Origin of the sequence: Candidatus Chlamydia corallus, assembly GCF_002817655.1 — a bacterium.
In the GTDB taxonomy this organism is placed as follows: Bacteria; Chlamydiota; Chlamydiia; order Chlamydiales; family Chlamydiaceae; genus Chlamydia; species Chlamydia corallus.
This window is the reverse complement of record NZ_NWQK01000004.1, coordinates 1-57671: the sequence shown is the minus strand read 5'-3', so window position 1 is coordinate 57671 and position 57671 is coordinate 1. Positions and strand designations below refer to the sequence as shown.

Below are 57671 nucleotides of genomic sequence, written 5' to 3'. Positions count from 1 at the left end.
GCCTTTTCAGAAAAAGCTATCTTTGTCATACAAAATCTCTTAAAATTTTACGCAACTATCACAAAATAAAACGGCTATTTTACAATCTCTATGAAAAACTTTTCCTGGCTTGCAACACAAAGCTCAAGATTATCTTCTTTTCTTAGATCACAACTGCCTAGCCATAGCAAGCAGGATATCCTTACCTCTATTCGCCAACATCGATGTCAGGTGAATGGACTCATAGAAAGATTTGAATCCCATAAGGTACAACCTGGGGATCGAATTACCCTTTCTCTTGTCAATTCAACAAAACAACAACCTAGTATCCTTTGGGAGGATGACTATAGCATTATCTATGAAAAACCTCCCCATCTTACTACTGAACAAATGTCACAAGCGACAGGCTTTCTTACCGTGCATCGGCTAGACAAAGGCACCTCGGGCTGTCTTCTCATGGGTAAATCTAAACAAGCAGCCACCGAGCTCATGAAATTATTCAAGCAAAGAAAAATCTATAAACAATACATAGCTTTGGTTTTTGGTCACCCTAAAAAAAAAATCGGGACAGTAAAATCTTATACTGCCCCTGTATACCGCAGGTGCGGAGCTGTGATTTTTGGAACAGCAACACCGTCCCAAGGAAAACTCACCATTACAGAATGGTCGGTACTCCGTAGCTACAACCAATACAGCCTGATGCTTTGCAAGCCTCTGACAGGGAGGACCCACCAAATCCGATTACAAATGGGTTTACTTGGCCATCCTATTGTCGGGGATGTCGACTACGGACCTAAAAAACAACCTCCCCGTATCTTCCGTCCTCTTCTCCATGCCCACTCCCTAGAATTTGTCTCCCCATTCTCAAATCTTCCCTTAAAAATTTGCGCGTCACCAACTGAAGATCCCAGAGAATGTGCTCAGCACTTACTTCACGAGTAGAACCTATAATTTCAAAAGATACAATAATAAGAATACAATTCGAGCAGCCTTTATACTTATTTAAAACATAACTTCATCATACTCGCAACTTCTGCTACTTTCGCTACCTTCGTTGCTTCCGCTACTTTCTGAATCCTGCTGAATTGTTTCTATTTTAGGTGGTGGTGGTCTACGGGAGGCAATCACCCCTAAAGGAAAGCTCATCTCATAAGAAGGCGGGTGTCTACGAGAAGGTGGAGGCGTGACACCAGGACCTGTTGATTGAGGTTGTGGCTGTGTTACTACACTAATTTCGGCTAAGGACTTATCTTTTTTTACAGCGCTGCTAGAATCTTCTAACAACGCTTTTTTTTCTTTGTCATAATTGTCAAAGCATTCGAAAGCTAATTCTTTATAAAAGTCTTTAGATAAGTCAGTTCGATGGCGAACTTTAGCTGTAACTTTTCCTCCAGGTGTTCGATATGCCTCTCGTCTCCTTCCAACTTCTACTTGCGAGCCATAGCACTCTTTTAAAAGAGCAGTTACTGCAGGATCGTTTAAAATATTCCCACGATCAGGATTCCCAGTTGCTGGAAGAAAATAATAACCACAAGAAGCTAAAACGACTATAATTAAAGCCATTAAATGTTGTTTAGTTATCCAAACGGGAGTCTTTCCTCCATGAGTAGCTGCTAAGAAAATAGTCGCTAATATATTCATACATTTTGCAGCCAACCCAACACCCATCGCCCCCCTATCCCCCGCCTTAGGAGAATGTACACGAAGTTTTGGGAAAGTCATACAAAGTCTCTTCATGTTAAAATAACTGCAAGACTCACCTCCTTGCTCTCCCAATGAAGGAATAACTAGTATTTTTTCTTCAAAGTTTGTTTCAATTTGTCGGCTCGAATCTTTAGAAATTCCTGCCACAATCGCCTGTTTCCAAAAAGAATCTTCTAATAAATCTTTAACAAAATCACTAGCATCTACCCATAGATCCATACTCTGAGCCTCTAAGAGCTCATAAAAGTCCCTAGAACACTGTTCACATGCATTCACGAGTTCCATCATGGAAGGAAACTGATCGAGACGCTGTCCTGATAGCAAGCTCATTGTGTCAATGCCAAGTTGAGCTAGCGCGGTCAATAAAATAGCCTTTCCATATCTCTTTTCTAATTCCTCTAGTTCTTCCAAAGGGATAATAATCTCCTCAGAAGCATCCCCTATCCCACAACAATTTTTCCATAAACCACAGCAAAAACGGCCAAAGCCACCACAACCACACTGTCCATCTGGACAGCCACAGGTAGGACAACAGCAGTTGCGTTGACAGGCCTCTCCACAATAATTATAACAAAATTCGCTAGCCTTCTTTGCTCCAGGACTGGTTAATGCTGCATAAATAATCTGTGCCAGTGATGCAGTCATCCCTAATGGAGACCCTGTTGTCGATAACAAATTAAGCATCGCCGCTGTATTCCCTAATGGATTTGTAGGACTTCCTCCTTGAGGATTCGTCGCCTGTGCCAGCAAATGAAAAAGCTGTTGGAATTGATTGGAAGTTTGCGATAATCCCCCAGATCCACCTGTCTGTTGTAATAATAATCTGAGGAACTGTTCGTGCATACCTCCCGGAGAAGATGTTCCAGAAGTTGATGTACCTCCAATACTTGACAAACCGCTAAGTAATCCTTGTATCTGTTGAAGCGGAGTTCCTCCTCCAAGCACTCCTGGTGTAGGCGTGCTAGTAGAAGTTGATGCACCTTCAACACCGGTCAAACCGTCAAGTAATGCTTGTAGCTGTTGAGCTGGAGTTCCTCCTCCAAGCACTCCTGGTGTAGGCGTGCTAGTAGAAGTTGATACACCTCCAACACCAGTCAAACCGTCAAGTAATCCTTGTAGCTGTTGAGCTGGAGTTCCTCCTCCAAGCACTCCTGGTGTAGGCGTGCTAGTAGAAGTTGATGGTGTTGTTCTCCCTGGTTGATTAATGACAACGCCAGCGACAGTTGAAACTCCTCTTGATGTTGATGTTGTGGAAGAAGGCATTGTAGACGTGGGTAATGTATATGGTGGTTTCGAATTATTTAAAGGATTCGTCAAGCGACCTCCCAAGTAAAAATTTGACCCAAACTACGACAAGTTAAAAAATTCTAAATCGTAAATGCCCAACTCCAGTAGACGAAAAGGAAAAGCTGAGGGATTCTAGAAAATATGTAAAGAAAAATTTTAATTTGAATAACTTATATTTATGTATCTTACATGAGACAACAGCAACACACAGTCGAGATACCGAAAGATTTTCTGAATAATCGAAAGATTTGTTACTCTCCTTCCAAGAAGCTTCAAAGAATATATAAGGCGGATTCATGCTAAAGATTGATTTAACAGGAAAGATAGCATTCATTGCAGGGATTGGTGATGACCAAGGATATGGCTGGGGTATTGCGAAACTTCTTGCAGAAGCAGGAGCTAAGATTATTGTAGGAACATGGGTACCCATTTACAAAATTTTCTCTCAATCTTGGGAAATGGGAAAGTTCAATGAATCAAGAAAATTATCTAATGGCAATCTCTTAGAAATTGCCAAGGTCTATCCCATGGACGCAAGTTTTGATAGCCCTGAGGATATTCCTGAGGATATTGCTGAAAATAAGCGTTACAAGGGAATTACGGGATTCACGATAGCAGAAGTTGTGGAGCAGGTGAAAAAAGATTTTGGTCATATTGACATTCTTGTCCACTCGCTAGCAAATAGTCCTGAAATTTCCAAATCTCTATTAGAGACTTCAAGAAAAGGCTACTTAGCGGCGCTAAGCACCTCTAGTTATTCCTTTGTTAGCCTTCTTTCTCATTTCGGCAGCATAATGAACCGTGGTGGATCCACAATATCGCTCACTTACTTAGCTTCTATGCGAGCTGTTCCTGGATACGGAGGCGGAATGAGTTCGGCAAAAGCAGCTTTAGAAAGTGATACCAAAACTCTTGCTTGGGAGGCGGGACGCCGTTGGGGTATCCGAGTCAATACAATCTCTGCAGGACCGTTAGCAAGCAGGGCTGGAAAAGCAATTGGCTTTATTGAACAAATGGTAGACTATTACCAAGAATGGGCGCCTATTCCTGAGGCTATGACCGCAGAGCAGGTGGGTGCCGTTGCCGCTTTCTTAGCATCGCCTTTAGCTTCAGCAATTACTGGAGAGACCCTATACGTAGATCACGGAGCCAATGTGATGGGAATTGGTCCTGAAATGTTCCCTAAAGACTCATAAGCTCTTCATAATAGCGGACACCAGCTTCCCAAGCTCGAAGAATTCCTTTCTTATTTGCTGGGGGAGCTAGAAAGTCCGCGTGAACGTGCATCTCTTGGGGTGCGGAACTCATTACAATTTTAAAATCTCCCCGCTCAATAAGATCGACATCGTTGGCATCATCTCCAGAAGCCATTACAAAAGGTTTCTTTCCATCGTAAAGTATATCGACAACACGATCTAGGGCTTGCCCTTTAGAAACACTTTTGTCTGTCAAAAACAAGATTGCGTAGCGAAAATCAAAGGGCCAGCGCATTAAAGTCATGGTCATAGCTGAAGTCAATTCTTCTTGGTTTTCGATTTCCTTTTGAATTCTAATAACCTCCTCTCGAAGTCCAAAGACTTTTGCTGCAGCAAAACTAGGAAACGCATAATCGTCTTTTAAAGAACGAGTTTCGAATAGGATTTCTCTCTCCTCAGCATTAGGAAAGTAGCTAGGATCTACATACTCGTGTAAATCCTGAGCGATAGGAGTTGGTGAAAAGCGATAGTAGCGATCCCCATAGGGGGCTCCAGCTTCCACGGAAAAAAGAGCCGTAGCCCCCTCCATACAATTTTGTAAAATGCATAGCAAATTTGAGGGTAAACTTTTAGAATAAAGAAGGTTGGATGATGTTGAGGACCATACTGAAGCGCCATTTTGGCATCCTAATAAATAAGGAGCCTCAAAATCGGAAAACAAACGCGCAGCATATTTATAATATCTTCCTGTAAGGAAAAATAACTTCCAACCAGATTCATAAAGAGCGTAAAGCTTCGCATACACCTCTTTATCTAAATGATGAGATTGATCAGTAATTGTGCCGTCAATATCCGTTACTAGTAACTTTTCCATAGCATCACCATAGTTCCGTTAAGCGCTGCCAGGAATGTCTTAGGCAACTCAAAAAAAATCTTTGAATCCACTGACAGACTGTCATCGTTTCGTCCAAGAAAGACAAGAGTTTACGCCCAATCAAACGAGCCTACCTATAAGCGCATAAAAAGCCTGCGAACTAGCCACACTATCTACAGCACTTGCATGAATATACACGATTACGGTTTAATTTGTACTTGGAAATCATTTTACTATAATTTATATAGCATCGACTAAAACTATATCTCATATTATTACTTGTATGTAGTTGGATACAAATCAGGCTACCACTATAATTTTATAGAGATAATCGCGGGTCTTACATATGTTTTTCAGTCTTTTTTCTCTAGTTTTCAAGGTTTCTGACGAACTAGCTCTTGCAGAGAATATTCAAGAGCCAATTTCTATACATGAAATGTTCCCAGGAAGTATGAAATTAGAAATGTATAAAATGCTGGGATCTTTGATTCTGCTTTTGACGATTTTTGGAATCGGAGTGTGGGCATTTAAAAAATTTGTGCGATCAAGAAATCATGGCTTTGGGGGGGCTTCTCAAATCAAAATTTTAGAACGACGTTCTTTAACACCGAAAACCTCTGTTTACCTCATTCGGGTTGTGAATAAAACTCTTGTGATTGCAGAAACAGCAGAGAAAATTACCTTGCTGACAGAATTTCCTCCTGATACCGATATCAACCATCTTCTTCAAGAAAACAATAAACAGTCTTCTTCCTGTGCAACTTCTGATTTTCTCAGCAAAGCAATACAAAAAATACAACAAAAACAACAGACAAATCAAGATCAGATCTAGTATTATCAGCCAGCAATACTGCAGGCTCTAGGAACAACTTGGAGTACTTCCTAAATGACAACGTGGACATTAAATCAAAATAATCTCACAAAATTTCTTAAAAATTCGGATGAAGAGCCTTTCTTAGAACGAGACAGCGGTCTTACCTACATTAACATTCAAGCTAATGGCAATGACCTTCCCTTATTTTTTGTAATCCGCAGTGAGGGAGAAATACTGCAGTTGATTTGTTACCTTCCCTACCAACTTTATGAGGCTCATAAAGCATCAACAGCTCGCTTGCTGCATCTCTTGAACAGGGACATTGACATTCCTGGCTTTGGCATGGATGAGGAACAGGGATTGACATTCTATCGACTCGTCTTGCCCTGCCTAAACGGAGAAATTCATGACACATTATTGCGTATATATATCGATACAATAAAGCTAGTCTGTGATAGTTTTTCTCATGCTATTGGGTTGATTTCCTCTGGCAATATGAATTTGGATGAATTAAGACGTCAGGCTCTTCAAGAGCAACAAGAAAAGCGTAATGAGTAGTTCGGGTATGGACGTTCTTATTTTCTACGATACAGAGACCACAGGAACACAAATAGAAAAAGATCGCGTTATAGAAATTGCTGCGTATAATAGTGTAACCGAAGAGTCTTTTCTTACTTATGTGAATCCTGAAATTCCGATTCCTGACGAGGCATCAAAAATTCACGGAATCACTACAGATATGGTACTCTCTGCCCCCAAATTTCCTGAGGTTTACGAAGGATTTAAGAAATTTTGCGGAGAGAATAGCATCTTAGTTGCTCATAATAACGACAGTTTTGATTTCCCACTACTGGCTAAGGAATGTCGCAGGCACTCCTTAGAACCTTTAACCAACCGCACGATAGACTCACTGAAGTGGGCGCAAAAATATCGCCCCGATCTACCAAAACATAATTTACAATACTTAAGACAGGTTTATGGTTTTGCCGAAAATCAGGCGCACCGAGCTCTGGATGACGTAGTTATATTACATAAAGTATTTACTGCTTTAATTGGTGATTTACAACCAAATCAAGTCCTCAACCTGCTACAACAAAGCTGCCACCCTAAAATCTTCAAAATGCCTTTTGGCAAATACAAGGGGCAGCCTCTTGTGGATATTCCCAGGTCTTACTTTGAATGGTTGGAAAATCAAGGAGCTTTGGATAAACCCGAAAATAAAGACATTAAAGCTGCTATCGCCTTATTACATCAACCGATATGATACTGACCGCTGCTTTTTCCCCTTGCCCAAATGATATTTTTCTTTTTCGTTCTTTCCTAGAAGTTTCTCGATTACGACCCCTTCTTAACCAAATAACTGTTGCTGATATACAGACGTTGAATACCTTGGCTTTACAGCGACGGATCTCTTTGATGAAAATGTCAGCAACACTATTCCCTCTAGTTGCTGATTATTATAATCTTATGGATGTAGGAAATACGCTAGGGTACAACTGTGGCCCCATAGTTCTCTCCTTAGATCCTAAAGGCCCTTTAAATACCTTAGCAACTCCTGGAGAAATGACGACGGCTCATGCTCTCTGTAAACTTTACTATCCTAAAGCACAACTCATTCCCATGTCTTATGACAAAATTCTAGGAGCTATACTCCGAGGCAACGTTTCTGGAGGAGCGCTGATTCATGAAGAGCGATTCAGCTATGATCGCCAGTTGACAATACGGGCAGACTTCGGAGAGTTATGGCGTCGTAAAACGGTTTTCCCCCTTCCTTTAGGATGTTTAGCAATTGCTAAATATGTCCCTCCTGCTACTGTTGATGCTCTGACAACAGCATTGAGACAATCTTTGATTTCTTCGTTAAAAGACCCTCTATCTGCGGCCGCAAAAGCTTTAGAATACTCCAAAAATAAAAACATTACTGTGATTCACAAATTCATAGGAACCTATATTAATAAAGAAACCTTTCAATTATCTAAAACTGGGAAAAGGGCCCTGAACATCCTCTGGAAAACCAATGAATCCTGTCAATACACCTAAAAAAGTCTTTTGCATCGTTGCAGACTACAGAGAAATTTCTTTTTTATTTGACCAACTTGATTTTAAACAAATTCACCATCATCTCTATAATTATAGTTGTAGTAATTACCATCTGGATTTTTATATTGTCCGTGTTTGGGGGAGTGCAGCCGTCTTAAAAGCTCTTCAAAATTATCCCGAATCATGTACGAATTACGATCTATGGATCAATTTAGGTTTCGCAGGAGCATGTTCTCCTGAGATTCCTTTAGGTCAGTGTTATACTATCGATCAAATTGGAAAGCTCACTACGGATACACCCCCAGTTCTTTCTGAAAATCCGTACTTTATCTTTAACACTCTACCTACTTCACTACCTAAAAGTCCTCTGGTCACATCCCCAACATTGTACCACTATGGGTTCCATAAGACTTTCAAGCTTGTTGATATGGAAGGCTATGCGATAGCTTCAAAAGCAGCAGAACATCAAATACCCTGTTCTTTTCTCAAGATTGCTTCAGATTATACAGTTCCTGGGGACTTCCCCTTCAAAAAAATGGAACAGCTGTCGCAAAATCTGGCTCTGACCTTTCTAGAGTCGGTACCTGAGTTCATTGCAACAGCGACACCGCCTCGGTTGTTATTGCCCTGTCTGTAGGGTTAGCAATTAGTTTGTGCTCAGGAATAAAGACGCTTTCAGATTCTTTAACACCTGAGAGTTCCCACATTTTTAAAAATGCGGGACAAGTCTCTAGGAGTTCTTCTTTGGTTCCTTCAGCAATTTTTTGACCATTCTCCATGTAGAGCACTCGATCTACATGTTCGAGAGTGGTCAGCTTATGGGCAATAATAATTTGTGTGCACTCCCCTTTAAGCTCACCAATGATATTCTTAATATAATTTTCACTAATAGCGTCTAGTGCTGATGTTGCCTCATCTAAAATTAAGATAGAGGCGTTCTTCAATAGAGCCCGTGCTATTGCCAAACGTTGTTGCTGTCCTCCTGAGAGGTTCTTTCCAGATTCTTCGAGCAGGCTATGGACTCCTTTAGGAAGCTTCCAAACAAACTCATCGGCATAGGCACGTTTTAGAGCTTCTAAAACATCCTTTTCCTCCATATCTTTGCCACAGGTAAGATTATTCCATACAGTATCATAGAATAAGAAAGGATTCTGTAAGACACAGGCAATGTGGTTCCTTAAGGATGCTTTGTTATATTCCGTAATGGAAAGAGAGTCGATAAGAATCTTCCCCTGAGAGACCTCATAAAGCCGAGGAAGGAGTTTCACAAGTGTAGTTTTCCCCGATCCTGTGGGACCTACAATTCCTAGAGCTTCGCCTTTATGCAAAGTAAAGCTTAAATCTTTGAGAACGTGCTTATCTTCCTGATAGCCAAAGGAAACATTCTCGAATGTTATTGTCTTGGAAAGTCCACGAAACTCGATTTCCTTCTCGTTTTGACCTTGAAGATCAGGATGATTTAAGACTTCATAAAATCTCTCTGCAGCAGCACACCCCCTCATGATGGAGGTATTCTCATCTCCGAACTTCTTAACAGGGTCGTAGATTAGGTAGAGCAAGCCACAAAATACGATAAGTTCTTCGGGAGGAATAGTAAATTTATAAATTCCGATGACAACGACAAAAGCAAAAAATAAAGAAGCTATGGTGTGAAGCAGGGGTCGTGGAAGTAAACCGTAAGCAGCGCTTTTTTCCTCCAAAGCCGAAATTTTGTTGTTATGCTCGCAGTACTTCGTAAAGGCAAATTTTTCTGTACGAAAGACCTTGACTGTCATTACCCCAGCGAGAAAATCATAGAGAACTGAGGAGAACGAATCCTGGCTCTTTTGAATACGTTTTGCGAGATTTTTGATCTTTTTAGCAATCACAACAATGGGAAGGATAAAGATAGGGAAGGCAACGCACACAAGAATTGAAAACTTCCATGAAATAGACAAACAGACTCCCAACGTCAATATCAGGGTAATGGGAGCTTGAATATAATTAATCATCAAAGAGTTTACTGCTAAGGCAATACTTGCAGAATCTGTCATTACGCGATTACTTAAATTGCCGATATCATGATTATGAAAAAAGGTCATCGGAAGCTGTTGTAATGCCTTAAAGTAGTCCTGACGTAAATCCCGGCTTACCCGTATGGCAACCACTTGCCCAAGGAAACGTTGAAAAAATAAAGTGACTGCCTTAAAAATAGCGACGCAGATTAAGAAGATTGCCAGCCCTCGAAAGCGAGTGACGTCTATATAGTTGCGCACAAAATTAGAGAGCTTACTCGTAAGAGACGTTGTATTTTTCCCATATTGGGCAATGTATGCTGTTGCTTGAGAGACCGTAAGTGTCTCTGAATCCTTACTGATTGCTTGCCAATTATCTAAAATATCTTTCTGACTAAGTTCTGAAACCTTTACAAGTTTTCCAGATTTCTTAGGACCAAAAAGTAAAAAAGCGTCGGGGCCTGTTTTAGCAATCATCCCTAAAGAAAAAATTTCCATCTGGGATGAGAATGTAAGTCCTAAAATTGCCAGAAGGGAACAGCCTAATATAATGAGATGATTTTTATGCCTCAGGACCGCTTTCAGAAGTAGTTTCATAAAGACCTATAGAGCGAAATTTTTCATACCGTTTCTCCAATAGCTCTTCTATAGCTAGATCTTTTAATCTTAACCACTCTTGGATTATAAACTCTCGAACATTGTTATATACCAACGCAGGATCGTGATGAGCTCCCCCAATTGGCTCTTTAATTACAGTATCGATAATACCAAATTCTTGTAAGTTTTCTCCGTGCATTTTCAACATGGAGGCTGCTTCACTATTTTTCTTAGGATCTTTCCAAAGAATGGAAGCACATCCTTCTGGGGAAATTACAGAATAATAGGAGTGCTCTAACATCGCTACAGAATCACCTACCGCCATGCCCAAAGCACCGCCAGAACATCCCTCACCAATAACGACAATAATGATCGGAGTAGCGAGTCTTGAGAGTTCAAAAAGATTTTTTGCAATCGCCCATCCCTGTCCTCTCTCTTCAGCAGTCAGCCCAGGATAGGCTCCTGGAGTATCCACTAGAAAGACGACGGGCAAGCCAAACTTCTCAGCAAGCTTTCCTAATCGTAGAGCTTTTCTAAAACCTTCTGGACACAACATACCAAAGTTCCTATGGAGGCGCGATGCTGTGTCGCATCCCTTTTCTTGGCCAATAAGGACAAAACGCTGGCCTTGGATTTTTGTAAAACCCCCGACAACTGCGGGATCATCTCGGAATGTCCGATCTCCACAAAGTTCGACAAACTCCTCGCACATTCCTTCAATATAATTGACAGTGCGGGGACGTGAGGGGTGGCGACAGATTTGTACACGCTCCCAAGGAGTTAAATCCGAATAGATCTTTTCTTTTAATTTATCTAGACGCTTTTCCAATTTCTGAATCTCTGAAGAAGATAAGAGAGAGTTTTTCTTATTTTTTTCTTTAAATTCGGCTATAGCCTTTTCATATTCAACTACTTGTTTTTCGTGTGGAAGAAGTTCCATTAGAATGTGCTCTCCTCGTACAAAAAGAATCATTTTAATACAAACAACTCTTAAACACAATTACAGACCCAATATTAATTCATCTTCGTAAAGAATATTCCTTACTCAGGGGCTGTTTTTTTCAAAAATTAACATGATTCCCTCTTCTTTGTAAGGAATATTAATTAAAAAATCTGCGTTCCAAAATTTTTCTTTACCTTGTAAAGCAAAAATTTCCATATAAGAACTTGTAGAAAAAATATACATAGCATCTTTCTCTCCAAGAATCACAATGTCGTTTGCAGGGCCTTTATAAGAATCGAGAGAACAAGACCGCAAACGCGGGCCATCAACAACCTGGCAATTCTTCCCCTTACAGAAAATAGAAAAGGTCATCATAGCAGTGTTTCCCTCAAACATACCGTGCACTCGACATTGCTTTTCGGAAATGGTGATCTTACAGCGTATAGGCACATGTACATAGGAATCCCGAAGATAGGAAAATCCTGTATTTCTTGGATGAGGTGTTCCTGTGGAAGAAAGAAAAGAAATCTCGGTAGTTTGATGAGATTTTTGACAGAGGAACTCTTTAGCAATTCCAGAACATCCAAAGTAATAACAATCACTAATTTCTCCAGAGCACGGGCCATAAGCAATAATACCGACGTCCCCCGAGTAATAGGCGCCCAAGCCACTTTGGCATCCAGAAGCTGTTACAAAAGCAGACGAAGAACGAGTCCTCTGCATCCAGAACCCAAGTGAAGGGTCTTCAAAAGTATATTCTGGGTTGATTTGCATTCCTAATTGAAAGAGAAGCGATTGGCTAAGACCTGTCTTTTCTTTTAGGGGTCGAGAATTCTCCTGACTCCAAAGAGCAGGAAACACGATCCCCTCGTGATCAAACATGGCCTGTTGAAAACTACTCATTTTAGAAACGCATGCGCGACTCTCTTCATAAAATTCTGCAATCTGCAAAAGCAGCAAACCAAATTCGGCATGTTCTGCAGGATAGGGCAATCCTTTCCACGGAAATCCCGCACAAGAGAACAATTCTACAGCACCTGATGGATTCTGCTGGATATTTAAAAAGCTCAAGCCCAAATCCTCTCCTTCTTCTAAGGCCATTAAAAGATAGACTGCCCGAGCAATATCATGAATTTTTAGTAAAGGATGGTAACGGAAAGTTTTAAGGACGGACTGCCTGAGAGTTTTATCTTGGCAAGCATAAATAAACTGTTTTACTTGTGAATCAAAATTTGACTTCTGGGGCACTTCTATACAATGTTGTAAACTAGATTGCAGCCCCATTATCACGCACAATTTGATCAGAAAAGCATTGTGGCAAACGATAATAATAACAAAATTTAGAGTCAAGCCTGTAAGATGCCCTACAACCTGACTCTAACAACCGATGACAGAGAAGACTACAAGAATTAAGAGTGCTTATTTGGCGTTTCTATTAAGCGTTTCATTCTTTTCCCTGGGGTAAACTTTACAGCACGTCTAGCAGGAATATGAATTGGGACTGCTGCATTCTTAGGATTACGTCCTACTTTTGGTTTTCTTTCTACTACCTGTAATACACCAAAATCTCTAAACTCAAGCCTGTCGCCTTTAACCAAGGCGTCGGTCATTTTGTCTAGAAAATTTTGAATCACGGTACGCACGTGATTAGGATGAATTTTGTGATCTTGTGAGATCGTGCTGATTAGTTTCTTCTTCGTCATGGTAGCCATATTAGACAATGCCTCCTATTAAAGTGCCCTAAAGTAGCTCGTTGAGTAACCCTAAATAATAAACTTTTGAAGTATAAGCTCATCATATCTATTCATCCTTTGGATTCAAGACATTTTTTAAAAAATGCGCAATCACTATAAACCATATCGATTAATGCGAATAATTATATTTCTAGAAATAGCGAGAAAAATTCTCCTTAAATTCCTAGTATACATCAAACACGTGACTTCTTTAATCTAACTTGGTAAAGTTCTAGTCGCTGCGTCCTCGTAGCTCAGCAGGATAGAGCGGTTGCCTCCTAAGCAGCAGGCCATGCGTTCGAATCGCATCGAGGACGACTTTTTGCCTCTAACTCCTAAACTATTAATTTGCTTGTATCTGTGGTTTACGTATTTTAGCGGTATTCTGTTTTGGTTTCTGAAAACTAGGTCCAGAAAGAAAATTATGAATCCCCTCCGCAATGCCCTTCGCTATATGCATTCGATAGCGAGCATCTTGTAGAGCGGCCCGTTCACGAGCATTGGATAAAAACCCAGTTTCCACTAAAACTGCTGGCATAGAAGTATCTCTAATCACAACAAAGTTCGCGGTTTTCAAACCTCGAGACTTCAAAATACCGTTTTTTTCCATAGCAGCTAAAATATTTTTCCCGAGTACTTCTGACATGCCATTCCTAGACGGAGATCCAATCTTACCGTTATAAAAATAAACTTCGGTGCCAAACGCTCCAGCGTTTGAAGAATAATTACAGTGAATACTGACAAAGACGTCCCCCTGCCCACGGTTAGACAAAGCGACTCGTTTCCCTAAATCGACGTATACATCAGAAGATCGCGTAAGCTGAGGTTTATAACCCATCCGCTTCAAGTAACTTTGAACTGCCAAAGCAAGAGATAAGGTAAGGGTTTTCTCTTCATAATGAAGTTCCTTACTTGCTGTGCCTTGGTCTTTTCCCCCGTGTCCAGGATCTATAAATATGACCTCACTGCGTCGTACACGCTGAGGAGGATTCGATGTTTGAGCAAAAATAGGGTTGCTTCCTAACACACATAAAGCAAAAAAAGACAGTTGCCTAGACATAGGAAGCGAGTACCTCACAAACAGTCTGCTTATCATCAAAAGCAACTGTTTGGTGTTTAAATATTTGGTAAGCTTCATGCCCTTTTCCTGCTATTAACACTATATCTTTATCTGAGGCAATAGACAGAGCATATGTAATTGCTTGTTTTCTGTCGATTTCGATGAAATAGTTTTTTGAATAAAATCCCTGACAGATTTCATTCACAATATCTTCGGGAGACTCGCTCCTAGGGTTATCTGAAGTTACAACAGCAAAACCATAACGCTCTACCACCTGAGCCATTAATTTCCGCTTACTTCGATCTCTATCTCCGCCGCAGCCAAAGACAACAATCAATCTCCCGCCCTCAGGAAGTAACTCCTTCAATCCTGTTAAGACATTATCCAAAGCGTCGGGAGTGTGTGCGTAATCAATATATATAGGACATTGACCTGTGAGTACAGGATCTAAACGACCTGGAGGAGGTTGGCAATATCCTATCTTTTCTATCAGATCAAGAAGATCGCAACGTAAACTTGCATGCACTGTCGAGATAGCGGCAAGCATATTATAGACGTTATGCCTTCCAATAAATGAGGAAGAGCAGGGTATTTTCTGGTCACCGTACACTAAGGTATACTTCGTTCCTGAGCGAGAAAGTTGAATATTGGTTGCTTGGTAGTCAGCAGGACTCTCCACACCATAGGTTATGATGCGTGCCTTTGCATTCTCAATACACTGAAAAGCATAGGGAGAATCTGTGTTAATTACAACAAGTCCTGAGGGTGGCACAAGAGTAAAAAGTTTTGCTTTCGCTGCAACATAGGCTTCAAATGTGCCATGGAAGTCGAGATGGTCTAAAGTAATATTGGTCAAAATAGCTGTATCAAAATTGGTATAGGCTACTCTTCCAGAAGCAAGTCCGATAGAAGAGACTTCCATAACAACAGCTTCTCTATTTTGACGCACCATGGTGGCTAAGTATTTTTGTAGAAGGGCTGGTTTCGGTGTGGTAAACCCGTCTTTGATGACCCCTTCTCCTAATACATGCTCTATAGTTCCTACAAGCCCTGAGGGCCTCTGATATCTATCCAATAAAGTTTTAATTAGAGATGTTACTGTAGTTTTCCCATTCGTTCCAGTGACGCCTATGGTATGGAGCTTACTTGAAGGGTATCCGTAATATTTTGCAGAAAGCTCGGCTTCCAATTCTTCTAAGCGGGGAGTGATTATCTGAACAACGGAAAGGAACGGGTTGTACAATGAAGAAACAACTGCAATAGCTCCATTACCCACAGCATCGGCGGCAAAGTCATTGCCGTCGTACTGTTTGCCCTTATAGGCAATAAAAACATCGCCAACACCCACACAACGGGAATCGTGTGTCAAGTTACGCACTTCAACGGGGCGAACTTTTCCGTAGATTTTAGCTTGAACCCCATGGAGTAGCTCTTTTAAATCCATTTACACTCCAGGAACTATTGAAAAACAATTTTTTTCATAAAAAGCCCTCTACAGGCATGCTACTACTGTGATTTCTAAAAAACGCATTTTCAAGGATTTCTATACAGAATTTCTTTACTCGTAGGCCGACAAAAATTCAAGCAAAGTAGTATACAAGTAATCACAAAAAACTGTCCATAAAGTTCTTACTATTCTCTGAAATATAAAATTCCTCCTGCCCAGTTCATTGACATGAATCTTCTTTATATTGGGCATTCCTGGGTTCTGAAACTCATAAACACACCGACCAATCTCTTCCTGATAAGCTTAAATAGGCCATCCAGAAATAAAAAATACTGAAATACTCTCTTGATCTCCTTCCACACCTCAGCACAGCTACCCTCTACCATCGCCTCTAAGAGTCGGGGGACTTCTTCATTAAGGTCTTAGCCAGGGATCTTGGGAAACTCGCTCTTTCTACGAGCATTCTTATGAACCAATAGACAAAACAAAAAAGCTATATATATATATATAGGTTAAACAGAGAATCTCTGAAAAAATAAACATCCGTACTCATAGCTTCTCTATCTCAATAGTAACAGGCATTGTTAAAATTCTTTAATTACTCATCTTGATTGGGAACCCGAGGAGCAACGGTGGACTCGACATTTGCTTTTGTCGAACCGTTATTGGATGATTTAGAAAAGATTCTTTATGAAAAGTTAAAAATAAAATAACTATTTGTTTAAAAAAAACAAAAAATGCTTATGTCTGGGAATCAAGCGCCTAATCATTACGGAACAAGAAAGTTTTAGCTTTCGGTGGACGATCACCGATAAACCATGAAATTCTCTAAAAAGGTTGATTTAGAGATCCAGAGAGAATCACCTTGAGGAACGATTCCATTCTTCATAAAGACGCTTTAATGCGGCAGCCTCCTCATCGCAGTTTCTTAGCTTCTTATCTGGAACAATCCCTAGATAGAGGAGCGTACGATCAGCAACTCTAGAAAAAATGGGGGCTGCACAACGCCCTCCCATATAATTTTTCGTGCCATCAGCTCGCAATCCGTATTCAGGATCATCTATGGAAACCAGCATCACCAAAGGAGGAAAATTTCCCTCTGCGCTCTGCACAGGAGTAAAACCAATAAAAGAAGCAATATGACGATGTTTATCATATTTTCCATGAAATATCTTTTCTGTAGTTCCTGTTTTCCCTCCACTAGAGTGGTGGTTAGGCGAGGCTCGAAATCCCGAACCTCCTGATAAAGTTGTGAAACGCATCGCACGAACAACTTCTTTAGCAATTTCTTGTGAAAAGAGTCGTTTCCTCTTCTTAGTAGGAAGATGCTGTTCCTCTCCTGAAGCAGAGACGATCTTTTTAACTAAGGTTGGCCGTACGGCATAACCTCCGTTTACAAGGACAGCGTAGGCTTGTACCATTTGTATCCCTGTTGCTAAGATATTATAGCCCATAGCCAACGAATATGGAGTAGATAAGGACCATTCTGGAGCACCGTTAATATGAAAACGATCGGGAGAAGGAACCAAACCAGAGGCTTCGCTGGGAAGCTCTATACCCGTTTTTCTTCCAAATCCAAGGGCAAGCAACTTCTGTTGATACCAGGCGACTCCTAAGGATTGCACGATGCGGTCAGCGAGCTGAGCTACATAGACATTAGAAGATTTCTGGATCGCCATGTACATGTTCAACTGAGAGTTTCTAGAAATATCTTTGAGAGGCGAGCCCTTACGTCCAGGAAATATCGTCCGGGTAACATCAATAGGTTCTTCAGGATCAAAAATCTTTTTCTGCAATTTTATGCTTGCTTCTTCATTCGCTTGTAAAGCAATCGCTACAGTCAAAGGTTTCATGATCGATCCAGGTTCAAAAACATCGCTCACAAAAGATACTTTAGTATGTTCTATTCGTTCTTTGTTATTGAAGTACTCCTTATAGTGTGTTGGATCGAAAAAGGGATATTGGGCAAGTGCGAGAATGTCTCCTGTTTGTGAGTTCATTAAGATTAGCCTACCACCCCGAGCTTTAGCTTCTAGAACTCCCCGCTCTAGTTCTTCCTCTGCAATGGTCTGAATAACAGGGTTTATCGTGAGATAGATATCCGAGCCATCTTTAGGTAGTTTTATCACACGATTCGTATCCAAACGGTTCAAAGGAGAGCGCAACAGTTTTCTCTCTCCAACTTCCCCTTCAAGAATGTGATTAAAGTAAGCCTCCATCCCTCCTGTAGGAAACGCTTTGCCTGTTTTTTCATCTTTAACTTCTCTTAAGGTATGGAGAACTTGTCCAAGGAGCTTACCAAAAGGATACGAGCGTTGGTAATCCGTAATGAAAAATAAGGCATTTGTTGGTAAGCGATGCTTTGTTGCATATTCTTTCCACCAAGTAGATATACGGGCATGAACAGAAACATCTAACAAGGGATACAGTTTGCAGTACCGAGATTTCTTATCTAACTTGATAGAGAGGTCCTCGTATGTCTGCCCCTCAATAAACTGGAGAATCCCCTGGATAATTTGATTGCGATGACATTCGGGTATGGCTAAAGGGTCTGCACAAAGGTGAAATTTTGTAATATCAACAGCAAAAGGTTGTTGGAGGTCGTGGTCTCCCTTACGTAATGTTGTGTTAGCAAAAAAGGTGCCTCTTCGAAAAGGATCACGAACATAAAATTCGTGTTGCGCTAAAGCTTCGGCGGCCCAACGGTCTCCTTCACAAATTTGAATTTTATAATAACGGAATACTAGAAGAGCATAAAGAGCAAACACTCCTAGAATAATCAGAGTCGAACGTTTACGGTAGCTCATAGGATAAAAAACTGATACTTTCTTCTGAGGGATATGTCAAATACTGATATTCGGGAAGAGCTGCTATTTCCATCAAATGATCTGGCCTTTCTATTTTATCAATTAGGAAACGTAAGGAAATATTTTGCTGTTCGAGCTGACGCAAGCGTACAGATAGGCAAGGAATTTCAAGGCGTAATTTTGTAAGCGAGTTCTGCTTATTAATATAAAAATAAAAGAGGCTTCCACAAAAGCATAGGCAACAGCATAAACGTAAAAAACGACTTTTGTTCATTGGGAAGCTTTCTCAAAACACCGTAGCTTTGCCGATCTCGATCTAGGATTTCTTCGTACTTCTTGGTAGCTGGGCATGATCACTTTCTTTGTGATGATCTTCCCTAAACCAGAAGCTTCGGCCTCTCTAAAAAACCATTTCACAGGACGATCCTCAGAGCTACAAAAAGAAATAATAACAAGCCGTCCTTGAGGAGCCAACCAAGATATAGCAGATGCTAGTAAACTTTTCAATTGCACGTCCTCTCGATTCACATAAACACGTAGCGCTTGAAAAATCAAGGTCAGTGGATGTATTTTTCTACGCAAGCGATAGGGAGGGAAAACCCGAACAAGAGCTTCTTTTAAATCTTGGATTGAAAGAATTTTTTTATACTTGCGAAAATGGACAATTGCTTTGGCTGCAGATTTCCATTGCGGCTCTTCGCCGTATTCACGAAATATCCTTCCCAGTTCTTCTTCTTTTAGAGAATTCAGAACATCGCTAGCGGAAGGTCCTTGCATTTGATCCATTCGCATATCCAAATCTTCTTTTTCCCCTTGAAAGCTAAACCCCCGGGACAGAGTATCAAGCTGCATCGAAGAGACTCCTAAATCGGCAAGAACTCCATCATAAAGATGTTTGACGGGACGCTGGGCAAGATCATCGAAAGAGGCATGGGAAAAGTGGACTCTACCTTGAAACATCTCCAAGCGTTGTTGCGCAATTGCTAGAGCCTGAAGATCGCGATCCGAGGCATCATAAGAAGTCAGAGAGGGATACGCTTCAAGGAAAGCGTAAGCATGTCCTCCAGCTCCCAAAGTAACATCTCGGAAAGTATGTGGAGGACGTCCCGCAAATAAAGCTAAACACTCTTCAACTAATACAGGAATATGCACAGGTGGGGACATAATAATTTCCTAAGTTATTGGCATCAAGCAAGGACAAACATACATGATTGGAGAGAAAGAAGAAAGCCTTGCCTTACCTTAAAATATCTAGGACAATCCCTTGGAGAAAGTGACGTTTTTTGATAGAGATGTTATTTACATAATTTCTTAACTACCTTGGATAAGGCGGGAAAGACCCTGGCTTTCGATCAAGACTATTGACTTTTTCCTACACCCCACTATCATCTAGAGATACAGACGGTTTTTTAGGGCCTTGCCATGGTAGAAATTTTCAATTACAGCACGTCTATATACGAGCAGCATGCTTCAAATAGCAGGATTGTCAACGATTTCCGCAAAGAAATCCAGATGGAAGGCATATCGATTCGTGATGTTGCCAAGCATGCTCAAATTTTGGATATGAATCCCAAGCCCTCAGCTTTGATGGCTCTTTTGCAGACAAATCAAAAGTCACACTGGGCATGTTTTTCTCCCCCAAATAATTTTTACAAACAGCGATTCTCCACACCGTACCTCGCACCTTCTTTAGGATCTCCAGACCAACAAGATGAAGATATAGAAAAAATTTCCTCATTTTTAAAAGTTCTCACTCGTGGAAAGTTTTCCTATCGCAGTCAAACGACTCCCTTTTTATCTTACAAGGATAAAGAAGAAGAAGAGGAAGAAGAGGATCTTGATGGAGAGGAAAATCCTAAAGTACAACAAGGCAAAGTAATCTTAAAAGCTCTAGATCTTGGAGTCAAATCTACAAATGTTATGATAGACTATGTAATCTCTCGTATTTTTCAATTTGTTCAAGGCTAATTTATGTTGGATAATGAGTGGAAAGCAATCTTAGGTTGGGGAGATGATGAGTTAGAAGAACTCAGAATTTCAGGATATTCTTTTCTACGCCAGGGGCATTACTCGAAAGCCATTCTTTTTTTTGAAGCTCTGGTTATCTTAGATCCTTTAAGTATCTACGATCATCAAACTCTCGGAGGCCTCTACCTCCAAATTGGAGACAACAGTCAAGCACTTGCTATTTTAGATCAAGCACTACGCATGCAGGGAGACCACCTTCCTACGCTCTTAAATAAAACAAAAGCTCTCTTCTGTTTAGGACGGATTGAAGAAGCTACAGCCATTGCCTCCTACCTTGCTTCTTGCTCGATACCAGCAATTGCTAATGATGCCGAAGCGTTACTGATGAGCTATAGTAAAGCAAGCAAAAAAGATCCTGTGTTAGCCCGTTAATTTTCTTAACTTTTCTCCTACACACGGAATGTATTTTGTTATCAGAAAGCTATGCATTTAGCGAGTCTTTTTTGATTTTTATCACAGAATTTCATCATAGTTTTTCCTTTCATTTTTGCTTCATTATTACCTAACAAAACCAACGATCCGATTTGCCTTAAAACCCAGTAATCGGTAGAGTTATTTTAGCGGCAGAGCATACCGTGTTTACCTGCGGAAGGACGATATAAACTATCCGTTTCAAACAGGAACTCACCGAGGTCAGACTCCAGTCTAAACGTAAGAAGTCTTTGTACCTAGGTGCAATGAAGATGTCAATTAATAGCCAAGATACAACGGGATTTTCTCACGATCAATAATGATCGGTCGATTGTATTTGGGAAAGCTTTATAAATAAAGAGAGCGGCATGTTAACCTGTAACGAGTGCACTACTTGGGAACAGTTTGTAAATTATGTTAAGACACGCTGCTCAAAAACGGCTTTTGAAAACTGGATTTCTCCTATTCAAGTCCTTGAAGAAACTCAAGAGAAAATTCGCTTAGAAGTTCCCAATATTTTTGTCCAAAATTACCTTCTCGACAACTATAAGAGGGATCTCTGTTCTTTTGTCCCTTTAGATGTTCATGGAGAACCTGCTTTAGAATTTGTAGTTGCAGAACAGAAAAAATCTTCTCTTGCTATTGCTTCTCAAAAAGAACTGGGTGAAGGAATTCCTGAAGTCTTTGAAGAGACCAAAGATTTTGAATTAAAACTGAATCTCTCGTATCGCTTTGATAATTTCATTGAAGGTCCCTCAAATCAATTTGTTAAGTCTGCAGCTGTGGGTATTGCTGGGAAACCTGGTCGTTCCTACAATCCCCTATTCATTCATGGTGGTGTGGGATTAGGAAAAACACATTTACTCCATGCTGTAGGTCACTATGTAAGAGAGCACCATAAAAACCTAAGGATACATTGCATCACCACAGAAGCTTTTATCAATGACCTCGTCTATCATCTCAAGTCCAAGTCTGTTGATAAAATGAAAAATTTTTATCGTTCATTAGATTTACTCCTTGTTGACGATATTCAATTTTTACAAAATCGCCAAAACTTTGAAGAGGAGTTTTGTAATACTTTTGAGACTCTAATCAATCTGAGTAAGCAAATTGTAATTACTAGTGATAAACCTCCAAGTCAGCTCAAGCTTTCCGAGCGTATTATTGCTAGAATGGAATGGGGACTAGTTGCCCACGTCGGTATTCCTGATTTAGAAACCCGGGTTGCTATTTTACAGCACAAAGCTGAACAAAAAGGATTGCACATTCCCAATGAAATCGCATTTTATATTGCCGACCATATCTATGGCAATGTCCGTCAATTGGAAGGGGCTATCAATAAACTTACTGCCTATTGTCGTCTTTTTGGAAAAGCTCTTACAGAATCGACAGTCCGAGAAACTCTAAAAGAACTCTTCCGGTCTCCAACGAAACAAAAAATTTCTATAGAAACCATCTTGAAAAGTGTAGCTACAGTATTTCAAGTGAAGCTGAATGACCTTAAGGGAAATTCCCGCTCTAAAGAGCTTGTGTTAGCTCGTCAAATTGCTATGTATCTAGCAAAAACTCTTATTACAGACTCTTTAGTTGCCATAGGAACTGCTTTTGGCAAGACTCATTCGACCGTACTTTATGCCTGTAAAACTATAGAACATAAATTACAAAATGACGAAACGCTCAAGCGTCAAGTAAATCTCTGTAAAAATCATATTGTCGGTTAATTTAGGAGGCATCTCATGTTCCGTAGAACAGGTAAAGGTCCTTTTGAAGATGTGCAAACACTCTATGAAGAAGAAACTTCTTCGCCTTCCAGTTACTCTCCATATTCAAGATCTGAGCGTCCAGAAACGCTCCCGAGTCTTTTTGACAACCCTAAAGCTTCTGAAGCTCGACCTTTGAATCATAATTTAGCTGAAGAGTCTTCTCTTCCCTCATGGTCTTCCACTTCAGGAACAGAAGCATTACTGCCTCTTGAAGAACCTGAAACTACCTTAGGAGAAGGTGTAACCTTTAAAGGAGAACTTGCTTTTGAACGTCTCTTACGCATTGATGGAACTTTCGAAGGCATCTTAGTCTCCAAAGGGAAAATTATTATCGGTCCCAAAGGAGTTGTAAAAGCAGATATTCAATTACAAGAAGCAATTATCGAAGGGGTCGTAGAAGGAAACATCACAGTATCAGGAAAAGTAGAACTCCGTGGAGGCGCAATTATTAAAGGCGATATCCAAGCTACAACCCTTTGTGTCGATGAAGGAGTACGTATTCTTGGTTACCTTGCTATTGCAGGAATCACAGATTCTCCTGAGAAAGAAAGAGACTGATAGAGACTACAGGAGATGAAATCCCCCTAACAATAGCTTGAATCCATTGTTGGGATAAAGGATAAAGAGACAAAAAGCAGATACTTTTTCCTTTAGGAAGTTTTTCTATTTGTTTTTTCTTAGGAAGCCATGGCCATAAGGAGACTTTCGAAAGCTTTTCCTTTTTAGCAACTTCTGTTACGATTTCCCTAGAAATTGTTGATACTATATAGGCAATACACTTAGGTATAGAATCTAGTGATGCTAGCTCAAAGCCTATATTTTTAGAGAAAAATTTTAGAGCAGGCCGCTTGCCCTCACAAGCATGAGAATATATCGAGAGTGCCGTTTGTGAAGGGAGGTACAAGCTGAAAGCTTGAAGTTGTGAAGAGACTGAACAACGGCTACATCGAGTGATTTCGGAAACACCAAGACAACGAAAACAGTGTATACAACGCCCTTCTCTATTTTCTACGAGGAATTTTTCTAAGCATTCCGAACACAAGCAGACTCCTGGGTCTTGACAACCGTAACATAACTTTGGGAAAAATAAAGATGAAAGTACCATCTATTTTTTAATCATGAAAATTTTTATTCCTAAAATTTTAAGCAATTTGCTACGTTTTTGAACGTGTAGAAGCCTTAACTTTTCTCTCAATCATAATGCTCAAAAAATTCATAAATTCTCTTTGGAAAATCTGTCAACAAGATAAGTATCAGCGCTTTACTCCGATCGCAGATGCCATCGATACATTTTGTTACGAACCTATTGAAACCCCTTCGCAACCTCCTTTCATCCGCGATTCTGTAGATGTTAAACGTTGGATGATGCTCGTTGTAATCGCCCTACTGCCTGCTACGTTTGTTGCCATCTGGAATTCAGGAATTCAAGCTATCGTTTACAGCTCAGGCAATCCTGTGTTGATGGAGCAATTTTTACATATTTCTGGATTTCGTAGTTATCTATCCTTTGTTTTCAAAGAGATCCATGTCTTTCCTATCCTTGCGGAGGGACTCAAGATCTTCATTCCTCTACTGACTATTAGCTACGTTGTTGGGGGAACCTGTGAGGTCATTTTTGCCGTTGTGCGTCGACATAAAATTGCAGAGGGACTTCTTGTAACAGGAATCCTCTATCCTCTCACACTTCCTCCGACCATTCCTTACTGGATGGCAGCTCTAGGGATCGCATTTGGTATTGTGGTTAGTAAAGAGCTCTTCGGAGGAACAGGGATGAACATCCTCAACCCCGCCTTATCAGGAAGGGCATTCTTGTTTTTTACTTTCCCAGCAAAGATGAGTGGGGACGTCTGGGTAGGAAGCAACCCCACAGTAATTAAAGACAGCTTAATCAAGATGAATTCTACGACAGGGAAAGTACTTCTTGATGGATTTTCACAGTCTACATGCTTACAAACTCTAAACTCGACACCTCCATCTGTGAAGCGTCTACATGTAGATACTATTGCTGCAAACATACTTCATATTCCTCACGTCCCTACTCAAGATGTCATTAACTCACAATTTTCTCTTTGGGCAGAGACACATCCTGGTTGGGTCCTAGATAAACTCACGCTGACACAACTCCAAACGTTCGTTACAGCCCCTGTTGCTGAAGGGGGATTAGGACTTCTTCCCACACAGTTTGATTCTGCCTATGCGATTACTGATGTGATCTATGGTATTGGGAAGTTCTCAGCAGGAAATCTCTTTTGGGGGAACATTATAGGTTCTTTAGGAGAGACATCAACATGTGCCTGCCTATTAGGTGCTATATTCCTTATCATTACTGGCATTGCCTCCTGGAGGACCATGGTAGCCTTCGGGATAGGAGCATTTCTTACAGGATGGTTGTTTAAATGTATCAGCGTGCTAATTATCGGACAAAATGGAGCTTGGGCACCTGCTCGATTTTTCATTCCCGCCTATCGACAGCTTTTTCTCGGGGGACTTGCTTTTGGTTTAGTCTTTATGGCTACAGACCCTGTTTCCTCTCCCACTATGAAATTAGGGAAATGGGTTTATGGCTTCTTTATAGGATTTATGACTATCGTGATTCGTCTTATCAACCCTGCATATCCTGAAGGAGTGATGTTAGCAATTCTTCTGGGTAATGTATTTGCTCCTCTTATCGACTATTTTGCTGTTAGAAAGTATAGAAAAAGGAGAGTCTAGAATATGTCCAAAGGCTCTTCAAAATGTAGCTCCCGTATAAACCAAACGTGGTACATCATCTCCTTTATCTTGGGCCTAAGCTTATTTGCAGGAGTATTGTTATCTACAGTATACTACGTGCTTTCCCCAATACAGGAACAAGCAGCCACTTTCGATCGCGATAAGCAAATGCTTTTAGCTGCTCGCGTTTTGGATTTTAAAGGAAGATTTCAAATTCAGGAAAAAAAGGATTGGCTACCTGCGGTTTTTAATAAAAAAACTCAACTCCTTCAAGTTGCTACAGAAAAAGTCTCAGCCGTTTCCCATTCTGATTTAGAACTTTATGCTGAACGCTTTGTCCGTCCTCTACTTACAAATACCCAAGGCAAGGTAGTTTCTTTTGAAGAAAAAAATCTTAATGCCACTGAGTTTTTTGAAAAATATCAAGAACACCCTGCATGTGAACAATCTCTCTTGCCATTTTATGTCATTTTAGAAAACACACCTCGGACACAAAACATGTCAGGATCCGACATTGTGAAAGATCTTTCTGTAGTCGAAGCTTTGATATTCCCTATATCAGGATTTGGCCTTTGGGGCCCTATTCATGGTTATCTGGGAATTAAAAACGATGGTGATACCGTATTGGGAACTGCATGGTATCAACAAGCAGAAACGCCAGGCCTAGGGGCAAATATTACGAATCCCGAATGGCAAGAGCAGTTCTATGGGAAAAAGGTCTTCTTACAAGATTCTTCTGGAACTACAGATTTTGCAACAACAAACCTAGGACTTGAGGTAATTAAAGGTTCCGTGAGTACCACGTTTGCAGATTCTCGAAAAGCTCTTTCTGCTATTGATGGGATTTCTGGAGCAACCTTGACGTGCAACGGTGTCACTGAAGCTTACGTGCAATCTTTAGCTTGCTATCGTCAACTCCTTATACATTTTTCCAATTTAAACCATTCAAAAAAACAGCCTAATGACAAGTAAAAAGTCCTATAAGAGTTACTTCTTTGATCCACTATGGAGCAACAATCAAATACTCATTGCTATTTTAGGAATTTGCTCTGCCCTGGCAGTGACAACGACAGTACAAACTGCCATTACTATGGGACTTGCTGTCAGCATTGTTACAGGATGCTCGTCATTTTTTGTTTCCTTATTGCGTAGGTTTACTCCTGATAGTGTAAGGATGATCACTCAGCTAATTATCATCAGTTTGTTTGTGATTGTCATAGACCAATTTTTAAAAGCCTTTTTCTTTGATATTTCCAAAACACTTTCTGTTTTTGTTGGCCTTATCATCACCAACTGTATTGTAATGGGAAGATCGGAAAGTCTAGCTAGGCATGTTCCCCCGATTCCTGCGTTCTTAGACGGCTTCGCCTCAGGATTAGGATACGGTTGGGTTTTACTTCTCATCGGAGTGATCAGAGAGCTCTTCGGCTTTGGAACTCTTATGGGATTTCGCATTATCCCTCAATTTATCTATGCTTCGGAAACCCATCCCGATGGATACGAAAATTTAAGTCTCATGGTGCTAGCGCCATCAGCTTTTTTCCTACTCGGTATTATGATTTGGCTTGTCAACATTCGCGACTCTAAAAAGACAAAAAGGTAGTTTATGTGGTTAGGTTCGTATACTTGGCTTAATGTCTTCGGCATTCTCCTACAAGCAGTTTTTATTCAGAATATCCTTCTTGCGAACTTTTTGGGGATGTGCAGCTACCTTGCCTGCTCTGGTAGGGTGTCCACAGCCAATGGTTTGGGAATGTCTGTAGCTCTTGTCCTCACCGTAACAGGAAGTATCAACTGGTTTGTCCATGCGTTCATCACAGGCCCCAAAGCTCTCACTTGGATTTCTCCCTCTTTAGCTTCTGTAAATTTAGGTTTTCTAGAGCTCATCATTTTCATTGTGGTGATTGCGGCATTCACGCAAATTTTAGAGCTTATCCTAGAAAAGGTCTCCAGGAACCTCTATCTTTCCTTAGGAATTTTCCTTCCACTGATTGCCGTGAACTGTGCGATCCTAGGAGGGGTGCTCTTTGGAATTACGCGTAGTTATCCTTTTATTCCTATGATGATTTTCTCTTTAGGAGCGGGATGTGGGTGGTGGCTTGCTATTGTTATTCTAGCCACTATCAAAGAAAAACTCGCCTATTCTAACATTCCCCAAAACCTCCAAGGAATGGGAATCTCCTTCATCACAACAGGTCTCATTGCTATGGCCTTTATGAGCTTAACGGGCATTGATATTTCTAAACCCTCAGCAACTAGTACAAGAGTTCCTATCAAAGTCGAAGTTGTTCAAAACACTACGAATCCAGAAGAAATATCTTCTCCTAAACATTGGCAAAGTATTTCTAAATCACGAAGACAACGTTGTTCTTGCTCTGGAAAAGCTTTCTGTAAACTTTTTTGTAGAGCAAAACACTTTTAACCGATTTCAATTCGAGATGCGGGGTGAGGTGGTGGCTTTCTCAAACTGAAGAGAATTTTATTTACGATACAATAAATACCTATCGTCAATAAAATACAAGCAGCAAGAGTAATACCGATATAGAAAGCGCAGATTTTCAGTTGCGAATCTTGAGGAGAAAATAGAATCGTTATCAGGGCTGCAGCTAACGAAACAAGGAGAATAGCAAGGACCTTGGAGAACACTCGATAACATAAAGAGTTCTCCGAACCATGGGACACACTGGAATACTGCTTGAGTAAGGCAAGTGTATTTGGATTTGTTTCAGAGCAATGAACGTACTTAGGTAGTGGTATCATGGTTGTAAAATCAATAAAATGTAGACTAAGCTTTAATTAATAAACTTAGTTTTTCTTCGGCGTTGTGGCACTGAGAATTTTATAGCGCCAACACGCACAAACCAAAATCGATAGAGTAATACAGCTCGCAGTAATCCAAATAGAGAGTTGTAGGGGTGCTGACGTTGCTAAAAACAGACCAGCAGCTACCAAAGAAATCACAACCAACGAGAGCACTATTATTGCTATAGTAAGCCTCTTTACACGAGGATTCTCAACACGTTGTTGTACGTGATCTTGTGCGGAATTAGGCGCTATCGAGCTAGCTGAAGCCATAAAATAAATTTTGGTAAAATTTTTTAAACTGATGACATAAATTTTAAATGTTTTAAGCTTAAAAAAATACCTCTTATCTTCTTAAAAATTAAGTATATGCAATAAAAATTTTATTCTTCATTCGTCAAAGAGAATTTCGAGGAGCTCCAGTCATCGTCTAACCGTACTACAGCCAACCAGCCTTCTCCTTCTGGAGCTTCGTTAAGCTTCCGAGGATCGTCGACTAGATCAAGGTTTACATCGATAATTTCTCCTGATACAGGACTTAAAACCTCAATAGCAGATTTAGAAGACTCTAAAACGACTAAAACCTCACCTTCTTTACATACGCTCCCCACTGAAGGTACATCTACATGAAGAATCGTTCCCAAGTTTTTCTGCATTTTTCCTGTTAATCCCAGGCGCACGACTCTCTCATGGATTGGCAAAACCCAGACATGATAATCAGAATACCACATTACCTTACGACTCCCTGTTCTACAAAGCGTTCCATATAGGATCCTAAAAGTTCTTCGTCCAACTGACTTTTAGCTAAAAATAGTTTATCCACGCTCGCAGGACGATCATAAAGTAAATGAGACAAGCACTGATAATAACAGGGACCTTCGTTAGGACTCATCAATACAGAGGAGTATTCTCCTATCTTCATAGAGAAAAGTCTGTCAAAGTCTTCGGGCAACTCGCTGTCCCCTCGGGAAAAAGTTTTTAATGAGCGTTCTAAACTCCATGCCAAAGTCCCCCCTAGATGCCTTCCCAACCTATGGTCTTCGATCACTTTCCAAAGACGCCGTTGCCATAGGCCAGCGCCCTCTTCTTTTGGATAACGCGTGCGTAAAGCAGATTCTATACGCTCCATGTCTACAAGATGACCATGAGAAGCAACTAACTTTGAAGCCAGATCTCTTTTTAAAACCTCACGATAAGGAAGCACTTCTTCTTTTTCAAAAGAATTATTAACAACAAAGTTATAATATCTTTCTGAGTCTTGGCTATATAAATCTACGACCTCATTTTCAAGCAACACTTTGGCTAGTTGCTGACCGTCGGATATTCCTGGTAAAGCACTATCTTTACCCGCAGATAAAAGAAGCTCGCGACTCTCCATGGGAATCCGTTGTAAAGCTTCAGAAATTCTCTCAGAGCGGGCCCTTAAGATTTCCTTGCGTGTGAAGAGAGAAATTTTATCTCGCAAGATAGGCTTAAGGTGCTGGAAGTCTTTATATGACTGACAGGTCTCCACTTCAGGAAACTCCTGGAGAATCTCCTGAAAATGTTCAGAATTTTGTTGCCATTGTAGTACTTCAACCATGGGCACACTAGCTGCTAAGTCTTGCAAAGCTATACTCTTGTAGTCTATAGAGAACCTTCTACCCACCAATCGAGGTTCTTTAATTTTTATATTAGCTATAGGCAACATCTCGTGGGGAACATCCAAGCAATCCGATTTAGGCGAGCTAATTAACCTTAAATAGGTTTCAAAAGCTTTTAATTCTTGCTTTGTTTTAAAGCTATACTCTTTAGGGAGTTTAAAGAACTCTACTTGTATAGAATCTTTTCCTTGAACAAAAAATTTAGTTAGAGGTTGGAAATCAAAAGAAACACTGCCCTGTAGCATGAGAAATGCTCTTTTACAAAGCAATATGTCTCGATACATGTTGAAAAATTCGGATTCGGAGGTCTCTAAAAACTGAAAATACGAGTTCACAAATTCTTGAAATCCCAAGGAAAACTCTTTGTTTTTACTTATCTTGGCGTATGCATGCTTGGCTTTATCATAGAAGTCGTCATGAGCTTCTTGTCGTGAGGGCCTAGGAAGCACCTTTTTTTGCTCGTCAATAAAGCGAATTAACACCTCAACAGCAGCCGAGAGGTACGCATCCCCAAACCAATCTTGAATCGTATGGTAGCCAAATAAACGTAAGTCTTTCCCTCGTGATAAAGCTTCATCTGGGGGAAGTGAGAACATTTGCCTGCGATACTCTAACATTTGTCGAAGCACGTAATGAGGGAACCTTCTCTCTTCAAGAAAAAGTTTGACCCTAGCAAGAAATCCTTCCTTGGATACAGGATTTTCTATTTGTTGAAAGATCCTAAAGATCTCTAAAAGCTGAGGAGCCGAAGATTTCCAAACTTCTTCAGAGGAAATAAAAGGAGCGTCAAAACGACGATAGGGCTGGTATGTTTTTTCCTTGCTAAAGATTTTTTCTCTTGAAGTATAAACCTTTAAAAAGAGCTTTTCTCCTACCCTTGTCGTTAGAAAATAATCAGTAAGTAGCCCCTCATTAATAAAATTCCAAGCCCTTGGATTCCCAGTAAAGGGATATGCTTCGTGAGCGAGGAACTTTTTCATAGCGACAAAATCTTTTTCTAAATACTTCTTCCCTGATGCAGTGGTAAAGACAATCCGACGTGAAGTGGATTCTCTAGAACCTTCTCCTCTAGAAAATCGTCCCCAGCCCACTCCAATACCAGAAACACAAACTACAGCAATTACAATGCCAATAAATTTTTTTTGATGCTTATAGAAGAACGATAACAAAGTCCACCCTCTATCCAAACAATAAAAGCGTAGTGTAAACGATAGTAAAGAAAAAAACCAAGTAGGATCCCTGTTGAGCCTACAGAAGGGATCCTATTGCCAGAGCAGACCCGTAAGGATTATGCAGGCATATAAGTCAGTTGCAGATGTCCCAATGTGTGATGTACGGGATGGAAATACCAATAGAAAATGTCCTCTTGACTTACAGAAATAGATAACCCGATATCTTTATTAAAGACTTTTAGAGCTTTTGCAGCGACTTCTGGGGATTCGATAACAACAATACTTTCGTAATCAAAAGCATCACTTTTTTTTCCAAAATTGTAACTCCCGATCACAAAAATTGCATCATCAACAATCATACACTTCTTGTGCAGCTGAGTTTCCCAAACAGCAAACTCATAAATAGAAATCCGCTCACAGGGTTGCAACTTTTGGCAAAACCACTTTTTCCAAAGAAGATAGCGACTTCCATAGCTTAAGGCAAAATAGTTAATGCGATTTCCCCAAGCATAGGGTCCAGTAATTGAGGGGCTCAAATCATGACAGCCGTTCGTAATTAAACTGAGATGAACGTTATGATTATGAGAAACATCAACAAGAGCGTATAAAATCTCATCCTTAGGAATAAAATACATCTGGGCAAGCTTCAGAGAAGATTTTGCTCCTTGGATTAATTTCAAGTATTCTTGAGTCACAGGATTTGGTTGCTTATCATGGGGACCACCGAAAACTACCCTAACTTTTGAAGAATCTACAAGAACAAGATCTTCATGACTGTCAATCTCAGGAAATGTAGTCTCCTCTGCTTGATCCAAAGTGAGTGGTGGACATGAACCTGCAAACTGCTCGGGATTATCAATAAACCACGCATGGTGTGCGTAGTAATCCCACATAGCAAATTGCTTATGATATTCTTCCCTAAGTTGCAAACCAAGGGCCGTAGAACGCAGCATGACATCCTGGTCACGAAATGCTAAGGGGCGACGTACTCCGCTCACAAATAAACGGGGAACATCTACTTTCTCAGGAATCTCATTCCCTCGATTACACATAAAGTCTTCGAAATTGGTGCCGCCTAGGATACAATATTTACCGTCAATAATAGAAAGTTTGATATGCATTTCAATGACATTAGGAGAGAGAATACTTATTGAGGGAGGGCAACCTGTAAAGACGTAGAAAAATCGATTAGGATGACGATCTTTTAGAGCCTTTAGTAATCTTTGGTCTTCGGCATCGGTAAAGGTAGGTTGAACAATGATATAACCGCAGAGCTCTGGGACCTCATCCATACGATTCCCTAGGCGATCTAGTAAATCTTTAAGCAAGCGACCTCCTGTCATGCAGGGGCAAAGTTCTACATAAGAATGTGCATGATCTATGCAACGCAATATCTGTTCGAAGGCCTCTAAACTATTGTCGTAAACGAAGACGCCGATTGGCTCACTATTTGCAGCTACGATTGTCTTTGCCGAAGCAAAACTAGGAACTAACAAAATAAAGAATATTCCAAGAGCTGTTAGGCAAGAACGTAATTGATTCATAATCCCTCACAACAAAACAATTTAATAAATGCCTCTTTGATTTGCTGACGTACCTCGCAAAGCAAGTCGGTGTCAGACTCAAAACCTAAAGGGAAAAAAGCATGCGCCTTTATCTGTTCAAGAATTTCTTGAAGGACCTCAGGTCGTAAGAATCGCTGGTAAAAATCGGAAGAACTTCCTGATAGGAATAGCGATCCCTGATGTAAAAATCCCTGTTGTACTTTACGCTGGGCAGCACCACCAATCTTTTTTCCCCCAAAAAGAACATCGTACTTAGAGGTTTTTGCCATACAAAAATTCCCTGAAGCCTCGAGAGAAGAGCTTTCGTCTTCTGGAGCTAAAATCCCTTGGATCCGAAATACTTTCTCCAGAACCTTCGCTACAAAAGAGTTCACAGTATGGTAGTTCGCTAATACAGATGAAGAATAGGAGGGATGAGTTGCTGACATAAGAAGAGAAAAAGCATAATCTCCTTGGTGGAAGACAAATCCCCCTCCAGTAGGTCGAATCGCGGCGTCCAATCCTAGATTTTTATAGTTGGAAACTAAAAATTTTTCTGGACGCATAAAGTGACCATAGGTCAGGGAACAGGGGTTTTCCCACTCGTAGAGATGTAAAATTAGCTCACCCTCTTTAAGATCCTGCAACATATCTCGGTCTTTAGCCATATGGGAGGCTGCTGAAGATTTTCCTGAATCTACGATACGAACTTTCATATAACGAACATAAAAACTAACTAAGACTATTTCAAAAGAGGCTAATTATTGTATCATATGTAAAAGTTTGTGCATAACTTTCCCTTAAATTCAGAGTAATTCTACGAATTTTTTTGGTTTAGAGCGAAGAGTTGCATCATTATTTTAAATTTCGTATATGCTTAAGGAAAGTTCTACCCCTGTCTTTTAGGTTTTTATGTTTGAGAAGTTTACTAATAGAGCAAAGCAAGTCATTAAATTGGCCAAAAAGGAGGCTCAGCGTTTAAATCATAACTATCTGGGCACCGAACACATCCTACTTGGCCTGCTCAAACTCGGCCAAGGGGTAGCTGTTAATGTGTTACGCAACCTCGGGATAGATTTTGATACAGCAAGACAAGAAGTCGAACGTCTGATTGGTTATGGTCCAGAAATCCAAGTCTACGGAGATCCCGCCCTTACAGGGAGAGTAAAAAAATCTTTTGAATCAGCAAATGAAGAAGCCAGCCTCCTAGAGCACAATTATGTAGGGACCGAGCATTTGCTCTTAGGGATCTTGCACCAAACAGATAGCGTGGCTCTCCAAGTATTAGAAAATTTACACATTGATCCAAGAGAGATTCGTAAGGAAATTCTTAAAGAATTAGAGACCTTCAATCTACAGCTTCCTCCTTCTTCTTCCTCATCATCCTCTCGAAGCAACCCCTCTTCTTCGAAATCCTCGTTAGGCCATAGCCTAGGTTCCGACAAAAGCGAGAAGCTTTCTGCTTTAAAAGCATACGGTTATGATTTAACGGAGATGTTCAGAGAATCCAAGCTCGATCCTGTCATCGGTCGTTCCTCGGAAGTTGAGCGGTTAATTTTGATTCTTTGTCGAAGAAGAAAAAACAATCCTGTGCTTATTGGAGAAGCGGGAGTTGGTAAGACTGCGATTGTTGAGGGTCTTGCTCAAAAGATTATTCTCAATGAAGTTCCTGATGCGTTGCGCAAAAAGCGATTGATTACCTTGGATCTTGCTTTGATGATTGCGGGAACAAAATACCGGGGGCAATTTGAGGAGCGGATTAAAGCTGTCATGGATGAGGTTCGCAAGCATGGAAACATCTTGCTCTTCATTGATGAGCTCCACACGATTGTAGGAGCAGGAGCCGCCGAAGGAGCCATAGATGCTTCTAACATTTTAAAACCTGCGCTAGCCCGGGGTGAAATTCAATGTATTGGCGCGACTACCATAGATGAGTATCGCAAGCACATAGAAAAAGACGCTGCTCTAGAACGTCGTTTCCAAAAAATTGTCGTTCATCCTCCTAGTGTGGATGAGACTATTGAGATTTTACGTGGTCTGAAGAAAAAATATGAAGAACACCACAATGTCTTTATTACAGAAGAGGCTTTAAAAGCGGCTGCTACTCTTTCAGATCAATATGTTCATGGACGTTTCCTTCCAGATAAGGCGATTGATCTTTTAGATGAAGCGGGCGCTCGTGTCCGTGTGAACACTATGGGTCAGCCCACAGATTTAATGAAGCTAGAGAGATGTAAAATTAGCTCACCCTCTTTAAGATCCTGCAACATATCTCGGTCTTTAGCCATATGGGAGGCTGCTGAAGATTTTCCTGAATCTACGATACGAACTTTCATATAACGAACATAAAAACTAACTAAGACTATTTCAAAAGAGGCTAATTATTGTATCATATGTAAAAGTTTGTGCATAACTTTCCCTTAAATTCAGAGTAATTCTACGAATTTTTTTGGTTTAGAGCGAAGAGTTGCATCATTATTTTAAATTTCGTATATGCTTAAGGAAAGTTCTACCCCTGTCTTTTAGGTTTTTATGTTTGAGAAGTTTACTAATAGAGCAAAGCAAGTCATTAAATTGGCCAAAAAGGAGGCTCAGCGTTTAAATCATAACTATCTGGGCACCGAACACATCCTACTTGGCCTGCTCAAACTCGGCCAAGGGGTAGCTGTTAATGTGTTACGCAACCTCGGGATAGATTTTGATACAGCAAGACAAGAAGTCGAACGTCTGATTGGTTATGGTCCAGAAATCCAAGTCTACGGAGATCCCGCCCTTACAGGGAGAGTAAAAAAATCTTTTGAATCAGCAAATGAAGAAGCCAGCCTCCTAGAGCACAATTATGTAGGGACCGAGCATTTGCTCTTAGGGATCTTGCACCAAACAGATAGCGTGGCTCTCCAAGTATTAGAAAATTTACACATTGATCCAAGAGAGATTCGTAAGGAAATTCTTAAAGAATTAGAGACCTTCAATCTACAGCTTCCTCCTTCTTCTTCCTCATCATCCTCTCGAAGCAACCCCTCTTCTTCGAAATCCTCGTTAGGCCATAGCCTAGGTTCCGACAAAAGCGAGAAGCTTTCTGCTTTAAAAGCATACGGTTATGATTTAACGGAGATGTTCAGAGAATCCAAGCTCGATCCTGTCATCGGTCGTTCCTCGGAAGTTGAGCGGTTAATTTTGATTCTTTGTCGAAGAAGAAAAAACAATCCTGTGCTTATTGGAGAAGCGGGAGTTGGTAAGACTGCGATTGTTGAGGGTCTTGCTCAAAAGATTATTCTCAATGAAGTTCCTGATGCGTTGCGCAAAAAGCGATTGATTACCTTGGATCTTGCTTTGATGATTGCGGGAACAAAATACCGGGGGCAATTTGAGGAGCGGATTAAAGCTGTCATGGATGAGGTTCGCAAGCATGGAAACATCTTGCTCTTCATTGATGAGCTCCACACGATTGTAGGAGCAGGAGCCGCCGAAGGAGCCATAGATGCTTCTAACATTTTAAAACCTGCGCTAGCCCGGGGTGAAATTCAATGTATTGGCGCGACTACCATAGATGAGTATCGCAAGCACATAGAAAAAGACGCTGCTCTAGAACGTCGTTTCCAAAAAATTGTCGTTCATCCTCCTAGTGTGGATGAGACTATTGAGATTTTACGTGGTCTGAAGAAAAAATATGAAGAACACCACAATGTCTTTATTACAGAAGAGGCTTTAAAAGCGGCTGCTACTCTTTCAGATCAATATGTTCATGGACGTTTCCTTCCAGATAAGGCGATTGATCTTTTAGATGAAGCGGGCGCTCGTGTCCGTGTGAACACTATGGGTCAGCCCACAGATTTAATGAAGCTAGAAGCAGAAATCGAAAATACAAAATTGGCCAAAGAACAGGCAATTGGCACCCAAGAATACGAAAAAGCCGCAGGCTTACGTGATGAAGAGAAGAAACTTCGTGAACGTCTGCAAAGTATGAAGCAGGAATGGGAAAATCATAAGGAAGAGCACCAGGTTCCTGTAGATGAGGAAGCAGTAGCTCAAGTAGTTTCGCTGCAAACAGGAATCCCATCAGCAAGGCTTACAGAAGCCGAAAGTGAAAAGCTCCTGAAATTAGAAGACACGTTAAGGAGAAAAGTGATTGGTCAGAACGATGCGGTTACCAGCATCTGCCGCGCCATCCGACGCTCTCGAACAGGAATCAAAGATCCTAACAGACCTACGGGTTCCTTCCTATTTCTTGGGCCTACAGGCGTAGGTAAAAGCCTGCTCGCTCAGCAAATTGCTATAGAGATGTTTGGTGGTGAGGATGCTCTCATTCAGGTGGACATGTCGGAATACATGGAAAAATTTGCTGCCACTAAGATGATGGGATCGCCTCCAGGATATGTAGGTCATGAAGAAGGGGGTCATCTTACTGAGCAAGTCCGTCGTCGTCCTTACTGTGTGGTCCTCTTTGATGAGATAGAAAAGGCTCACCCCGACATTATGGACCTGATGTTGCAAATTTTAGAACAAGGACGTCTTACAGATTCTTTTGGTCGTAAGGTGGATTTCCGTCATGCGATCATTATCATGACCTCCAATTTGGGAGCAGATCTCATTCGCAAAAGTGGAGAAATCGGTTTTGGCCTAAAGTCTCATATGGATTATAAGGTTATCCAAGAAAAAATCGAAAATGCTATGAAAAAGCACTTAAAGCCTGAGTTTATTAACCGTTTGGATGAAAGTGTGATTTTCCGTCCCTTAGAAAAAGAATCCCTATCAGAGATTATCCATTTGGAAATCAATAAGCTTGACTCAAGACTTAAAAATTACCAAATGGCTCTTAATATCCCTGACTCTGTGATTTCCTTCCTGGTCACGAAGGGACATTCTCCAGAAATGGGAGCGCGTCCTTTACGTCGTGTCATTGAGCAATACCTTGAAGATCCTCTAGCAGAGCTACTGCTTAAAGAGTCCTGCCGTCAAGAAGCTCGCAAGCTACGCGCGACCTTAGTCGAAAACCGTGTTACATTCGAAAGGGAAGAAGAGGAGCAAGAGCCCAAAGAAGCTGCGATCCCTAGTCCTGGGATGGAATCCTAGGGACGTCGATCACTCCACTGCCAAGGCAGAGCTCTCGCTGATAAAACGCTATTGTTTGTCCTGGAGTCACTGCCTTGACGGGTTGTAAAAAGCGCACCCTGACTTCGTCATCTGAAATATATTCTATAACGCATTCTTCGTCAGGAGAACGATAGCGAACTTTAGCACTGCAGCGACATCCCAACTTAGGGAGAATAAACCAATTGAGCTCTCTGGCTGTTAATTCCTGAAGGTAAAGTTGGGGATGATCTTCCCCTCTCACAATATAAACAATATTTTCCTCTATACTTTTTCCTATAACATAGCAGGGTTTTGCAGATCCTCCAAGATCAAGCCCTCGCCGCTGCCCTATGGTATAATAGTGAGCTCCCTCGTGTTTTCCTATAACTTCCTTGGTATCCCAATCGACAATGTTACCAATTTTATTGGGAATGAACTTCTCTAGAAAATCTTTAAAAGGACGCTTCCCAATGAAGCAAATTCCCGTACTGTCTTTTTTTTCTGCTGTTGGAAGAGCCGCGTTAGCCGCAATCGCACGAACTTCACTCTTGTTCATTTCTCCCAGAGGAAAAAGCACATTGAAAAGAGCCTCTTTGGGAGTCCCTGATAAGAAATAACTCTGATCTTTTTGAGAATCAAGACCTCTCAATAGTTGAGGTCCGCGAAAATCTGTATTTAATCGGCAGTAGTGCCCTGTAGCCAGGTAATCTCCGCCAAACTCGCGGACTTTCCTTTGTAAAAGGTCAAATTTGATTTCTCGGTTACAAAGAATATCTGGGTTAGGGGTATAACCTAGGGCATATTCTCTGAGAAAACGATGAAAAACTCTTTCTCTATATTCTTTAGCAAAAGATACAGTGTAATACGGTATGTCGAGCTGAAGACACACTCTCTCTACATCTTTGTAATCTTCGGTAGAGGAGCAAAGGCCCTCTTCGGTCTTCTCTTCCCAGTTTTTCATGAATAAGCCGATAACTTTGTAACAAGTAAATTTTTTAAATAAATAGGCAACAACAGAAGAATCCACGCCTCCTGACATTGCTACGATCACGGTTCGTTGCATAGTCTTTCTTAATTGACTCCTGGTAACAAGGGTAGGGTTTTAAAAATTTGAATAACTACAAGGTCGCACTAGTTTTACTAATTGAATAAAAATACCATTTTCTTTAAATTATTGCCTCAAATAATAGAGTTCTCTTTGTGTCTAGTTTAAATAAGGTATTTCCCTCAGCCCTTCCAGAAGAACCTGCTGATTTATTCACAACGAATAAAGAAATCTTAACTCTGGAAGATAAAGGTAACGTTTTTCTTAAGCGATCCATTCCTATTCATATTGCTGTGATTACTATTTTGGTGATCTCTGCTCTCGCGGGAATTACTGTGATCTGTTTGGGCTGCTATGCCCAAAGCATTCTTCAAATTGCGATCGGCATAGTTCTTACTATTTTGGCACTTTTTTCCTTACAAGCCTTTGTAGACTTTATTAGATTAGTTAGGCAGCTCCCTCAGCAACTACATGAGACAGTACAATTTATAAGAGAGAAAATTCGACCCGAATCATCTCTAAGGCTTGTAAGCAACGCACAAAAACAAGCTACCGAGGAAACGTTAAGGCTACACCAAGAACTCTCTAAACTCTCACAGGAAGAGACAGCGCTACAAGCGGCTCTGTATAAGGCACGATCCCAGCTTACCCGAAAGACAGGTCGAAATTAGTTAGCGACGATTAGGAGAAAAAATGATAGATTCCGTAACCCAACCATCATTACCCGAGAGCCAACCTCTTCCCTCTTCTCCAGAGGCTACCACTTGCCTTGATGGTTATATTACACAACCTGATTCTATTCCAGCCACTCCTTGGGAGACCTTTCGCTCAAAATTGTCTACAAAGCAAAGGCTTTGCTTTGTCCTAACACTCCTTGTAACATTAGCAGGAACACTCTTAGCAAGTTGCGCGGCATTTCAAGGAAACTGGATCATCTTTGGAATCGGGTTAGCGGTAATCTTAATCACCCTGATTCTTGCTCTTCTTCTAGCAATCCCCATAAAAAATAAGCAGACAAGCACCAAACTAATCGATGAGATGTCTCAAGACATATCTTCTATAGGGTCAGGATTTGCCAAGAGATATGGATCGATGTTCTCTATAATTAAAGAGACTCATATTCCTGAGCTCGTAACACAGAAGAATTCAGAAAAAGAAAAAATCTTAAATCAAATTGAAGAGAAAAAGGAAGCTAACAGCAAGCTTAAAATTGACATTGCTCTCTGCCAGAACAAATTAGAAAAGAAGAAAGAGAAATCTTTGATAAAAGGTCTTAAAAATCTATCGAAGAAACGTTAAAGCTGTAGTTTCGTTAGGCCTCTAAATAGTACCCTCCATTCAGATAAATCCCCTTGAAAATCCTCCTAAGCAGGAAAATCATTAGATAGTAATTTTAAAATTACGTATATTTCATTTCAATCTCTGGTAAAGTTGGAAAATTCTACGGAACATGTTCAAACTGCTCTTTCACCTCGCTGCATTTGCGGGACACGTACTCTCGACTCCTATTTTTATTGTTCAAGATGCTTGTGGGATTGATGAAGAGGACTGTAAAAATCCTCCTCCACGTCCCTTCTCTACTCAGGTACAATACCTAAAAGTTAACGATGCCAAATTTAAAAAGCTTTCGTATCAAACTCTAGGCTATCGTCAATACGATGGAACTTTTCTCTGCACGCTTCCGATTACAAAACATTCAGGTTTTCTTTTTTCTACTGGTTATATAGGCGCAGATATCCAATGGAAGAGCTCGACCCCTCTTTCAGAGACGGATCCTAAGGGACTAGGCTGGGCGACTTTTCAAGATAGATCTTTTTATAGCTATGCTCTTCTCTCTTTGGGAGCTTACACACTCTCCTTAAAAAATTGGCAGTGGTCTATCATTCTTTCTGGACTTTTTGATCCTCAAAACATTGAGATGGGTTATGGGCTCTATCAAGGAGTTCTCTCTGGCAAATACCAGGCTACGGATAAGCTTTCTGCCATTTTTGGCGTCATTAATGAAACAGGCCTCCATCAAGAGAAAGCCTGGCCTTTGGTAGGAGTGAGCTACAAAGCTACCGACCAGCTAACCTTGAATTGTATCTATCCTGTGAATTTTTCTATCGATTACCGCTCGACCTCTGTCTGCAATTTAGGTTTCTCTTATCGCCTTACAAGATTCCGAAAAAAACTTCATAGGAATCACTTAGTTTCTTCTCGCGGGATCTTTGAGTATCAAGGACGCGAAATTGAGGCCAGCGCGAAGCTAACCCCCTGGCCAGGAAGTTTTATTAAGGGATTTTACGGTTGGTCTATTGGTAATGACATTTCGATAGCAGATGATCACAACAATAACAAAACGTCTCACGCTTTTAAAACATCACCATTTTTCGGAGGTTCTGCCGTAATCAACTTCTAGTATCCGACTTACATCAAGATCTTTGTATACTCTCATGCAGAGGTTTAGAGAAAGTATTCTTTCCTATTTTCCTTCCTACCTGAGAATTTCGATTGTCTAAAAACCCCTATCCTCTTAAACTTTTATGTGATTTTCATAAAATATTCTATTTCAAACGGATATGGGCTTCAAAAATATCTGTAAACAGGGTTCACAGCTATATCTGGACGATATTTTTCCAGAACGTGTATTGGCTCGAAAATTGAAAAACTGCGCTGAGCGCTACCCCAAAACTGCATTAGCCATAGAAGTACTCGTCTCCACAATCCTAGGAGCTCTTAAGGTTATCCTGATTCCCTGCAGTGCAGCTTACGGTTGCGCTACCCTACCAATACGAGCCCTCTTTAACTCCATAAAAACAAGAAGCTGCCAGCATCTTTCCTCCTATTGTATGGCTTGGCTCTTTCAGCTTCTTACTATTGCTATTACTGCGGCTCTCGTCTTTAGCCTGATCTTTATACCCCCTGCAGTAGTATTTATCTCATTGGGCATTCTCATGTCTGTAACTACTAGCGCTTCCCTCTTTCAAATCCATAAAAACCTTTTCCCCCAACACCGACCTGTTCCTACACCCTCGGAACCTCCGACTCCGACTTTATCTTCTACACCCCCTCCGTGTGCTGATGAATATGTGCCTCTGATAAGCGAGTCTTATTTTGATGAAGAGTTTAAGTAAATGTAACTTAATATTTTTATTAAAAATCAGTTAAGATTTTAACCAAAAATTCATTTTAATAAAAAAAATCGAAACCGAAAAGAAAAGACAACTAACTAAATCCCATTAAATCTTATAATAATATGAAATATATTCTGTGGATGAAAGTTCATAGTCTTAATGATAATTACAATAAGTTGATAGTATGAGCAATTCGCCTATAAATCCCCTGGGCCAGCCGCAAGTTCCTGCCGAACCGTCCCCATCACGGGCTCCAGGTATAATAAAAAATCTAAAAACGTCATCAACAGGATTATTCCGCCGATTTATCACTGTTCCTGATCGCTATCCTAAAATGCGCTATGTCTACGATATAGGCATTATTGCCCTTGCAGCAATTGCTATTCTTTCGATTCTCCTGACTGCGTCAGGAAGTAGCATCATGCTCTATGCTCTTGCCCCAGCACTTGTTATGGGAGCTTTAGGAGTTTCTCTACTTATTTCTGATATTATGAATAGTCCAAAAGCAAAGAAGATTGCAGAGAGAATCACAGCTATCGTTGTTCCTATAATTGTGTTAGCAATTGCTGTCGGTCTTATTGCAGGAGCCTTCGCTGTCTCTGGTGGGACTATGTTAGTCTTTGCCAATCCTATGTTTATCATGGGGTTAATTACGGTGGGCCTATATTTCATGTCATTGAATAAGCTCACTCTGAACTATTTTCGTACGGAACACCTCTTGAAAACCCAAAAGAAAACTCAAGAGACAATAGATGTTCTTCTAGATTCCCCATCACCCGAAGATGCAAAAAAAATCGCCCTTGAAAGCAAGAGTAATTTAGCTGCAGATGCCCGCCGCAAAAAGGAAGAAGCCGCAAAAAGACAAGATGCCCGTCATCGTCACATCCATCGTAGAGCCCAAGGATCTATGAGCTATTCACCAGATCATACGGGCAAGCACTCACCCTGGCATGATGGTTTCCCAACAAAAAAATCCCTTGATGAGTCCCAACGACCAGGATCAATCAGTCCTCCATTTGAGGGGGGCTCTCATCCATCTCGTTTCGAAGAATTTAATCAAGGTCCCTTCACTGGAAGTAAAACCGAAAGCTCATTTATCCCCATAACACCTGGGAGCCCCACCCCTCCTAGCTTTCCTGCAAGTAGTGTGATTGTACATCCTGAACCCATCTATCCTAAAGACAGAAACTCCTCAATTCCTCGAATATCTTCATCTTCCCGCCGTTCCTCTCGCGATGGTCAAAACAAACAACAGCAACAGAAAGATGAGGATTCGAACCAGGACAGTAAAAAATCTAAGAAGAAAAGTAAGAAAACTAGCACTTCGCGTACAACTCCGCCTCCAGGCAAAAGTTCTCCTAACAAATTTGACCCCAAGAATCCCTTTTCCGATGGTTATGACGAGAGAGAAAATCAGAAAAAAAACAACCAGAAATAATGATCCGCGGTTTAGATAACCATTCCCTCTCCTCACTATTTTTGGTGAGAAACCACACAGTTCAAGAAGATCTGAAACGATTTTGGTTTTAGATCTTCCTTGACACTGCTAAATACTCCACTAATATTTTAAGAAACCGCTAAACTCTTTAAAAGTTTCTTAGCTTCTGTTCCCCCCAGCTTGGTAATTCTACTAGAAATCCTCATAAGAGCATTTCCTTGATTTATTTATCTATATTCTCTATTGCTGCACTAGGCTCCTAAGACATCGGACTGCGGGAGTATTTTTATAGAACCTTGTTATTACTACCCCTAAGAAACAAATGAAAAATTCTTTGCATTGGTTATTTACCTCTTCAGCTCTTGTCCTCTCTCTACCCTCATTAACTGCTGCAGAAACGAATCTCTCGTCATCCGATAACCATGATAATAGCTCTGCTTTCAACGTCAAGCAAACTTCAGAAGCTTCGGGAACTACCTACAATCTCACGAGTGATGTTTCGATCAAGAATGTATCTACAACTAATCCTGCAGATAAAAGCTGTTTTGAAAATACTTCAGGAGCACTGAGCTTTGTTGGAGCTGGGTACTCACTGACTCTACAGGCACTAGGGCTTACGCATGATGGCGCTGCGATTAATAACACCAGTTCTGCTCTTTCTTTCTCAGGATTCTCATCCCTCTTAATAGACTCAGCTCCAGCAACAAGCACCTCAGGAGGGAACGGCGCCGTCTTTGTTACAAATACTAGTGGAGGGAGTGTTACTTTTACTGACAATGCCAGTGTAACCCTCCAGAGTAACTCTTCAGCAAAAGATGGGGCTGCAATTTCTGCTTACAGCATCAATCTCACTAAAACTACAACAGCCGCTCTCTTACATCAAAACACTACCACGAAAAATGGAGGGGCCTTCTGTACCGCAGCAAATACTACAGTTCAAGAAAACGCAGGAACAGTAACCTTTTCCTCAAACACTGCCACAGAAAAAGGCGGGGCAATTTATTCAAAAACCAGTGACAGCAAGATTGCCTCCAATACAGGAGTCGTTACTTTCAAATCGAATACTGCGAAGACGGGAGGTGCTTGGTGTTCTGATGACAACCTGGCTCTTATTGATAATACTCAGGTAGTTTTCCAGGGAAATCAAACGAATGCTTCAGGATCTCTGACAAACCAGGATGGGTGTGGCGGAGCAATCTGTTGTTATCTTGCTGCGGTAGCAGGAAAAACTGGTTTGAAGATTTCTGGAAACCAAGAACTAAGCTTCACTACCAATACTGCAACAGGAAATGGCGGCGCTATTTATGCTACCAAGTGTTCCTTGGATGCCAACTCAACTCTTACCTTCGATCAAAATACTGCAACAGCAGGATGTGGGGGAGCGATCTACACAGAAACTGAAGATTTTGCTCTTACTGAAAGTACAGGGACTGTTACCTTTAGTACTAACACAGCGAAGACGGGAGGGGCCTTATATTCTAAAGGAAATAACTCTCTGACTGGAAATGTAAAACTGATTTTTTCAGGGAATAAAGCCACGGACTCTGGTTCTCCAGCAAATCAAGATGGATGTGGGGGGGCGATCCTAGCCTTTATTGATTCAGCATCTCTAGCAGGAAAAACAGGACTTTCCATTGGAAATAACCAAGAACTAAGCTTCACTACCAATACCGCAACAGTAAGTGGTGGGGCTATCTATGCTACCAAATGTTCCCTATCAGGAAACGGCACCCTTACCTTTGATCAAAATAGTGCAGGAACTGCAGGAGGGGCCATCTATACAGAAACTGAAGATTTTACTCTTACGGGAAGTACAGGAACAGTTACTTTCAGCACAAATACTGCAAAAACAGCAGGCGCTCTACATACTAAAGGAAACACCTCTCTTACTAAAAATAAAGCTCTTATATTTTCTGGAAACTCAGCAACAGCAACAACTACTACAAATCAAGACGGTTGCGGAGGGGCGATCCTCTGCAACATTGCCAACTCCGATATAGCTACAAAGAGTCTAACTCTTACTGAAAATGAAAGTTTAAGCTTCACTACCAATACTGCAACAGTAAGTGGTGGGGCTATCTATGCTACCAAATGTTCCCTATCAGGAAACGGCACCCTTACCTTTGATCAAAATAGTGCAGGAACTGCAGGAGGGGCCATCTATACAGAAACTGAAGATTTTACTCTTACGGGAAGTACAGGAACAGTTACTTTCAGCACAAATACTGCAAAAACAGCAGGCGCTCTACATACTAAAGGAAACACCTCTCTTACTAAAAATAAAGCTCTTATATTTTCTGGAAACTCAGCAACAGCAACAACTACTACAAATCAAGACGGTTGCGGAGGGGCGATCCTCTGCAACATTGCCAACTCCGATATAGCTACAAAGAGTCTAACTCTTACTGAAAATGAAAGCTTGAGTTTTAGTGGCAATACTGCAAAGGCAAGTGGCGGGGCAATCTATGCTCCCAAGTGTATAATATCGGGAAGTCAAGCGATAGACTTCGATGGCAATTCTGCCGAAACTTCGGGAGGAGCGATTTATTCAAAAATACTCTCGATCACAGCAAATGGTTCTGTCTCATTTACCAATAATTCTGCAGGAAAAGGAGGAGCCATTCATATTGCCGACAATGGAGAACTTTCTTTAGAGGCTATCGATGGTGACATTACTTTTTCAGGGAATCGATCTACGGAAGGAAAGTCGACGCCCAACTCGATTCATCTGGGTGCAGGAGCCAAGATCACTAAGCTTGCAGCAGCTCCTGGTCACACTATTTACTTCTACGATCCCATCACGATGGAAACTCCTACATCTGGAACCATAGAAGAACTTGTAATTAATCCCGTTGTTGTCAAAGCCGTTGTTGCCCCTCAGGTGCAACCAAAAAATGTTCCTACAGCTTCTGTTCCCGTACCACCTGTACCACCTACAACAAATACTGGAACTATAGTATTTTCCGCTGGAAAACTCTCGAGTCCAGATGCGGCCATTGCTGCAAATACTACTACTGTACTGAACCAAAAGATCAACTTAGCGGGAGGAAATGTCGTTTTAAAAGAAGGAGCAACCCTACAAGTATATTCCTTCACACAACAACCTGACTCTACAATATTTATGGATGCAGGAACAACCTTAGAGACGACTACAGCTAGCAATGCGGATGGCAACATCACACTAACCAATCTTTCTGTAAATTTGGATGCCTTAGACGGAAAGCATATGGTCAAGATTGCCGTGAACAGCACAAGTGGAAACCTAAAAATCTCAGGTAATTTGAAGTTCCATAACAACGAAGGAAATTTCTATGATAATCCTGGGTTAAAAACAAATTTAGATCTTCCTTTCTTAGATCTTTCTTCTACTGCAGGAACTGTAAATTTAGATAACTTCAATCCTATTCCTTCTGGCATGACTAGCCCAACTTATGGTTATCAAGGAAGTTGGACTCTTGTTCCTAAAGTTGGAACTGGAGGAAAAGTTACTTTAGTTGCAGAATGGCAACCGTCAGGATACTCTCCCAAACCAGAACTTCGCGCTACTCTAGTTCCTAATAGCCTCTGGAATGCCTATATTAATATCCATTCTATACAGGAAAACATAGCAATTGCGATGTTAGAAGCTCCTTCACATCAAGGCCTTTGGATTGGAGGTATTTCTAATGCCTTCCACCAAGATAAACGTAAAGAAAACTCAGGATTCCGTCTGATTTCAGGAGGCTATATTGTTGGAGGCAGCATTACCACCCCTGAAGAAAAGACCTTTGCTGTTGCATTCACCCAGCTTTTTGGCAAGTCTAAGGATTACGTACTCTCAGATATCAAATCTCAAGTATATGCAGGCTCCGTCTATGCCCAAAGCTCCTATGTCGTTCCTCTCCATACCTCTTTGCGTCGCCATGCCCTTTCTAAAATCCTTCCAGAGTTACCTGGAGAAACTCCGCTTGTTCTTCATGGTCAGGTTTCCTATGCAAGAAACCACCATAATATGACGATAAAACTAACAAACAGTACCAAAGGAAAATCCCATTGGGATAGTCATAGCTTTGCTGCTGAAGTTGGCGGTTCACTTCCTATAGATCTAAACTATAACTATCTCACTAGCTACTCTCCATATGCGAAACTCCAAGTTGTTAGCGTAAATCAAAAAGGATGCAAAGAGGTTGCTGCTGATCCGCGAACTTTTGAAGCTTGCCACCTGATCAACTTCTCTATTCCTATGGGAATCACTTTCAAACACGAATCAGCAAAGCTAGGAAGTGCTTTGCATCTTACTTTAGGTTACATTATAGACGCCTATAGAGATCATCCTCTTTGCCTGACTTCCTTGGCAAATGGAACATCATGGTCTACGTTTGCCACCAATTTATCACGTCAAGCTTTCTTTGCCGAGGCTGCTGGACAGTATAAGCTATTCCATGATTTTGAATGTTTTGCTTCTGGAGGCTGTGAATTCCGCAGTTCCTCAAAAAGCTATAATGCAAATTGTGGAACTCGTTATTCTTTCTAAGATCTTAGAGAAACATCCTTTTTATAAAGATGAAGACACTATTGAGATAGCACATGTAAAGTGATCGAGGGGACGCCATCTCTCTTCATAAAAGAGATTCTTAAAGCCCGCATGACGAAAAATACAGGATCGCCCTTCCTTAGGATTCTGGTTCCCTCCATACATCAATGCCTGGAGTTTCCCTTGATTTCTTTTTTTCTTTACAGTATTTGCTAACTCAATTTCCTTGTTTCAAAAAGTGCTTACAAATGAAGTCCTCCGTTTCTTGGTTGTTCTTTTCTTCAATCCTAATCTCTTCGTCGCTCCCTATAGTCGCAGCAGAGGTGAAATTAGATAGCAGCAATAATTATGATGGATCAAATGGAACGAACTTTGCCCCCTATACGACTAACGATGCTTCAGGAACTACCTATTCCTTACTTTCTGACGTATCATTTCAAAATGCAGGAACTTCAGGATTAGCACTGGCGTCAGGATGCTTCCAAGAAACTGGCGGGGATCTTAGTTTCCAAGGGAACAATCATTCTCTGACCTTTGCATTTATCAACGCAGGTTCCAGCTCTGGAACTGTAGCCAGCACCTCAGTAGCAGACAAAAACCTTCTCTTTAACGATTTTTCTAAGCTCATAATTTTTTCTTGTCCCTCTCTTACCATTGCTCCTACTGGGCAATGTGCTCTTAAATCTGCGAACAATGTATCTCTAACTGGAAATTCCCAAATCATATTTAATCAGAACTTCTCATCGGATAACGGTGGTGTTATCAATACTAAAAACTTCTTGTTAACAGGGACCTCTCATTCGGCTAGTTTTTCAAAAAACCAAGCCTTTACTGGCAAACAGGGGGGTGCAGTTTACGCTACAGGAACTCTAACTATTGAAAACAACCCAGGAACCATTTCCTTCTTTAAAAACATAGCGAAGGGAGCAGGAGGAGCTCTTTATAGTTCTGGAAACTGTTCTATTACGAATAACTTTCAAGTTACCTTTGACAGCAATAGTGCTTGGGAAACAGTTCAAGCGCAGGGAGGGGCAATCTGTTGCACGACGGCAGCCACCACTGTTTCTCTTACTGGGAACCAAAACCTCTCTTTCATAAATAACACAGCATTAAAAAATGGTGGGGCAATCTCTGGAATTAAGGTAAGCATTTCTTCTGGAGGCCCTACGTTATTTGAAAGTAACATCTCAGGAAGCAGTGGAGGTAAGGGAATAGGAGGAGCAATCAATATAGGAGCTGCTGGTGAGCTTATTCTTTCTGCTGACGCTGGAGATATTACCTTCAATAATAACCAGATCACCAATGGAATAACAAGTACAAGAAACGCGATAAATATCAGTGATACAGGTAAAGTCATAACAATACGAGCTGCCAAGGGACAGTCTATCTATCTCTATGATCCCATTACAAATCCAGGCACAACAGCTGTTGCCGATATAGTGAATTTAAACTTAGCAGATGCAAGGAGCAAGGTAGAGTACAGAGGAGCTATTATTTTTTCTGGAGAGAAACTTTCTACTGCAGAGAAAGCAATAGCTGAAAACGTTACCTCTACGATCAGACAGTCTGCGGTATTAGCGCGAGGGAATCTTACACTTCGCGACGGAGTCACTGTCGCTTTCAAGAATTTAACTCAAACTCCAGGATCTCAAATTTTAATGGATGGAGGAACTACGCTCAGTGCCAAAGACGACAATCTTTCTCTTACTGGCTTAGCAGTAAACATCTCCTCCTTAGATGGGACCAACAAGGCAATTTTAAAAACAGAAACCGCGGATAAAAATATTTCCCTATCGGGGACCGTGCGACTGGTCGACACTCAAGATTCATTCTATGAAAATCACAATTTAAAAACTACTAGCACCTATCCCCTTCTTCAGATCACTACGGCAGGATCGAACGGGACAATAACCCTCGGAGCTCTTTCTGCACTGACTCTTCAAGAACCTGAGACTCACTATGGTTATCAAGGAAACTGGGAGTTATCTTGGGCAGGTGGAACTTCTTCCAAAATAGGAAGCATCAACTGGACCCCAAAAGGATATATTCCCAATCCCGAGAGAAGAAGTAATCTTCCTCCAAATAGCCTATGGGGCAACTTTATAGATATACGCTCGCTAAATCAGCTGATAGAAACAAAATCTAACGGTGAGCCATTTGAGCGTGACTTATGGATTTCGGGAATCGCTAATTTCTTTTACAGAGACTCTATGCGAAACCGCCATGGTTTCCGTCATATCAGCGGAGGGTATATTCTAGGGCTAACAGCAACAACTCCCGCTTCAGATCAGCTTACCTTTGCATTCTGTCAGCTTTTCGCTAAAGATCGTAACTATGTTACAGATAAGAATCATGGAGATATTTACGGAGCCTCTTTATATTTCAAGCATACAGAGGGGCTATTTGAAATTGCCAATTTCCTTTGGGGTAAGGCAAGTCGAGCTCCTTCGATTCTATCTGGGATCTCGAAGACTATTCCTTTATCTTTTGATGCTAAATTCAGTTATCTTCATACGGACAACCACATGAAGACATACTACACCAAGTACCCTACAGTCAATGGTTCTTGGAGAAATGATGCCTTCTGTGCAGATCTCGGAGCTAGCCTACCTTTTACAATTTCAGTCCCCTATCTTCTCGAAGAGATTGAACCTTTTGTCAAAGTGCAGTATATTTATGCCCATCAAAAAGACTTCTACGAGCGTAACCCTGAAGGACGAGCCTTCAATAAAAGTGAGCTTATCAACATAGAAATCCCTATAGGTGTTACATTCGAGAGAGACTCTAAATCAGAAAAGGGAACTTATGATCTTACTCTTATGTACGTAGTCGATCCATACCGACGCAATCCCAAATGCAGGACATACCTGAAAGCTAGCGATGCTGATTGGATGGCCTATGGCACCAACTTGGCACGACAAGGGTTCCTTGTGCGTGCTGCGAACCATTTCCAACCTAATCCTCACATGGAGATCTTCGGTCAATTCGCCTTTGAGGTACGAAGTTCTTCACGAAACTATAATATAAACCTAGGCTCTAAGTTTCGTTTCTAGAGCAACGAAAATATGTTAACTAATAAACCAAAGCATTTTCTATGAAAATACCTTTGCATAAACTCCTGGTTTCTTCTACTCTCGCTACTCCGATCCTTTTGAATATTTCAACTTATGGAGTAGATGTCACCCTCTCCCCTACAGATAGTTTTGATGGAGCTGACGGCGGTACATTTGCGCCAAAATCCACGACAGATGCGAGCGGCACTAACTACATTTTTTCAGGAAGCGTCTATATAAGCGAAGCTGGGAAAGGCACTGCACTAACGAGTTGTTGCTTTACAAAAGCTAATGGCGATCTTACCTTTACTGGCAAAGGATATTCTTTTTCATTTAATACAATCGATGCGAGTGGGAATGCAGCAGCTGCAGCAAGCACAGCTGCTGATAAAGCTCTAACCTTCACAGGATTTTCTAATCTTTCTTTCATTGCAGCTCCTGGATCTACAGTTACTACAGGAAAAAGCACTCTAAGTTCTGGAGGAGCATTAAATCTTACTGATAACGGAAATATTCTCTTTAGCCAAAACGTCTCCAATGACACTAATAATAATGGCGGAGCTATCACTACAAAAACACTTTCTATTTCTGGAAATACATCTTCTGTAACCTTCACTAGTAACAGTGCGAAAAAATTAGGCGGAGCCGTTTATAGCTCTGGTACTGCAAATATCTCAGGAAACACAGGCTATTTAGTCTTTATGAATAATAAAGGAGAAACAGGGGGTGGAGCCCTAGCTTTTGAAGACAATACTTCGATTACTCAAAATGGCTATGTCTTTTTCTCTGGCAACAGCGCAACAGAGGCTACAGGAAATGGTGGCGCCATTTCCTGTGCAAAAACAGGAAGTACTCCTACTCTGACTCTCTCTGGAAATAAAATCCTTACTTTTATTGAGAACTCTTCAATAGCTGAAGGTGGGGCGATCTATGCTCATAGTTTAGTCCTGTCTGCTGGAGGTCCTACCCTCTTTAGGAATAACAAATGTGGAAACACAGCTGCAGGGAAAGGTGGGGCTATTGCCATTCCAGACAATGGATCTTTAAGTCTCTCTGCAGATCAAGGAGATATTACTTTCCTTGGAAATACGTTAACAACAACCAATCCTCCTCCACCTGAACGAAATGCTCTCTACCTTGGGTCTTCAGCAAAATTCACCAACTTACGGGCTGCTAAAGGTCGCTCTATTTTTTTTTATGATCCTATTACATCTCACGCCACGGGATCTACAGATACTCTTACCATCAATCAACCCGACAGCAGCTCATTGCTAGATTATTCAGGAACAATTGTATTCTCTGGTGAAAAACTCTCTGAAGATGAGACAAAAGTCGCTGCGAACCTCTCTACAACATTAAAACAACCATTGATTCTAGCCTCTGGAACCTTAGCACTCAAAGGGAATGTACAGTTAGATATCAATACCCTTACACAGACTGAAGGCTCCACAGTCATGATGCAGCCAGGAACCAAGCTCAAAGCAAGTACTGATAATATTACTCTTACCAAACTTGTTGTGGATCTTTCTTCCTTGGATACTACAAAGAGTGTGACGATTGAAACAACAGGTGCAAGCAAAACTATCACCTTATCATCCCCTCTTGTTTTTCAAGATAGCAGCGGAAACTTTTATGAAAGCCATACAATAAACCAAACACCAACGCACCCTTTGGTCGTATTCACTGCTGCTGCTGCTACCGATATTCATATTGACGCGCTTCTCAAAAATCCTGTGCAAACTCCTGAACCTCATTACGGCTATCAGGGACATTGGGAGGCTACGTGGGCAGACACAACAACTTCAAAATCAGGAACAATTACTTGGATAACCACGGGCTATAACCCGAACCCTGAGCGCAGGGCTTCCATAGTTCCCGATTCCTTATGGGCATCCTTCACTGACATTCGCACTTTACAACAGATCATGACATCCAGTGCGAATAGTATCTATCAGCAACGAGGACTCTGGGCTTCAGGAACTGCGAATTTCTTCTATAAAGATGCATCGGGGATGAACCAAGCATTTCGACATAAAAGTTACGGCTATATTGTTGGAGCGAGTGCTGAAGACTCTTCTGAAAATATCTTCAGCCTAGCTTTCTGCCAGCTCTTTGGAAAAGATAAAGACCTTTTTATAGTTGAAAATACTTCTCATAACTATCTAGGTTCGCTATACCTGCAGCATACAGCATTTCTAGGAGGACTTCCCATGCCTTCATCTGGAGGAATCTTCGACCTCTTGAAAGACATTCCCCTGATTTTGAATGGTCAGCTAAGCTATAGCTATACTAAAAATGATATGGATACTCACTATACTTCCTATCCCGAAGCTCAGGGCTCATGGACTAATAACTCTGGAGCCCTAGAACTGGGAGGAGCCCTAGCTATATATCTCCCGAAAGAAACCCCTTTCTTCCAAGGATATTTCCCTTTCTTAAAGTTCCAAGCTATCTATAGCCGCCAAGAAGACTTTAAAGAGAGCGGTGCTGAAGCCCGTGCTTTTGATGAGGGTGACCTTGTAAACTGTTCCATACCTGTTGGTATTCGCTTAGAAAAAATCTCTAAAGATGAAAAAAATAATCTTGAGATTTCTCTATCCTATATTTCCGATGTCTACCGTAAAAACCCTCGTTCTCGTACTTCACTCCTTATCAGTGGAGCTTCTTGGACTTCAGTATGTAAAAACTTGGCACGCCAAGCCTTCTTAGCCAGTGCTGGAAGCCATCTTACCTTATCCCCTCATGTAGAACTCTCTGGGCAAGCTACCTATGAGCTTCGTGGCTCAGCACACATCTATAATGTAGACTGTGGCCTAAGGTACTCATTCTAGTTCTTGTTTTCCTCCCTAAACTTAGGGAGGATTTTTTTTCATTTCAATTTACTATCCTCTCCATTCCTCTTGATTTCTTTAATTTATTGCAGTATGTGGTGAAATAATTTTTAAATCACCGACAAACCTCTATATGAAATCCTTACTTCATTGGTCTTTAATCTCTTCGGCTGTAGCGTTTCCCCTCTCTCTAAGTTTCTCTACATTTGCTGCTGTTGTCGAAATCAATCTAGGATCTGATAATAGCTTCTCTGGACCAGGAACCTACACTCCCCCAGCCGCCACATCAAATGCAGATGGAACTGTATATACCTTCATAGGGGATGTGTCGATCGCGAGTGCAGGATCTCCAACAGCTTTAACAACTGCCTGCTTTAAAGAAAGTACTGGAAATCTTATTTTCCAAGGCAACGGTTATCAATTTTTACTACAAACTATCGATGCAGGAGCAAACTGTGCCATTATCAATGAAGCTGCGAACAAACTTCTCTCCTTATCAGGATTCTCCTATCTATCAGTGATACAAGCCACTCATGCTACCACAGGAACAGGAGCCGTCAAATCCTCAGGAGCTCTATCTCTTAAATCTAACCATAGTTGTTACTTTAGCCAAAACTTTTCTACCACCAATGGTGGTGCCTTACAAGGCACTTCTATCGATCTCTCCTTAACCCCTAATCTCACTTTCCAAAAGAACTCAGCGACGCAAAAAGGAGGCGCACTCTATTCTACGGGAGCTATTACAATTAACAACACGTTCAACTCTATACAATTTACTGAAAATACCGCAGGGAATAATGGAGGTGCTATCTATACAGAAGCTAGTAGTTTTATTAGTAACAACCATGCAATCAGCTTTGTAAACAATACTACGACAGCAGCCTCAGCTACTGGAGGAGCAATTTACTGCGTTGGTACAGCTGCTCCTAAACCAACACTCACCCTATCAGGAAACAATGAACTCAGCTTTATAGGAAACTCAGCAATTACTAGGGGTGGAGCTATCTATACCGACAATCTCGTTCTTTCTTCTGGAGGACCTACTCTCTTTAAAAACAACTCTGTTAAAGACACAACTCCAGTAGGAGGAGCTATTGCTATCGCAGATTCTGGATCTTTGAGCCTTTCGGCAGACAGTGGGGACATTACTTTTGAAGGCAACACAATAATTAAAGGAACTACCCCTAATTTCACTACTACAAGAAATGCCATTAATATTGGCAATACCAATGCTAAAATTGTACAACTACGAGCCTCTCAAGGCAATACCATCTATTTCTATGATCCCATCACGACCAGCCTAACTACAGCTCTGACAGATGTTTTGAACGTAAATGGTCCTAACGTTACAGGCAATCCTCCCTATCAAGGAACAATCGTCTTTTCAGGAGAGAAGCTCACCGAAACAGAAGCTGCAGTTGCAGATAATCTGAAATCTACAATTCAGCAGCCTATAATTCTTGCAGGCGGCCAACTCTCTCTTAAATCGGGAGTTACTCTAGCAGCTAAGTCCTTTACACAGTCTCCAGGCTCTATCCTCCTGATGGATGCAGACACAACATTAGAAACAACCGAAGCCATCACCGTAAATAATCTTGTTCTCAATGTAGGCTTCTTAAAAGAAACCAAAAAGGCAACGTTAAAAACAACAACAGCAAGTCAGGCAATAACATTATCTGGCGCGATCTCTCTTACGGATCCTTCTAACACTGTCTATGAAGATATCTCCTGGAATAACCCTCAAATCTTTTCTTGTCTTACTCTTACTGCTGCTGCCACAACAGATATCCACATCACAGACTTGGCTCCTAATCCTGTAGAGAAAAATCCTATCCATTGGGGATACCAAGGAAATTGGACCTTGTCTTGGCAAGAGGATACCGCAAATAAATCCAAATCTGCGACTCTTACCTGGACAAAAACAGGATACAATCCTAATCCCGAGCGTCGTGGAACCTTGGTTCCCAACACACTGTGGGGATCGTTTGTAGATGTCCGCGCAATACAACAACTTATAGCTACTAAAGTACGCCAAATCAATGAAACTCGTGGCATCTGGTGCGAAGGGATCTCCAACTTCTTTCATAAAGACAAAACTAAGATAAATAAAGGCTTTCGTCACATCAGTGCGGGCTATGTTGTAGGAGCCACTACAACCCTAGCTTCCGATGATCTTATCACCGCAGCTTTTTGTCAGTTATTCGGAAAAGATAGGGACCATTTTATAAATAAAAATAGAGCTCATGCCTATGCAGGTTCTATTCATTTGCAACATCTAGCCACCTTTTCTTCTCCCCATGGGTTTTTACTTCGCTATCTTCCTGGTTCCGAAGGGAAGCAACCTGTTCTGTTCGATGCTCAGGTTAGTTATATCTATACTAAAAATAATATGAAGACCCATTACACTCAATCGCCCAAGGGAGAGAGTTCATGGTATAATGATGGTTGCGCTCTAGAACTTACTAGCTCTCTACCACAAACTTCTTTGCAACGTCAGGGACTCTTCCACGGATATTCTCCATTCATCAAACTAGAAGTTTCTTATATACACCAAGATAGCTTCCAAGAACGCAATACTACCCTGCTACGATCTTTCGATAGCGCTGATCTAGTTAACATCTCCATCCCTATCGGAATTACCTTCGAAAGGTTTTCTAGAAACGAGCGCACTTCTTATGAAGCCACTTTCATTTATGTTCCTGATGTCTACCGTAAGAATCCTGAGTGCACCTCGGCTCTCATAATCAACAATACTTCTTGGAAAACAACAGGAACCAATCTCTCAAGGCAGGCTGCGATCGGACGTGCTGGCATCTTCTATGCCTTCACTCCGAATCTTGAGATCATAAGTAACCTCTCTATGGAACTTCGTGGATCCTCACGTAGCTACAATGTAGATCTTGGAGGAAGTTTTAGTTTCTAGCCTCTAAAAATATCTGGCTCTTTTCTGAAAGTTTATCCGTTTTTAAACTTCAAAAGAGAGCTTTTGTTTAACCCACCCTGCGTTCCCCTCTCGTCACTAAGATTCCAAAAAAATCTTGAAAAGTAATGTAAAACTTCGTAAAAAAGTTTTTTACCTTGCATTCCCCTCTCTTTTTTTGTATTGGCAAAATCTATCGCTATACAACAGAGTAGGTTTATGAAATCGCAATTTTCTTGGTTAGTCATCTCTTCAACACTGGCGTGTTTTAGTAGTTGCTCCTCAGTGTTTGCAGCTACTGCTGAAAATCTAGGTCCCTCGGATAGTTTTGATGGAAATACTAACTCAGGAAACTACACTCCCAAAGCTACGACTGCCGGAGTAGACTATACTCTTACAGGGGATGTATCACTGCAAAATCTTGGGAATACTACAGCTCTAACTGCTGGTTGTTTTTCTGATACCACAGAAGGACTAACCTTTACTGGAGGGGGCTACGCACTTTCTTTTCAAAACATAAAGTCTAGCGCTGAAGGCGCGGCTCTTTCTGTCTCTGCAGCTGATAAAAATCTTTCGCTAACGGGATTTTCAAGTCTTACTTTTTTAGCAGCCCCCTCATCGGTAATTACGACTCCTACAGGGAAAGGAGCCATTAAGTGTGGAGGGGCACTTACATTTAATAAAAATGGGAAAATTCTATTTAAACAGAATTACTGTAGTGAAGATGGTGGCGCGATTTCTACAAAGAGTTTTTTGCTAACAAGCAATACAGGATCCATTTCTTTTGAAGAGAATAAATCTACAACAGGGAAGAAAGGGGGTGCTATTTATACAACTGATACTGTAGATATTACAAATAATGTTGCTCCTATTCTCTTTTCAAAAAATATTGCTGATACTGCTGGCGGCGCGATAAATAGCGCAAAAAATTGCACAATTACAGGAAACCGTGCCCTTGTATTTTCTGGAAATAGTGTTACGGGGACTACAGGAAATGGCGGAGCCCTTTGTGGAGATGAGGACGTTATCATATCAGGGAATCAAAGCGTGACTTTCTCGGATAACCAAGCGGTAGCTAATGGTGGGGCTATTTACGCTAAGAAGCTTACTCTTTCTGCCGGGGGGGGGGGGG

The 57671-nt window shown here is 41.0% G+C and carries 44 protein-coding genes, 1 tRNA gene and 3 pseudogenes (1 of these 48 running past the window's edge); 28 read left to right on the top strand and 20 right to left on the bottom strand.

Translation table 11 applies throughout. From position 1 onward, the window contains the following. Window positions 1–29, bottom strand: partial view of an A/G-specific adenine glycosylase gene (mutY, locus tag CMV32_RS05145; RefSeq protein WP_100934850.1) — the start only. 1081 nt of this gene lie to the left of the window's left edge; 29 of the gene's 1110 nt are visible here — the first part of the coding sequence; the start codon lies at window positions 27–29; the stop codon falls past the left edge of the window. Window positions 30–90: 61 nt separating this feature from the next. Between mutY and CMV32_RS05140 the strand changes: the two genes are divergently transcribed. Then, complete coding sequence (locus CMV32_RS05140) at window positions 91–921, top strand: RluA family pseudouridine synthase (protein WP_100934849.1); 831 nt, start codon at window positions 91–93, stop codon at window positions 919–921. A 60-nt stretch (window positions 922–981) separates the two neighbouring features. Here the strand turns inward: CMV32_RS05140 and CMV32_RS05135 are convergent, their stop codons facing one another. Continuing rightward, window positions 982–3000: a hypothetical protein gene (locus CMV32_RS05135; RefSeq protein WP_151899123.1), complete on the bottom strand. Its 2019-nt coding sequence runs from the start codon at window positions 2998–3000 to the stop codon at window positions 982–984. A gap of 266 nt (window positions 3001–3266) precedes the next feature. Here CMV32_RS05135 and CMV32_RS05130 point away from each other — a divergent pair, with 266 nt between their 5' ends. Further along, window positions 3267–4166, top strand: coding sequence for an enoyl-[acyl-carrier-protein] reductase (locus tag CMV32_RS05130; RefSeq protein WP_100934847.1), 900 nt, complete (start codon window positions 3267–3269; stop codon window positions 4164–4166). Here CMV32_RS05130 and CMV32_RS05125 read toward each other — a convergent pair. After that, a complete protein-coding gene (locus tag CMV32_RS05125) occupies window positions 4153–5040 on the bottom strand; it encodes an HAD-IIB family hydrolase (RefSeq protein ID WP_100934846.1) in 888 nt (295 codons plus the stop codon). The genes CMV32_RS05130 and CMV32_RS05125 overlap by 14 nt on opposite strands. 346 nt (window positions 5041–5386) lie before the next feature. On the opposite strand from CMV32_RS05125, the gene CMV32_RS05120 reads away from it, so the two are divergent. Genes CMV32_RS05120 through CMV32_RS05100 form a run of 5 tightly spaced genes read left to right on the top strand, consistent with a single transcriptional unit; the run spans window position 5387 to window position 8531 of the window. After that, on the top strand, window positions 5387–5872 hold the full coding sequence (locus tag CMV32_RS05120) for a FliO/MopB family protein (RefSeq protein ID WP_100934845.1): 486 nt from the start codon (window positions 5387–5389) through the stop codon (window positions 5870–5872). A gap of 54 nt (window positions 5873–5926) precedes the next feature. After that, entirely contained in the window at window positions 5927–6412 is a 486-nt protein-coding gene (locus CMV32_RS05115; protein ID WP_100934844.1) for a type III secretion system chaperone family protein, read from the top strand. A gap of 7 nt (window positions 6413–6419) precedes the next feature. Next, the gene (locus CMV32_RS05110; RefSeq protein ID WP_192940657.1) at window positions 6420–7118 is read left to right on the top strand and encodes a putative quorum-sensing-regulated virulence factor; all 699 of its coding nucleotides are present in this window, start codon (window positions 6420–6422) and stop codon (window positions 7116–7118) included. Further along, the gene (locus CMV32_RS05105; RefSeq protein ID WP_100934842.1) at window positions 7115–7894 is read left to right on the top strand and encodes a 1,4-dihydroxy-6-naphtoate synthase; all 780 of its coding nucleotides are present in this window, start codon (window positions 7115–7117) and stop codon (window positions 7892–7894) included. Before CMV32_RS05110 ends, CMV32_RS05105 begins: the two co-directional genes overlap by 4 nt. Beyond that, window positions 7872–8531, top strand: coding sequence for a hypothetical protein (locus CMV32_RS05100; RefSeq protein ID WP_100934841.1), 660 nt, complete (start codon window positions 7872–7874; stop codon window positions 8529–8531). The genes CMV32_RS05105 and CMV32_RS05100 overlap by 23 nt, the downstream gene beginning before the upstream one ends. Here CMV32_RS05100 and CMV32_RS05095 read toward each other — a convergent pair. From CMV32_RS05095 to CMV32_RS05080, 4 genes are all read right to left on the bottom strand, one after another. Next, window positions 8485–10485, bottom strand: coding sequence for an ABC transporter ATP-binding protein (locus CMV32_RS05095; protein ID WP_100934840.1), 2001 nt, complete (start codon window positions 10483–10485; stop codon window positions 8485–8487). The two genes, CMV32_RS05100 and CMV32_RS05095, sit on opposite strands and share 47 nt — an antisense overlap. Further along, window positions 10451–11425 (bottom strand): acetyl-CoA carboxylase carboxyltransferase subunit alpha, encoded by a 975-nt coding sequence (locus CMV32_RS05090; protein ID WP_100934839.1) that lies wholly within the window; start codon window positions 11423–11425, stop codon window positions 10451–10453. Before CMV32_RS05090 ends, CMV32_RS05095 begins: the two co-directional genes overlap by 35 nt. Before the next feature lie 105 nt (window positions 11426–11530). Then, window positions 11531–12712, bottom strand: a complete 1182-nt coding sequence (locus CMV32_RS05085) for a hypothetical protein (RefSeq protein ID WP_100934838.1) — start codon at window positions 12710–12712, stop codon at window positions 11531–11533. A 125-nt stretch (window positions 12713–12837) separates the two neighbouring features. Next, the gene (locus CMV32_RS05080) at window positions 12838–13140 is read right to left on the bottom strand and encodes an HU family DNA-binding protein (protein WP_010883059.1); all 303 of its coding nucleotides are present in this window, start codon (window positions 13138–13140) and stop codon (window positions 12838–12840) included. Window positions 13141–13404: 264 nt separating this feature from the next. Between CMV32_RS05080 and CMV32_RS05075 the strand changes: the two genes are divergently transcribed. Further along, window positions 13405–13478 (top strand) — tRNA-Arg (locus CMV32_RS05075). A 26-nt stretch (window positions 13479–13504) separates the two neighbouring features. Here CMV32_RS05075 and CMV32_RS05070 read toward each other — a convergent pair. From CMV32_RS05070 to rsmH, 5 genes are all read right to left on the bottom strand, one after another. After that, entirely contained in the window at window positions 13505–14221 is a 717-nt protein-coding gene (locus CMV32_RS05070; protein ID WP_420807406.1) for an N-acetylmuramoyl-L-alanine amidase family protein, read from the bottom strand. Then, window positions 14214–15665: a UDP-N-acetylmuramoyl-L-alanyl-D-glutamate--2,6-diaminopimelate ligase gene (locus CMV32_RS05065; RefSeq protein ID WP_100934836.1), complete on the bottom strand. Its 1452-nt coding sequence runs from the start codon at window positions 15663–15665 to the stop codon at window positions 14214–14216. Before CMV32_RS05065 ends, CMV32_RS05070 begins: the two co-directional genes overlap by 8 nt. Window positions 15666–16528: 863 nt before the next feature. Then, the gene (locus CMV32_RS05060; protein WP_100934835.1) at window positions 16529–18475 is read right to left on the bottom strand and encodes a peptidoglycan D,D-transpeptidase FtsI family protein; all 1947 of its coding nucleotides are present in this window, start codon (window positions 18473–18475) and stop codon (window positions 16529–16531) included. After that, complete coding sequence (locus tag CMV32_RS05055; protein ID WP_100934834.1) at window positions 18462–18749, bottom strand: hypothetical protein; 288 nt, start codon at window positions 18747–18749, stop codon at window positions 18462–18464. Before CMV32_RS05055 ends, CMV32_RS05060 begins: the two co-directional genes overlap by 14 nt. After that, complete coding sequence (gene rsmH, locus CMV32_RS05050) at window positions 18746–19639, bottom strand: 16S rRNA (cytosine(1402)-N(4))-methyltransferase RsmH (RefSeq protein WP_100934833.1); 894 nt, start codon at window positions 19637–19639, stop codon at window positions 18746–18748. Before rsmH ends, CMV32_RS05055 begins: the two co-directional genes overlap by 4 nt. Window positions 19640–19897: 258 nt before the next feature. Between rsmH and CMV32_RS05045 the strand changes: the two genes are divergently transcribed. The 4 genes from CMV32_RS05045 to CMV32_RS05030 all read left to right on the top strand — a co-directional run bounded on the left by CMV32_RS05045 (window position 19898) and on the right by CMV32_RS05030 (window position 23235). After that, complete coding sequence (locus CMV32_RS05045) at window positions 19898–20443, top strand: DUF5399 family protein (RefSeq protein WP_100934832.1); 546 nt, start codon at window positions 19898–19900, stop codon at window positions 20441–20443. A 3-nt stretch (window positions 20444–20446) separates the two neighbouring features. Next, window positions 20447–20875, top strand: coding sequence for a type III secretion chaperone (locus CMV32_RS05040; RefSeq protein WP_100934831.1), 429 nt, complete (start codon window positions 20447–20449; stop codon window positions 20873–20875). A 407-nt stretch (window positions 20876–21282) separates the two neighbouring features. Then, window positions 21283–22635: a chromosomal replication initiator protein DnaA gene (dnaA, locus tag CMV32_RS05035; protein WP_100934830.1), complete on the top strand. Its 1353-nt coding sequence runs from the start codon at window positions 21283–21285 to the stop codon at window positions 22633–22635. Between the two features lie 15 nt (window positions 22636–22650). Then, the gene (locus CMV32_RS05030) at window positions 22651–23235 is read left to right on the top strand and encodes a bactofilin family protein (RefSeq protein WP_100934829.1); all 585 of its coding nucleotides are present in this window, start codon (window positions 22651–22653) and stop codon (window positions 23233–23235) included. Here CMV32_RS05030 and CMV32_RS05025 read toward each other — a convergent pair. After that, window positions 23204–23782 carry a hypothetical protein gene (locus CMV32_RS05025; protein WP_100934828.1) on the bottom strand — a complete coding sequence of 193 codons (579 nt, stop codon included), beginning with the start codon at window positions 23780–23782 and terminating at the stop codon, window positions 23204–23206. The genes CMV32_RS05030 and CMV32_RS05025 overlap by 32 nt on opposite strands. A gap of 95 nt (window positions 23783–23877) precedes the next feature. On the opposite strand from CMV32_RS05025, the gene CMV32_RS05020 reads away from it, so the two are divergent. The 4 genes from CMV32_RS05020 to nqrE are packed head-to-tail and all read left to right on the top strand — an operon-like array spanning window position 23878 to window position 27811. Beyond that, on the top strand, window positions 23878–25389 hold the full coding sequence (locus CMV32_RS05020) for a Na(+)-transporting NADH-quinone reductase subunit B (protein ID WP_100934827.1): 1512 nt from the start codon (window positions 23878–23880) through the stop codon (window positions 25387–25389). Window positions 25390–25392: 3 nt separating this feature from the next. Continuing rightward, window positions 25393–26361 carry an NADH:ubiquinone reductase (Na(+)-transporting) subunit C gene (nqrC, locus tag CMV32_RS05015; RefSeq protein WP_100934826.1) on the top strand — a complete coding sequence of 323 codons (969 nt, stop codon included), beginning with the start codon at window positions 25393–25395 and terminating at the stop codon, window positions 26359–26361. Continuing rightward, window positions 26351–26992, top strand: a complete 642-nt coding sequence (nqrD, locus tag CMV32_RS05010; protein ID WP_100934825.1) for an NADH:ubiquinone reductase (Na(+)-transporting) subunit D — start codon at window positions 26351–26353, stop codon at window positions 26990–26992. Before nqrC ends, nqrD begins: the two co-directional genes overlap by 11 nt. A 3-nt stretch (window positions 26993–26995) precedes the next feature. Then, the gene (nqrE, locus tag CMV32_RS05005; protein WP_100934824.1) at window positions 26996–27811 is read left to right on the top strand and encodes an NADH:ubiquinone reductase (Na(+)-transporting) subunit E; all 816 of its coding nucleotides are present in this window, start codon (window positions 26996–26998) and stop codon (window positions 27809–27811) included. On the opposite strand, the gene CMV32_RS05000 is transcribed toward nqrE, so the two are convergent. From CMV32_RS05000 to CMV32_RS04975, 6 genes are all read right to left on the bottom strand, one after another. Continuing rightward, complete coding sequence (locus CMV32_RS05000) at window positions 27808–28149, bottom strand: hypothetical protein (RefSeq protein ID WP_100934823.1); 342 nt, start codon at window positions 28147–28149, stop codon at window positions 27808–27810. The two genes, nqrE and CMV32_RS05000, sit on opposite strands and share 4 nt — an antisense overlap. 45 nt (window positions 28150–28194) lie before the next feature. Beyond that, entirely contained in the window at window positions 28195–28464 is a 270-nt protein-coding gene (locus CMV32_RS04995) for a hypothetical protein (RefSeq protein ID WP_100934822.1), read from the bottom strand. A 110-nt stretch (window positions 28465–28574) separates the two neighbouring features. Continuing rightward, entirely contained in the window at window positions 28575–28922 is a 348-nt protein-coding gene (locus tag CMV32_RS04990) for a glycine cleavage protein H-like protein (RefSeq protein ID WP_100934821.1), read from the bottom strand. Next, window positions 28922–31003 carry a hypothetical protein gene (locus CMV32_RS04985; protein WP_100934820.1) on the bottom strand — a complete coding sequence of 694 codons (2082 nt, stop codon included), beginning with the start codon at window positions 31001–31003 and terminating at the stop codon, window positions 28922–28924. Before CMV32_RS04985 ends, CMV32_RS04990 begins: the two co-directional genes overlap by 1 nt. A gap of 119 nt (window positions 31004–31122) precedes the next feature. Continuing rightward, complete coding sequence (locus CMV32_RS04980) at window positions 31123–32550, bottom strand: phospholipase D-like domain-containing protein (protein ID WP_239923166.1); 1428 nt, start codon at window positions 32548–32550, stop codon at window positions 31123–31125. Next, a complete protein-coding gene (locus CMV32_RS04975) occupies window positions 32547–33266 on the bottom strand; it encodes a lipoyl protein ligase domain-containing protein (protein ID WP_100934818.1) in 720 nt (239 codons plus the stop codon). Before CMV32_RS04975 ends, CMV32_RS04980 begins: the two co-directional genes overlap by 4 nt. A gap of 196 nt (window positions 33267–33462) precedes the next feature. Here CMV32_RS04975 and CMV32_RS04970 point away from each other — a divergent pair. Further along, window positions 33463–34779, top strand: a pseudogene (locus tag CMV32_RS04970) (Clp protease N-terminal domain-containing protein); the annotation flags it as partial. Window positions 34780–35082: 303 nt separating this feature from the next. Further along, complete coding sequence (locus CMV32_RS04960) at window positions 35083–37623, top strand: ATP-dependent Clp protease ATP-binding subunit (RefSeq protein ID WP_100934817.1); 2541 nt, start codon at window positions 35083–35085, stop codon at window positions 37621–37623. Here the strand turns inward: CMV32_RS04960 and mnmA are convergent. Then, a pseudogene (mnmA, locus tag CMV32_RS04955) lies at window positions 37601–38695 on the bottom strand (tRNA 2-thiouridine(34) synthase MnmA); the annotation flags it as partial. The gene CMV32_RS04960 and the pseudogene mnmA overlap by 23 nt on opposite strands. A 128-nt stretch (window positions 38696–38823) precedes the next feature. Here mnmA and CMV32_RS04950 point away from each other — a divergent pair. The 10 genes and pseudogenes from CMV32_RS04950 to CMV32_RS04900 all read left to right on the top strand — a co-directional run. Beyond that, window positions 38824–39339 (top strand): cell division protein ZapA, encoded by a 516-nt coding sequence (locus CMV32_RS04950; protein ID WP_100934815.1) that lies wholly within the window; start codon window positions 38824–38826, stop codon window positions 39337–39339. 22 nt (window positions 39340–39361) lie between these two features. Beyond that, window positions 39362–39967, top strand: a complete 606-nt coding sequence (locus tag CMV32_RS04945; protein WP_100934814.1) for a hypothetical protein — start codon at window positions 39362–39364, stop codon at window positions 39965–39967. A gap of 151 nt (window positions 39968–40118) precedes the next feature. Beyond that, the gene (locus tag CMV32_RS04940) at window positions 40119–41069 is read left to right on the top strand and encodes a hypothetical protein (RefSeq protein WP_100934813.1); all 951 of its coding nucleotides are present in this window, start codon (window positions 40119–40121) and stop codon (window positions 41067–41069) included. Between the two features lie 160 nt (window positions 41070–41229). Further along, window positions 41230–41784, top strand: coding sequence for a DUF5422 family protein (locus tag CMV32_RS04935; RefSeq protein ID WP_100934812.1), 555 nt, complete (start codon window positions 41230–41232; stop codon window positions 41782–41784). A 184-nt stretch (window positions 41785–41968) separates the two neighbouring features. Then, window positions 41969–43222, top strand: a complete 1254-nt coding sequence (locus CMV32_RS04930) for an IncV family inclusion membrane protein (protein ID WP_100934811.1) — start codon at window positions 41969–41971, stop codon at window positions 43220–43222. A 322-nt stretch (window positions 43223–43544) separates the two neighbouring features. Beyond that, window positions 43545–47735: a polymorphic outer membrane protein middle domain-containing protein gene (locus CMV32_RS04925; RefSeq protein ID WP_100934810.1), complete on the top strand. Its 4191-nt coding sequence runs from the start codon at window positions 43545–43547 to the stop codon at window positions 47733–47735. A gap of 248 nt (window positions 47736–47983) precedes the next feature. Next, the gene (locus tag CMV32_RS04920) at window positions 47984–50788 is read left to right on the top strand and encodes a polymorphic outer membrane protein middle domain-containing protein (protein ID WP_100934870.1); all 2805 of its coding nucleotides are present in this window, start codon (window positions 47984–47986) and stop codon (window positions 50786–50788) included. Window positions 50789–50829: 41 nt separating this feature from the next. Next, on the top strand, window positions 50830–53619 hold the full coding sequence (locus CMV32_RS04915) for a polymorphic outer membrane protein middle domain-containing protein (protein ID WP_100934809.1): 2790 nt from the start codon (window positions 50830–50832) through the stop codon (window positions 53617–53619). 133 nt (window positions 53620–53752) lie between these two features. Next, the gene (locus CMV32_RS04910; protein ID WP_100934808.1) at window positions 53753–56542 is read left to right on the top strand and encodes a polymorphic outer membrane protein middle domain-containing protein; all 2790 of its coding nucleotides are present in this window, start codon (window positions 53753–53755) and stop codon (window positions 56540–56542) included. A 216-nt stretch (window positions 56543–56758) separates the two neighbouring features. Beyond that, window positions 56759–57671 (top strand): annotated as a pseudogene (locus CMV32_RS04900) (polymorphic outer membrane protein middle domain-containing protein); the annotation flags it as partial.

Bases quoted from the DNA above. Each gene is read 5' to 3' on its own strand.
- CMV32_RS05140 (WP_100934849.1), top strand. From the start codon at position 91: ATGAAAAACTTTTCCTGGCTTGCAACACAAAGCTCAAGATTATCTTCT.
- CMV32_RS05130 (WP_100934847.1), top strand. From the start codon at position 3,267: ATGCTAAAGATTGATTTAACAGGAAAGATAGCATTCATTGCAGGGATT.
- CMV32_RS05125 (WP_100934846.1), bottom strand. From the start codon at position 5,040: ATGGAAAAGTTACTAGTAACGGATATTGACGGCACAATTACTGATCAA.
- CMV32_RS05120 (WP_100934845.1), top strand. From the start codon at position 5,387: ATGTTTTTCAGTCTTTTTTCTCTAGTTTTCAAGGTTTCTGACGAACTA.
- CMV32_RS05115 (WP_100934844.1), top strand. From the start codon at position 5,927: ATGACAACGTGGACATTAAATCAAAATAATCTCACAAAATTTCTTAAA.
- CMV32_RS05110 (WP_192940657.1), top strand. From the start codon at position 6,420: ATGGACGTTCTTATTTTCTACGATACAGAGACCACAGGAACACAAATA.
- CMV32_RS05105 (WP_100934842.1), top strand. From the start codon at position 7,115: ATGATACTGACCGCTGCTTTTTCCCCTTGCCCAAATGATATTTTTCTT.
- CMV32_RS05100 (WP_100934841.1), top strand. From the start codon at position 7,872: ATGAATCCTGTCAATACACCTAAAAAAGTCTTTTGCATCGTTGCAGAC.
- CMV32_RS05095 (WP_100934840.1), bottom strand. From the start codon at position 10,485: ATGAAACTACTTCTGAAAGCGGTCCTGAGGCATAAAAATCATCTCATT.
- CMV32_RS05090 (WP_100934839.1), bottom strand. From the start codon at position 11,425: ATGGAACTTCTTCCACACGAAAAACAAGTAGTTGAATATGAAAAGGCT.
- CMV32_RS05085 (WP_100934838.1), bottom strand. From the start codon at position 12,712: ATGGGGCTGCAATCTAGTTTACAACATTGTATAGAAGTGCCCCAGAAG.
- CMV32_RS05080 (WP_010883059.1), bottom strand. From the start codon at position 13,140: ATGGCTACCATGACGAAGAAGAAACTAATCAGCACGATCTCACAAGAT.
- CMV32_RS05070 (WP_420807406.1), bottom strand. From the start codon at position 14,221: ATGTCTAGGCAACTGTCTTTTTTTGCTTTATGTGTGTTAGGAAGCAAC.
- CMV32_RS05065 (WP_100934836.1), bottom strand. From the start codon at position 15,665: ATGGATTTAAAAGAGCTACTCCATGGGGTTCAAGCTAAAATCTACGGA.
- CMV32_RS05060 (WP_100934835.1), bottom strand. From the start codon at position 18,475: ATGAGCTACCGTAAACGTTCGACTCTGATTATTCTAGGAGTGTTTGCT.
- CMV32_RS05055 (WP_100934834.1), bottom strand. From the start codon at position 18,749: ATGAACAAAAGTCGTTTTTTACGTTTATGCTGTTGCCTATGCTTTTGT.
- rsmH (WP_100934833.1), bottom strand. From the start codon at position 19,639: ATGTCCCCACCTGTGCATATTCCTGTATTAGTTGAAGAGTGTTTAGCT.
- CMV32_RS05045 (WP_100934832.1), top strand. From the start codon at position 19,898: ATGGTAGAAATTTTCAATTACAGCACGTCTATATACGAGCAGCATGCT.
- CMV32_RS05040 (WP_100934831.1), top strand. From the start codon at position 20,447: ATGTTGGATAATGAGTGGAAAGCAATCTTAGGTTGGGGAGATGATGAG.
- dnaA (WP_100934830.1), top strand. From the start codon at position 21,283: ATGTTAACCTGTAACGAGTGCACTACTTGGGAACAGTTTGTAAATTAT.
- CMV32_RS05030 (WP_100934829.1), top strand. From the start codon at position 22,651: ATGTTCCGTAGAACAGGTAAAGGTCCTTTTGAAGATGTGCAAACACTC.
- CMV32_RS05025 (WP_100934828.1), bottom strand. From the start codon at position 23,782: ATGGTACTTTCATCTTTATTTTTCCCAAAGTTATGTTACGGTTGTCAA.
- CMV32_RS05020 (WP_100934827.1), top strand. From the start codon at position 23,878: ATGCTCAAAAAATTCATAAATTCTCTTTGGAAAATCTGTCAACAAGAT.
- nqrC (WP_100934826.1), top strand. From the start codon at position 25,393: ATGTCCAAAGGCTCTTCAAAATGTAGCTCCCGTATAAACCAAACGTGG.
- nqrD (WP_100934825.1), top strand. From the start codon at position 26,351: ATGACAAGTAAAAAGTCCTATAAGAGTTACTTCTTTGATCCACTATGG.
- nqrE (WP_100934824.1), top strand. From the start codon at position 26,996: ATGTGGTTAGGTTCGTATACTTGGCTTAATGTCTTCGGCATTCTCCTA.
- CMV32_RS05000 (WP_100934823.1), bottom strand. From the start codon at position 28,149: ATGATACCACTACCTAAGTACGTTCATTGCTCTGAAACAAATCCAAAT.
- CMV32_RS04995 (WP_100934822.1), bottom strand. From the start codon at position 28,464: ATGGCTTCAGCTAGCTCGATAGCGCCTAATTCCGCACAAGATCACGTA.
- CMV32_RS04990 (WP_100934821.1), bottom strand. From the start codon at position 28,922: ATGTGGTATTCTGATTATCATGTCTGGGTTTTGCCAATCCATGAGAGA.
- CMV32_RS04980 (WP_239923166.1), bottom strand. From the start codon at position 32,550: ATGAATCAATTACGTTCTTGCCTAACAGCTCTTGGAATATTCTTTATT.
- CMV32_RS04975 (WP_100934818.1), bottom strand. From the start codon at position 33,266: ATGAAAGTTCGTATCGTAGATTCAGGAAAATCTTCAGCAGCCTCCCAT.
- CMV32_RS04960 (WP_100934817.1), top strand. From the start codon at position 35,083: ATGTTTGAGAAGTTTACTAATAGAGCAAAGCAAGTCATTAAATTGGCC.
- CMV32_RS04945 (WP_100934814.1), top strand. From the start codon at position 39,362: ATGATAGATTCCGTAACCCAACCATCATTACCCGAGAGCCAACCTCTT.
- CMV32_RS04940 (WP_100934813.1), top strand. From the start codon at position 40,119: ATGTTCAAACTGCTCTTTCACCTCGCTGCATTTGCGGGACACGTACTC.
- CMV32_RS04935 (WP_100934812.1), top strand. From the start codon at position 41,230: ATGGGCTTCAAAAATATCTGTAAACAGGGTTCACAGCTATATCTGGAC.
- CMV32_RS04930 (WP_100934811.1), top strand. From the start codon at position 41,969: ATGAGCAATTCGCCTATAAATCCCCTGGGCCAGCCGCAAGTTCCTGCC.
- CMV32_RS04925 (WP_100934810.1), top strand. From the start codon at position 43,545: ATGAAAAATTCTTTGCATTGGTTATTTACCTCTTCAGCTCTTGTCCTC.
- CMV32_RS04920 (WP_100934870.1), top strand. From the start codon at position 47,984: ATGAAGTCCTCCGTTTCTTGGTTGTTCTTTTCTTCAATCCTAATCTCT.
- CMV32_RS04915 (WP_100934809.1), top strand. From the start codon at position 50,830: ATGAAAATACCTTTGCATAAACTCCTGGTTTCTTCTACTCTCGCTACT.
- CMV32_RS04910 (WP_100934808.1), top strand. From the start codon at position 53,753: ATGAAATCCTTACTTCATTGGTCTTTAATCTCTTCGGCTGTAGCGTTT.